This is a genomic window from Pelagibacterium lentulum (assembly GCF_003992625.1).
GTDB lineage: Bacteria > Pseudomonadota > Alphaproteobacteria > Rhizobiales > Devosiaceae > Pelagibacterium > Pelagibacterium lentulum.
The window spans coordinates 171,985-227,399 of the sequence record NZ_RZMW01000037.1 but is presented as its reverse complement, the minus strand read 5'-3'; the positions used below and the strand labels follow the sequence as shown (position 1 = coordinate 227,399).

Here is a 55,415-nt window from a genome sequence, read left to right as displayed (position 1 = left end):
ACAAGCGATAGCAAGCCCGGTGCCAGCGCGCACAGCAAGGTGCCGACGCTGAACAGGCCCATGGAAATCAGAAAGAGCGGGCGGGTATTGAACCGCTGGATCAGAAAGCCGGTAATGGGAATGACCACGGCCATGGTCAGAAGAAAGGCTGTCGTCAGCCACTGTGCTGCGCCTGCTGTCACATCGAGATCGTGCATAAGGCGCGGCAGAGCAACGCTCATGATGGTCTCGTTGAGAATCATCACAAAGGTCGAAATCAGCAGGATGCCGATCACCAGCCTGTTGCGCGCTGCCATTGCCGCATCAGGCGATCCACCTTGCGACATAGAGTGTTCAATGTCTTGAGACGACATGAGATTTATCCTGCGTGAGCTGAGAATGTATTGGGCCTGATGCGCGCCAGCCCGAACGCGGCAGGGCCGTGGCAAATAGGCGCACACAAGTTTGAAGTCAACAGCAAACCGAAATTCATTTGCGCAGCTGTTGCTCAATGACCTCAGGTCGCCAGCCCGCACATGCACTATTGAGCTCTGACCCGATTCGGCTCCAATCTAGTCAAACTTGGATAAGTGATCGGGCGTGAGAGGCGCGCATGGATATCAAACTCATTGCCCCGCCCCTTAAACATATTCTTTCGCGTTATCTGCGCGACGCCTGGCTTATCCTGACCATAGTTACATTGACCATGGCGCTAGGCGCGGTATCGGCAATTGCAGCGCCTTATTTGTTCTCACGCCTTATCGATCAGATCGAAGCCAGCCCCGTTGGTACATGGCTTGTTGCTGCCTTTATGGCCTATGCGATTTTGATGGGGCTTTCCTTTGCATTTCAAAGGGCTGCGGGCTTCCTGACCTTCATGACGTCCGAGAGCCTCAATTTCGTGACTGCGACGTCGTTTTTCGAGCGGCTTATCGATAAGTCGTCGGACTTTTTTCTCGATCATAACCCTACTGAAATTCAAAGTGCGGAGGCGAAGGGGGAAGAAGCCCTCAATATCGTCGTGCAGTTTGCGCTTGCGGCTTTGCTGCCGGCCTCCGTCCAGGTTCTTTTGAGCCTTGTTCTGCTTGGCAATGTGTTGAGCTTGGACATTGCGCTGATCGTGGTCGTCTATGGCATATCCTATATTGCACTGGTCTATTATGCGTCCAAGGTCACACGCAAACATCTCGATGCGGCTATCGAGGCATCCCAGGACAGTTCCAAATTCATCGGCAATGCCATTGGCGCCATGGATACGCTGCGTCAATTCAATTCGAGCGTTTGGATGACAGGCCAGTTCGCCAACCGCCAGAGCGCCGCGCTTAAAGGCTGGCAGCGCTATGCAATGGCACATGTCAATTTTACGATATTGTTTGGTCTTTCACTCACGCTGCAATTTGCCGTTACGCTTTGGCTGCTGGTGCCACGCGTAGCTGCAGGCGAATTGACCATCGGTGATCTCGTATTGTTCAACACGCTGCTCTTGCAACTCAACATGCCTTTCCAGATGCTTGGGCAGGCCATCCAGCAGATCGCCCAATCCTATTCCCGTTTTCTGCCCTTCGCCCGTATGTGGCAGGCGCCAGAGCACGAGACCATCGAGAACCCTGTTAGCCTGACGCTTGAGAATGGCCAGGTCCGCTTCAGAAATGTGGGCTTTCGCTATGCCAATGGACGAGGCGTGCAAGACGCCGACTTTACTGCCGACCGCGGGGCCATCACCTATATCACCGGGGACACAGGCGCCGGCAAATCCACCCTGTTCAAGCTGTTGCTCAAATCCATGCAGCCTCAAACGGGGCGTATCGAGGTGGATGGGATCGATCTGGGCAAGATTTCACGCAAGGATTGGTTCACTGCCGTCGCGGCCGTTCCGCAGGATATCGTGCTGCTCAACGATACGCTCGCAACAAATATCGTGCTTGGGCGTCCATTCGACCATGCACGTATGCGACGCGCTGCAACACGCGCCGCCATTCTGGACTTTATCGACGGGCTGGACGAAGGTTTTGACACCGTAGTTGGCGAACGCGGCTTGAAACTTTCGGGGGGCGAACGCCAGCGCATAGCCATTGCCCGCGCACTTTATGCCGATCCGGCAATTGTCTTGCTCGATGAGGCCAGTTCAGCGCTCGACGCCGAAACCGAAAAAGACATCATGGATCAGCTACGCCGGATCTGCGATCAGGTCACGATCATCGCAATCACCCATCGGCTGTCCGTCATCGCGCCCAACGACAATGTTGTCCATATAGCGCCAGATATGAGCTGAAAATCTGTCGCGCCTTGCCTACTTGCCCTTCATGGCCACATGAGGCAAATTAGCGTTGACGTATAGGACAACACAATGACCAATCCGATAACCAAAAATCGGCGACACTACGAGGATCTTTCCGTCGGCGAAACCTTCCCGCTTGGCCCCCGCAAAGTTACCAAGGCCGACATCATCGGCTTTGCGCGGGAATTCGATCCCTTTCCGTTTCATCTCGATGAGAAGGCCGCACGCGCAAGTCTTTTGGGCGGCTTGGCGGCCAGCGGCTGGCAAACCGGTGCGCTGTCGCTACGCATGCTGGTCGATGGTTTTCTCAACGACATCGCATCCATGGGCGGGCTTGGTTTCACCGATCTCAAATGGAAAAAGCCGGTAATGAAGGGCGACACGATATCGGGCACGGCCAGGATCACATCGCTGCGCCGATCCCAATCGCATGCGGAAATGGGCATTGTCACAATCGCTTTTGACATGCGCAACCAGAAGGGGCAGCAGGTCATGACCCTCAACCTCGCCAATCTGGTCGAAGTTCGCAATCCATCATCCAACGCGGTGGAGGTCGCGCAATGACCCGCTGGTACGAGGAAATTGAAATCGACAAACCCTTCGATCTGGGCGCCCATACGTTTACCGAGGCCGAGATCATTGCCTTTGCCAAGCAATATGACCCGCAATATTTCCATGTCGATCCCAAGGCGGCAACCGAGTCTCACTTTGGTGGCCTGGTTGCATCGGGTTGGCATACGGTCAGCGTTGGACATCGCAAGATGGTGGACCGACTGTTTGCCGAAGAAGATATCGTCCGCGCCGAGGGAGGCGAGCCCGGCGTTTCCGGCCCTTCTCCCGGCGTCAATTCGATGGACTTCAAGGCCCCCGTGCGCCCTGGCGATACCGTGCGCTATACGCTGACGGTTACGGGCAAGCGGCCGTCAAACTCCATTCCTGGTTGGGGCTTGCTGTTCAACAGGCTCGATGCTCACAATCAGCATGGTGAACTTGTCTATCGCGCCGATCTCGTGGGCTTTTCAAAGCTGCGCGACTACAAAATGCCACTCAAGATCAAACTGGCATTGGCCCTGCGCCAACTCCCGCTGATGGACAAGGTAATGCGCCGGTGAAGATGTTCCGTACGATTGCGCTGGCGGCCTCAGGCCTTCTCGGCGCAACTGGCGTAGGAGCCGCCGCAGCCTCGAGCCACACTGGTGCAGACCTGCTCGGCCCCTATGCCCTGATCGCGCTCACCCATGCGCCGGCTCTGCTTGCACTCGGCCTTTTTGCCCAATCAGGCCTCCAGATGGCCGCCATCGCAGCGCTGACGACCGGCGCCCTGCTCTTTTGCACAGATGCCGGTATGCGCCATTTTATGGGAACAGGGCTGTTCCCGTTTTCGGCACCATTGGGCGGCATAGCCATGATGGCCGGCTGGGCACTTGTTGCTGCTTCGGCACTTTTCCAAGCCAGAGATTGACAGGACAATTGTCCTGTGCTTTGTTTGCTATTGTTCAATAAGCCATTATGAGGTCCCGACTCCAATGAACATCTGAGACCATATCGTAGCGATGCCGTTGCCTCTTCTTCTGTCCTTGCAAGATGAAGCAATGATGTATGCGCGCGGTTGCGTTTCGGAAAAGTTGGTTGGTTTGAGGATCCTGCTTTCTTGATGCAGTTAGAGCCAGAAAGCTCATCATCGAGTTTCCCCTCTCACAAAATCCGCCACCTAAAGCACTGTAGCACTTGATAGTTATGGTGTTTTCCCGGCACAGAGCCACACCGCACGCATTCGGAACGGACTGCCAGAGATCCGTCGGCAGTAGCCCTTGGCATCTTATCGCGCGAACTCAAGCACCTCAGTTTTGATCCCTACGGTCCCTGCAATCGAGCGCATGAGTGCGTTGGGCCTGCGATCAATATCGAAATCTGCACCCGCTTTCTCCTGCAACGAAAGCGGCACACGTGAACTATTATAATAGGATTACTTACCTACGCGGTTCACGAGAAAGGCACCACGATGAAAGGCAAAATGTATAAACTGACCGGAACGGGCTTGTTCGGAAAGACTCGGAAAAATGGCATGGGAACATCGTCTCAGCATTTTCCGAAGTCCAAGAGGAAAAACGCGATCCCGAACACCAAGCGCGACGTTTTCCAAACCGAATTTACCGACAAGCAATTGCCGTTAATCCTGCCTGGATTGCCGGTAAAGGACACATAATATCATGCCGGCGCAGGCAATTTCCGGCGCCGGCAGCTCCCTTAATCGGCCTTACGCCTCTTCTCTGCCCATACCGCGTCGATCCTGGGCATACTGACTTCGATCCAGTCGGCCAGCGCGCGTACTTTTTCGGCGGCCTCCCGGCCCATTGGCGTAAGGCTGTATTCCACATGAGGTGGCACGACGGGATAGGAAACCCTGTCGATCATGCCATCTTCCTCCAGCCATTGCAGGCTTTGCGATAGCATTCGTTCGGAAACGCCATTGATCTTGCGCCTAAGCTCGCTGAAGCGATGCGTTCCCGACAGGAGCGCAATCATTACGAGCAGCCCCCAACGGCTTGTAAGATGCTTGAGCACATCTCGTGATGGACAGGCCTCGGCGAACAGGTGCCCGCGCTCCATTGCTTCCGAAAGTGTTCCGGACCGCTCTTCCGTCAGATCGGACATTTCTTCTAACTTACCTTTTTGTACGTACTTACGAAAAGTAATTTAGCACTATATAGGGAAATTCCCGCGTTACAAACAAGGAGTTTCAATATGTTGGGAATTACCGGTGCAACCGGCCAATTGGGCCGCCTCGTCATTCAATCACTGAAAGATAAAGGGCTTGCAGATCAAGCAGTCGCGCTCGTTCGCAATCCGAACAAGGCCGAAAACCTTGAGATCGCTGCCCGTCCTTTCGACTATGATCAGGCGCCCGCAACCCTGGCTGCCAGCTTGCAAGGCATAGAAAAGCTGTTGCTGATCTCCGCCAGCGAAGTCGGCAAGCGGGTGGCACAACACCGGAACGTTATCGACGCAGCCAAGGCCGCTGGCATCAAGAAAATTATCTATACGAGCCTGTTACATGCTGACACCTCGCCAATCGGCTTGGCCTCTGACCATAGACAGACCGAAGCCGCGATAACCGGCTCGGGCATCGCCTACACCATTCTGCGCAACTCCTGGTACACTGAAAACTATACTGGAAACCTCAAGGCAGCAGTTGAGAACGGCGTCATCTTGGGCGCAACCCAAAATGCGCAACTCACTACCGCCTCACGCTATGACCTGGCCGAGGCTGCGGTCAAAGCTCTGACCGGCGAAGGACACGAGAACAGAACTTATGAGCTTGCAGGCATCCCGTTTACGTTAAGCGTACTGGCCGACGAAACCGCAACCCAGTCCGGCAAGCCAGTCATTTACAAAGATCTGCCGCAAGCTGACTATGCAGAAACACTGCAGTCATTTGGCCTGCCAGCACCGGTGGCGGAGATGATTGCGAGTGCGGATGCGGACGCCGCCAACGGGGCCCTCTATGACCAAAGCGGCGATCTTGCACGGCTTCTAGGACGTACACCACAGCCCCTAAGCGACGCCGTTAGAGACGCGTTGCAATAGCCTTACAGTCAGGTCCTTGGCTCTAATGCCCCTCGAACGCAATAAGCGCCTCGACGGAAACGCCGAGCGCGCGCACTTTTTCCGCACCGTTTATGTCGGGCAGGTCAATAACAAAGCCAGCATGGGAAACCGTAGCACCCGTGCGGCGCAACAGCGATATTGCAGCTACAGCTGTTCCGCCCGTTGCGATAAGATCATCGATCAGCAGCACATTATCATCGCCGTTGACGGCATTGGCGTGGATCTCAATGGTGTCCACGCCGTACTCGAGCGCATAGTTCTGCCCGATCGTTTCGCCTGGCAGCTTGCCCGCCTTACGCACGGGTACAAACCCAACCCCCAAGGCAATGGCGACGCCAGCGCCGAAGATAAAGCCACGCGCCTCTATCCCGGCCACTTTAGTAATGCCCTTGCTCGAATGGCTATCGGCCAGTTGCTGGCAAGCCTGCCGGAACCCGGCAGAGTCTTCGATCAGCGATGTAATATCGCGAAAGATGATGCCCGGCTTGGGATAATCGGGGATGGAACGGACGAGCGATTTCAGATCAACAGCCATGACACCACGCAAGACAAACAGATTCGAACCGGCGGCGATCCAATCATGTTTCAGCTTGAGAGGAAAGGCCCGATACCGCCCAGCAAACGCTGTTTAGAAGCTAGAAGAAACGATTGGGCGGCACAACGCGCGCGGTGATTTCACCAGCCTTGCGCGCGGCGCGTTTTGCGCCGTCAAGCGCGGCCCGCCGCTGCTCGGCCGGAATCATCTTCGGGGCGTTGCGAACAGCTTCACGCACTGCCGGATTGCGGCTCGCAGCAAGCGCAACGAACAATACTGTTTTGGCAATGCGTATGGCTGACATCCGACCCTCCGCAGGCGACGCTCACAGCCTGAAAATAAACAGCCAATGCGGCCTGATCAAGACAGAACCAGCACCGCGACGGCCAAACGAAAAAAGAGGAGCCTCACGGCTCCTCTTTTCATTCAATCCCGGACATGCACCTTAGTGAGCGTTTGCCCAGATCTTGCGCTTGACCAGATACATCATACCGGCAAGCAGCACGAGGAAGATCATGACACGGAAGCCCATTTGCTTGCGCGACACCATATGAGGATCGGCTGTCCATTGCAGGAAGGCCGCGACATCCAGCGCATATTGCTCGACTGTCTCCGGCGTACCTTCCCCCTCATAGGAAATCAGGCCATCCGAAAGCGGGTTAGGCATCACAATGGGTCCATAGAACTCGTTGTAATACATGCCCGGCTGCAATTCCTCGCCTTCAGGCGGTTCTGCATAGCGCGTCAGCAGATTGTAGATGTAGTCTGCCCCGCCTTCCTGATAGGCGGTGAAATAGTTGAACACCCACCACGGAAACTCCTGGTGAATCGTCCGCGCCTTGGCCATCAGAGAAAGATCGGGCGGCAGCGCGCCACTATTGGCATCACGCGCAATCTGATCGTTCTCAAACGGATCTGGCCAGCGATCTGCCGGAATAGCGGGACGTTCGCCACCCTCAGCCTCGATGTCTTCTACCGTGAATTCGGCTGCCAATGCGCGCACAGCTTCCTCGGAATACTGCGGGCCACCGGGTTCCGACAGGTTACGGAACGCAATGAAATCCAGGCCATGGCAGCTTGAGCAGGCTTCCTTGAAGACCTGAAAACCGCGCCGCAACTGGTTACGATCATAGGTTCCAAAGACCCCGGAGAATGTCCAGCTTTGCTGATAGGCGTGGGCAGTTTCCCCGGCCGCCTGGGCCGGGTTGGCCGAAAACGCCATGGTTGCGGCGAGAACCAACGCGCCAAGGAGTGATTTTTTCTTGATCATTGTCTTTTCCCCTCGCCGTCTCAGGCCGCAGCCTTCTTGCTTTTGGCCAACACGCTTTCCGAGATGCTCGCGGGCAGCGGTGCTGGCGTTTCGATCCGCGACAGCAGCGGAAGGATAATCAGGAAATAACCGAAATAGTAAGCCGTGCATATCTGCGCCAAAAGAACGTAGATGCCTTCAGCAGGCTGTGCCCCAAGATAAGCCAGAACAATAAAGGTGAACACGAACACCCAATAGAAAGGCTTGAACAGAGGCCGGAAGGTGCCTGAGCGCACGGGCGACCGGTCCAGCCACGGTAGAACGAACAGGATCGCAAGCGAACCGAACATCACCAGAACCCCGCCCAACCGGGCTTCGATAAAGAGGACATCGAAGTCGATAGCGCGCAGCATGGCGTAATAGGGCAGCAGATACCATTCAGGCACGATGTGAGCTGGAGTAACCAGGGGATCACCGGGAATGTAATTGTCCGCGTGGCCCAGGATATCCGGCGCGAAAAATACGAACCAGGCAAACGGGATCAGGAAGACCACGATCGCAAACAGATCCTTCATGGTGAAGTAAGGGTGGAACGGCAACGTATCGCGGCTTTCCTTGACTTCGACACCAACCGGATTGTTGTTGCCCGGCACATGCAGCGCCCAAATATGAAGCACCACAACCGCCGCAATGATAAAGGGCAGCAGATAATGCAGCGAGAAGAAGCGGTTGAGTGTCGGATTTGCCACCGAGAAACCGCCCAGAAGCAGCGTCTGGATTGGCTCCCCGATCACCGGAATAGCTGAGAACAGCCCGGTGATAACCGTCGCACCCCAAAGGCTCATCTGCCCCCAGGGCAGCACATAGCCCATGAAAGCGGTCGCCATGACCAGGATGAACAGGATTACGCCGAGCATCCAGATGATTTCGCGCGGCGCCTTATAGGACCCATAATAAAGACCCCGGAACATATGCACATAAAGCGCCACAAAGAACATCGAGGCACCCACCGCGTGAGTCCCCTGAATGATACGTCCGTAATTCACGTCACGCCGAATATGTTCGACCGACGCGAATGCCAGATCTACATGCGGCGTATAGTGCATCACCAGAATGATCCCGGTGACGATTTGCACCACCAGCATGAAGGCGAGAATGCCGCCGAAAGTCCACCAGTAGTTGAGATTTTTGGGTGTCGGGAAGTCCATCAGATGTTCTTTGGAGAACCTGATGATAGGGAGGCGCTCGTCCATCCAGCGCTCGAACCCGTTGCCCGGCGTGTAGTTGCCTGCGTGATTAGCCATTCCTCAACAGTCCCCTTAGCCGATCTCGATCAGTGTATCGGTCAGAAATTCATACGGCGGCACAACCAGGTTGGTCGGTGCCGGACCACGACGAATTCGGCCCGCAGTGTCGAACTGCGACCCGTGGCAAGGGCAGAACCATCCATCATAATCGCCCGATTCACCCACTGGAACGCAGCCAAGATGCGTGCAGTTTGCGACCATCACCAGCCATTGCTCATGGCCTTCCTTGACACGATCCGCATCGCTCTCCGGGTCGCGCAGGGTCGCAACATCCACCGCTCGAGCGGCCTCGATTTCGGCTTGGGTACGATGACGGATAAACACCGGCATACCGCGCCACATAACCGTAACCGACGATCCTTCAGCAATCGGCGAAAGATCGAACTGCGCGGATGCCAGCGCCAAAACCGAGGCATCCGGGTTCAACTGGTCGATAAGTGGCCATACAACGGCGGCTACGCCAACCGCCCCCACTGCTCCTGTCGCGACGTAAAGAAAATCGCGTCTTGTCGCTTTTGTTTCGCTCGCTGTCGCCAAAGCTCTTGATCCCCGTAAGGCCTGCACAATTTAATCTCATGTCCGCTTAATCAGGCCGGTCCTGCCTTCGGCATATACGACTCGGCCCAAGCCGCTGGCAAGCGGCGCGGATTTTTGGGTTCTTTTTGCACTGTCTTATCGTCTTGTCCAGACATCGGGGGCGTGACTTCACCAATATGCGACACTATACCCACCCAGATTTGAACACTTTTGGGCCATTCTTTATCCCATGACGCCTGCTCTCGCGCTCTATCAGCCAGACATTGCCCAAAACACCGGGACACTTTTGCGCCTTGGCGCCTGCCTTGGCGTGCCTGTTCACATCATCCACCCTACGGGATTTCCCTTTTCCCGCGCCGCACTCAAACGCGCTGGCATGGATTATCTCGATCAGGTGGAATTGATCGAGCATACAGGTTTTTCCGCTTTTGACAGCTGGCGAAAGCTGGAAAACAGACGCCTTGCACTCCTGACGACAAAGGCTTCAGTCTCCTGCTATGACGCCAGCTTTTCGGAAAGCGACATCCTGCTGGTCGGGCGCGAAAGTGCCGGCGTCCCCCAGTCGGTGGATGATAGTGCCGATTTGCGGTTGCGAATTCCGATGCGACAAGAGGCGCGCTCGCTCAATGTCGCCATCGCCGCTGCCATCGTGTTAGGAGAGGCACTGCGCCAGATAAAGGGGTTCGACACACTCATATGACCTTACCCGCTGATATTGAAGACAAAAAATCCAAGGCCAGCACGTGGTTCCGGCAGGTTCGCGACGACCTTTGCGCGGCCCTTGAGGCAGTTGAGGACGAGGTGGCAGGACCTCACGCAGATCGCGAACCCGGCCGTTTCGAGCGGGAAACATGGACGCGCACCGATCACACCGGTGCTGAAGGCGGCGGCGGTGAAATGTCGCTCATTCATGGACGCGTCTTTGAAAAAATGGGCGTTCATATCTCGACCGTTTACGGCCAGTTTTCTCCTGAATTTGCCAAATCCATTCCTGGCACCGAGGAAAATGCCCATTTCTGGGCCTCCGGTATTTCGGTCATCGGCCATCCGTGGAATCCCAATGTGCCCGCGGTACACATGAACACCCGCATGGTCGTGACGTCACAATGGTGGTTTGGCGGCGGCGGCGATCTTACCCCGGTGCTCGATGCGCGCCGCACGCAGGACGATCCTGATTCGCGTGCATTCCATGCCGCCATGAAAGCAGCATGCACGCCCCATGACGTCGCAGATTACCAGCGCTATAAAGACTGGTGCGACGAATACTTCTATCTGCCGCACCGCAAGGAACCGCGCGGCATCGGTGGCATCTTTTATGATCGGCACAATTCGGGCGACTGGGATGCCGATTTCGCATTCACTCAGGATGTCGGGCGAAGGTTTATCGAGATTTATCCCGAATTGGTACGCCGCAACTTCAATACGCCCTGGACCGACGAGCAGCGGCATGAGCAGCTTGTACGCCGCGGCCGCTATGTCGAATTTAACCTGCTTTATGACCGGGGTACGACCTTCGGGCTCAAAACCGGTGGCAACGTCAATTCGATTCTGTCGTCCATGCCCCCCGAGGTGCGCTGGCCATAGTTGACGGCAAGCTGGAACAAACCTGCAATGGCTTCGTTTTTATGATATGGTCGCATCCCGAAACGACAAGAACGGAGGAACACCATGAAACGCTTTGATGGCGGATCGCTGATCCCCGGAGCCACTTGGCACGCAACAGCAGAATCGGAAGCTGAAGTTGTTCGCAAGGCAGTCGAAAAACTGCGCACCGAGCACGGTGAGACCGATATTCGCCCCGACATGGTCGAACGCATAAAGGAGCGTATCGTCGATGTTGAAGGCACCGGCGAAACCCGGCACTGATCGAAAGCCGTCCTAGTTTTCAGGCGGCCTTGCCATAGCGAGCAGGGCCGCCTTGTCATAACCATAACCTGCTTCGAGCCAGCATTTTTCCAACCGCTTGAGTTCAGCGCCCAGTTCAGGGCCGGGATGATATCCCAGGCGAACAAGATCCTTGCCCGACACCGGAAACCCATCCGGCACCAATTGCTCCATTTGCGCCATATGCTCGGCCAGCCACCGCTCGTCTTTTTCACCAAGGACACTCGCTACGGCGGCAATTGTGAATTTGTGCTCGGGCAAGCGGTAAGCAACCTCTGCGACCTGTCCGAACAACACATCGCCACAAGCCTGGAAAACCGACCGCGCCGCGTTGATCTGCGCGTTTGAAAGCCGCCATTTGTCCTGAAGTTTCTCTGCCTCAATCCCGCCCGCGAGAATTAGAGCCAACCGGCCACTAAGTTCGGGAGAAAAACCAAGGCTTTCGTAGCGCACCAAACGTTCAAGCGTCTGCTGCGACATCACGATGTCGTCGAGAACGCCGCATGTCTTCATTTCACCCAGCGTTTCGCCGATCTTTGCCAAACCCAGCAGCCGGACCATCTCGCTGCCCACCCGTTCGGCTGAAAGCTGATCGAGATTGTCGGCAACCCTTGCGCAGGCCGCAAGCGCTTCGGCGTCGAACTGTTGCGCCCCATGGCTGGCAGCAAATCGGAAATAGCGATAAACGCGCAGCCGATCTTCTGCGATCCTGTTGTCGGCATTGCCTATAAATTTCACCTTGCGAGCAAGGCAATCACCCAAGCCTCCGAGCGGATCGAACAAGGCTCCTGCGGCATCGGCATAAAGCGCATTCATCGTGAAATCGCGCCGTCGCGCATCCTTTGCCCAGTCAGTACCGAAGCGCACCTTGGCATGTCTGCCAAACGTCTCAACGTCTTCGCGCAAAGTGGTCACTTCCGCCGTCACGCCGCCCGCAACCAGGGTAACAGTGCCATGCTCCAGCCCCGTTGGGTGGGCCCGAATGTCCGCGGCCTGAGCCCGCTCCATCACCTCTTGCGGCCGAAGCACAGTGGCAAGATCGATATCGGTTGTCGTCTGAGCGCGCCCCAAAAGTGTGTCACGCACAATGCCGCCCACAGCGCGCGTCGCTCCGTCATCGCCACCCAGGCAGTCGAAGAAAGGCTTTGCGTCAGCAAGCCAGGCCGCAGCCTTCAATCGCGCCAACGCCTCTTGCTCACTCACGAGTCCACCCCCGTGCCGATCACGCTATCGCGAAACCGGCGGGTCAGATTCGCGGTGATCCCCCAGATCGTGTGCCCGTCATATTGCAATTGCCAGCTCCGCCGCTCCTGCCCACGGTGATGGATGCGGAATGTGCTATAGCTTTGCTCGGACGCAATAACGTCCAGGGGCACCTCGAAGACGCGCTCGACTTCCGAAGGATTGGCAACAAACGGCGCCTTTGGGTCCACCACGGCGACCACCGGGGTAATGAAGTAATTGGTGCCGGTGAAATAATAGGGCATATAGCCCAGAATATCGGCATCCTGCGGATTGAGCGCCACTTCCTCATTGGCTTCGCGCAGAGCCGCATAAGCCGCATCGTGGTCTTCCGCATCGATACGGCCTCCGGGAAAAGCGACCTGCCCCGAGTGTTTGCGCAGAGCGCTTGAGCGCTCCGTGTAGAGCACACTATAGCCCGCATTCCGACGAACCAGTGCAATTAACACGGCCGCGGGCACCGGTGGCTGATCGAAGCCATCATCGGGCAGCCAGTCCGGCATGAGGTCGGCCGCATCCGGCATTGGCTGCGGCTCACCCAAAAGACGCTGACTGAACTCGAAAATGTCGCGGTCACCACTCATGTCCAAGGACATAGGCTCAATCGATGAAACCCGCAACGTCCCCTTTCAGATTTGCAGCCAGCGCTTCATCTCTGGTGTTGATCAGCACGCGGTCTGGATCGACGGGACCGGGAAAGACGATTGCGCGCGGTGTCGTCGGCACAAAGCCCAAAGGTTCGTAATAGGCCCTGTCCCCTACAAGCAGCACAAAGTCGATCCCCTTGCGTTCCAGAGCCAGATCGCAAACATGGGCAACCAGCGTCCGCCCTGCCCCTTGCTTGCGAAAGACCGGATCGGTCATCAGGGGGCCCAACAAGTATCCATTGCGCCCACCGACCGAGATCGGCGTCATGCGCACCGATGCCGCCCGCTTCCCACCAAGTTCGGCAATCCAGCATAGACTTGGATCGACATCGAAGCGCTCACGCACACGAAAGGCCGCCCGCGCAAATCGTCCCGGTCCGAACGAGACTTCGTGCAGGTTTTCAATCCAGGCTTCATCGAATGGTGTTTCAGGCCGAATGGCCAGCGCTTCAGGCTGTGTCACGAAATCCGCGGCGTGCGGGGTCGAGATCGTCATGGGGAATTATCCGGTTCGGTCAGCGTACAACGAAATCCTCGCCTGCGACAGGCGGTAGTCAAATTCGTCGAAGATCCTGATCGAAGCTGAACATTTTTGTAGGTCCAAAGCGGATAACTTTTTCGCAAATAGCACCGGCACGCCTCAGCGTCCAACAAAATTTTTCGAGCCTTGGTTCCAAGCTTTGGATGAAACAGGCCGTTCAACGGGAAGGGGCTAATAATTTTGAACAATCGCCTTACATTGTCGTCATAAATGCAGACGCACGAGCAAAGGATATCGTATGGGACAGCTAATCGACGGTAAGTGGTCAACCCAATGGTATGACACCAAATCGACGGGCGGTAAGTTCAAACGCTCCGAGTCGGCGTTCCGCAACTGGGTTACAGCCGATGGCAGCCCCGGCCCGACCGGCACCGGGGGCTTTAAGGCAGAGAGCGGACGCTACCACCTTTATGTTTCCTATGCCTGTCCTTGGGCGCATCGCACACTGATCTTTCGCGCCCTCAAGGATTTGGAAAAGCACATTTCGGTGTCGGCAGTGGCGCCGAAAATGCCCGATGAAACCGGCTGGGCCTTTACCGGAGACATGGGTTCGGACAAAGATCCGATCCACGGGGCCGATTATATGTGGCAGGTTTATACCGCCGCAATGCCGGATTATACTGGTCGCGTCACTGTCCCAGTGCTCTGGGATAAAAAAACCAATACGATTGTCTCCAATGAAAGTGCGGAAATTATTCGCATGTTCAATTTGGCGTTCAACGATTTAACCGGCAACACGCTCGATTTCTACCCCGAGGACAAGCGCGAACAGATCGATGCGATCAATGCCAAAGTCTATTCCAACATTAACAACGGGGTTTACAAGGCAGGCTTTGCCACCACACAGCAAGCCTATGCAGAAGCCGTCACCAATCTTTTTGACGCGCTCGACTGGGCTGAAACCATTTTGCAGAAACAACCCTTCCTTGTGGGCAGTGAACCAACCGAGGCTGATTGGCGGCTAGTGACCACGCTGATGCGGTTCGATGCGGTCTATGTCGGGCACTTCAAATGCAATATCCGCCGCATTGCCGACTATCCGGCCCTCTCAGCTTATCTCAAGAAGCTGTATAATTGGCCCGGCGTCGCAAAAACGCTCGATCTCGAGCACATTCGCACCCACTACTACTGGAGCCACACAACCATCAATCCACACCGGATCATCCCGGCAGGACCGGAACTGGATTTCATCACCCCGATCGGCCATGCGCCCAAAGCTGCGTCAGCCGTTACCAGTTGAGACTGATCGGGCGTCGCCCGGCAATCTCATCAAGCCGCCTCAGCGTTGCCGGGCTCGTCTCGTCCGGCAACCCATCGATTTCGAACCAGCCGATTTCTGAAATTTCAGCGCTGGGCACAAACTCCCGGCGCTTTTCAGCACCGCCGAAAACATAGAGCGCGACGTGATCGCGATTTGTGTAGAGCGTACTGTGATAGAGACCGAAAAGCTGCCCTTCATCGGCAACACAATAGCCGGTTTCTTCAAGCACTTCCCTCTTGCCTGCCGCAAGAGCCGTCTCGCCTGGATCGACACCGCCACCGGGCAGATGCCATCCCGCGACGTAGCTATGGCGAACCATCAGCACTGCGTTATCGGAAATTACGGCACAACGAACACCGAGCGTTACGTGCCGATAAATGCCCACCGCACGCAGCATCAAAGAAAACTTGAGTTTTTGCCAAGGTGTTTGCGGCATTGCACTTCCTTTTGTTCACCAACACATGACAAAACGTGATCAGTTGAGCAATCGGCCATTTTCTTGCCGCAGCGCGCATGCCAATAGAATGCATAATGATCAAACTTGCGCATATTTCGGACATTCATCTCGCACCGCTCCCTAAGGTGCATGCGCGCGATCTGCTGTCCAAAAGAATTACCGGCTTCATAAATTGGCGCGTAAAGCGGAAAGGCAGTATGCGGCGGGACACACTCTCCCGCTTGACCGCTCACATGAAGAGCCAGGAACCGGACCTGACTGCCGTGACCGGCGATCTCGTTAATCTGGCGCTTGAGGAAGAAACAGCGCGCGCCGCCACATGGCTGGCAGGGCTTGGGACGCCGGAAGTAGTCTGCGCGATTCCCGGAAATCACGATGCCTATGTCAAAGGTGCGCTTAAAAATGCCTGCGCGGCATATGGCGCTTATATGTCGGGCGAAACACTGAACGACAATCCGTTTCCTTACGTGCGCCGTGTGGGACAGGTCGCGGTAATCGGAGTGTCGAGCGCCATACCCACGCCGCCATTTGTGGCCGCAGGTCGCGTGGGACAACCGCAACTGGAAAGACTCGCCCGGCTTTTGCAGCTTCTGGACGAAGCGGGCTATTTTCGCGTCGTTATGATCCACCACCCGCCCAATCCGGAATCGGCGTCAAAGCGCAAAGGTTTGTGGGATGCGCCCGCGGTTCGGGCAGTTTTGGCGCAACATGGCGCGGAACTTGTCCTGCACGGCCATACCCATGTCTCGTCCATCCACGGCATTGCTGGCCCGGAAAAGGAAATTCCCGTCATCGGAGTTGCTTCAGCTTCCGCCTCCCCTGACGGACACGATGCGCCGGCGCGCTATAACCTGTTCGGCATTGAAAAGAGCGGAAACACATGGCATTGCGTCATGCGCGAATATGGATATCAGCGCATTGGCGATGATATAGCATTACGGCTACAAATGCGTATCTATTGATTTGCGCCTTACGCCAGCCAGCGAGTCCAGTCTTGAGCGACACTGCCTTCATCATTGCGCGTCCCCGGTTCGACATCGAATCCGGTAGCGCCGAGTTTACCTATAGGCTCGGCGACCTGAGCTTTACCGAGGCACTGCAATTCCCAGGTGGATTTGATCGCGATGCGGCCCAATCTCCTGTTTTTGTTCACCTTCTGGATCTGACTGCAGCAGTTCTGGGCGTGAGCTATTACAAGCTGCGCGCGCCATTTGAAATCGATGCGACAGCGCTCTCTCTGGCCGCAGATGACAGATCTTTCCTTCTCGATATCTACGAGAACGGCTTGGGCGAGTTTTATGCCCGCAACGACCTCAAACGCTTCGGCAAGCTCAATATTGCTGTATCGGCGACCTCTGTTACGGTGGAAAAGCCAGACCTTGCTGATCGTGCACTGGTTCTGATCGGCGGCGGCAAGGACTCGCTGGTCAGCGTCGATCTTCTCGAACGTGCCGGGATTGCAATGACCCTGTTTGCGGTCAATCCCAAGGGCCCGATCCTTTCCTCAGCCGAACGAGCCGCACACGACATGATTGGTGTACGCCGCGTGCTCGATCCCGAAATGATCCGGCTCGGCAAGGAGCCCGGCTTCTATAATGGCCACGTCCCATCAACGGCGATCAATTCCATGATCGCTAGCCTTGCCAGCCTGCTCTTTGGATACAACCGGATCGTGCTTTCCAATGAGCGCTCCGCCAGCGAGGGCAACATCGAATTCGACGGTCGGGAAGCCAATCATCAACACTCAAAATCCCTTGAATTTGAACGCCATATTCAATCCCTGCTCTATCGGGTTTCAGGCGGCGCGATCGAGTATTTCTCTCTATTGCGTCCTTATTCGGAAGCAAGGATCGCGCGTCTGTTTGCGCGCGGGACGCGGTTTGACGATGTATTCTCGAGTTGTAACCGCAATTTCCTGCAAGCTGGCAATTCCGGCCCGCTCTGGTGTGGAAAATGCCCCAAATGCCTGTTTGTCTTTCTGATCTTCGCGCCGGAAATGGGGATCGAGCGTCTCACGAAGATTTTCGATACAAACGTCTTGGACAATCCTGACAATATCGCTCCTTATCGCGAACTTGTCGGCATTGTCGGGCATAAACCCTGGGAATGTGTCGGCGAAATTCTCGAGGCCGCAGCCTGTTTGTGGAAAATCTCCGACCATCCCGACTGGCGCAATACTGCAGTGGTCCAGGCGCTACGCGATGACCTCATCGCATTCTATTCGCAGGCCAAGCTCCAAACCGCCTATGCGGATCTGTTTGTCGATAGCGACCAGCATCTTATCCCTGCCCAAATTGAGAAAGCGGTGTTTCCTCATGCAAATTGATGGTCCCGTTCTGCTTTACGGCGCCGGACGCGAAGCGCGCTCCACCGCAGCTTTCCTGCGCAAACAGCACCCCGAACTCGAACTGTTCGTCACCAGCGATGATGGCGAGGCCCAACTGGATGGCGCCACTTTCGTCACCCCTGAAGCAGCGCAAGACGTTTCGCGTTTTGGGTTGATTGTCAAAAGCCCTGGCGTTTCGCTCTACAAGCCCATTTTTCAGAGCGCCAGGGAAGCCGGTATCAAAGTAACCTCGAACCTCAATCTTTGGGGTGCCCATTATCGCGACGGTCGCACAGTCGTCGCCATTTCAGGCACCAAAGGCAAATCGACGACCGCAACGCTTGTGCATCTCATGCTCAAGCATTCCGGGGTGGATGTGATCTTGGCAGGCAATGTCGGTATTCCGCCGCTCGATGCCACCGACAAGGCGCAGACAGTGGTGTTGGAGCTTTCCTCCTACCAAACGGCCGATATCGACTTCGCACCCGATATTGCTGCGATTTCCAACCTCTATCCCGAACACGTGGATTGGCACGGGGGATTGGATACCTACTACCGCGACAAGCTCAATCTGATCGCCAAGGGTCCAAAGCTGGTCGCCATCGGCCCGCAGGCTGCGACCGTCGAACGGGTAAAAGCCACGATCCCGGCGGGCACCCAGCATGTCCCGCCACTCGACATCGACCTGAGCGATGAAATTCTTATGGCGGCCATGACGTCGCGGCTCAAAGGCGCACACAATCACGATAATGCACGGCTGGCTGCCGCCATAGCACTGGCAGCAGGTGCCACGCGCGAGGGCATTTTTGCCGGCATTGAGGCGTTTGTGCCCCTGCCCCACCGGCTCGAGGAATTGCAGGTCGGAGATCTTCTGTTTGTCGACGACTCCATCTCGACCACCCCCGAGGCAACCAAGGTCGCCCTCGCTGCCTACAAGGGCAAAAAAATCGCACTTGTCGCAGGCGGCCATGAGCGCCAGCAGGATTATACAGACCTTGCAAACCTCATGGGGCTAACAAGCGTTGTCATGCTGTGCTGTTTGCCGGTCACAGGGATGCGGTTGGGCAGGATGGTCAGCGAAAACACCCCCATCCCGGTGATTAAGGCCAATACTCTTGACGAGGCAATGCAGGCTCTAGCCAAGGTGCCAAAAGACACCTTCGATACTGTTATTTTGTCGCCCGGTGCTCCGAGCTACAACCAGTTCCGCAACTTTGAAGAGCGCGGCGACAGGTTCAAGGCGCTCGCGCAATCCCTTTTTGGCGATAAGGCCGCTTCATGACCTATGTTTATTTGCTGACAGCCATCGTTTTTGAAGTCATTGCCACATCTGCCCTTAAGGCCGCCGATGGCTTTACCCGGTTAGGCCCAAGCCTGATCGTCGTTGCAGGCTACGCTGCAGCCTTCTTTTTCCTCTCGCTGACCCTGCGCACGCTGCCGGTCGGCGTCGCCTATGCAATATGGTCAGGCCTCGGGATCGTTTTGATCTCTATTGCCGGATGGGTGCTTTATCGCCAGATGCTCGACGCCCCCGCAGTGATCGGCATGGTATTGATCGTTGCCGGCGTTATTGTCATCAACGTTTTTTCAAAGGCAACGCCGCATTAACATCCGATATTGTCGACTTTTCCTATGCCGAGAAATTGCGGGTGTAAGATTGCGCGCTTAATCACACCAGCTTGTCGAGCTTGGCATAATTGGCTTCCATGCTTTTTTGCATTTCGGCAACGCGCTTGTTAAGCCGCGCTTGTGCGGTCATGGCCGCAACTTCCCCAACACCGTTGATCTGGTTGTTAAAGGCGTTGCTGAAAGCATAAGCCAAAGCGTCGGACTGAGCCTGGAACTGCTTGATGGCGTTGCGGCGGCGTGCGCGCGCAATTTCGAACTCTTTCCAGGCAGGCTGCTTGGAGTTCCAGTTCATCTTTTTGTAGCCACCGACAGTACTCATGGGACAATGTCTAGCAACGATGCGTTAATTTGACGTTAGCAGTTTCTATTGCTGAAAAGCGTTATCTTCTGCATCCGAGCAAGTTCTCGGCGCCCCTACGCCGAAGGTTTGACAATCACCCGTCCACGCACTCTTCCCGCAAGAATGTCCTCGGAAAGCGCAGGCAGATCTGCCAGCGCGGCTTCAGTTACCATACGCTCGTAAACTGTTGAACTGAACAAGGTGGTCAGCCGATCCCACGCCGCCATTCGCGCGTCAAAGGGCTGCATGACGCTATCGATACCGGCAAGGGTAATCCCACGCAGAATGAAGGGCACAACGCTGGCGTCCCAATTGGCACCAGCGGCAAGCCCCACGGCTGCCACGCAACCACCTGGCTCAATTTGTTTAAGCAGGGAAGCCAATGGCGCGCCACCGACATTGTCGATGGCGCCGCGCCAACGCGGCTTGAGCAAACCTTTTTCGCTAGCCTCAAGAGCGTCCCGGCCAAGGACCATATTGGCCCCAAGAGCCTTGAGATCGTCGTGTACCTCTTCCCGCCCTGTTACCACATGTACCTCATAGCCGAGCCGTGCCAGCAACAAAGTCGCAATTGATCCCACGCCTCCGCCTGCCCCGGTTACAAGCACCGGGCCATTCGTACTGCCGGCGGCGCGTATGCCCTCCGATTTGAGGCGGTTGATTGCCAGCATGGCCGTCAACCCCGCAGTTCCGATGACCATGGCATCTCGCGTGGACATCCCTTTGGGCATGGGAACCAGCCAATCTGCATTGACCCGCGCCCGTGTCGCGAACCCGCCCCAATGCCACTCACCCACCCGCCAGCCCGTCAGGATAACCGCCTGTCCCGGATGATAGCGGCCATCGGTGCTCTCAATGACCCTCCCTGCAAAATCAACGCCGCCAATATGGGGATAGCTGCGCACGATCCCCCCGCGCCCGGTCAGCGCCAAACCATCCTTGTAATTGAACCCCGTCCAGTCGATCGCCAGCAAAACATTGCCATCGGGGAGGTCCCGTTCGTCCAGTTCAGCAACTCGGGACGAGACCTTGCCGTGCTTGTCCTTGTCTGTCAGCAGTGCCCGGAATGTCATTGATCGCCTCCATTTCAAAATGGCCGGGCCAGCCTGTCAACAGGTACACCGGCATGAGAAATTCCGTTGCTCAGGACACGCAACAGTTCGGTATCGAGTATGTGGTAACGCAAAGCAGGCATAATCCCCATGCGTCGAAACCTGTTGCTTGCGAGAAGTCGTGGCAGGTATGCGTTGATTACTGTGTTGTCGCGCAGATGGCCGCCAGCCGAGACCAGAACCGCAGACCCCAGATCCGGCAGACCCTCGATCATCCTCTCTCCAAATTCGACGGCAGCCCTATAATCACCGTCCCGCAAGGCATGAAGCGCCGGCACGGAGTAGTAGAAGTTGGGCGGATCGCTCTCGACCGAAAAGGCAAGCGCCGAAAGTGAATTTGCCAATTGCCAATTGCCGATCTGCGCCTCGACATAGGCGTAGTCGGCCAGCATGTCGACAGCAGCCGGATTGAGTTGCATGGCCGTGCTGTAATACTCGCGCGCCTGCAGCGTATCGCCGCCAAGCAAGGCCACAAATCCACGCGACGCCCAATTGAACGCGCTGATGGGCTCTATACGAATGGCCTCGTCGGCGAGCCGTCCGCCTTCAGCCAGCAGCGCTGCTCCTTCTTCATTGTCACTGCCGATCCGCCAGCCTCGATCTGCCGTAATCAGCGCAAGAAGTGCCTGGCTTTCTGAGTCGCCGCCGCGCGCGCCAGCTTCGGCGCACCTTTCCACCTGAGTTGCATCGATCAGAAGGCGCTGCTCGCGAAACAATGCCGCTGCGATGAAGCAGGGATAAGGCTCAAGCACAAGGTCGGACGCAGTGCTCGATGCCAACCATTGCCGCGTTGCAGCATGGAGTGGTCCGCGCGGACTGCCAAGCCTGATAGCAATCATGCGAGCGACATCATCAAGAGACATCTGCGGATTACCGTTATCCAAAGGGACCGAGACATCGACGCTGGCAAATGCGGCTTCGCTATTGTGCTCCCGGAGCAGAACACTGTAACGCACCCCCTGTTCGGTCCGTCGCACCACCCCCGACAGCATGTAGATCGGCTGTCCAAGCGCAAGATCGCCCTGAGTAACTTCGGCCTGAGTATCGCCATAACGCGCGGAAAGATCGGGAAACTGGTTGAGATCGGTAACGAGCTCGATGGCAAGACCCGCAACGAGAGGAACACCCCGCCGGTCATCGATCAAACTCTCGAACTCCTCGACGATGACGAACGGCATTGCCGGCTGCGCAACTGGCACCGCTACACCGGTACGCTCGCTCAGAGAAGTCCAATAGATCCCCGCGAGTATTAGTATCGCGAGCGCCAATATACCGACAGCCCACACGGCACGAGGCCGCCCCGTTTCAGTTTGGGGCTTGACTGATTGCTTCGCCCGAGCGCCATCCTGATAGATCGGAGCCACGGGCTGCTGCTCGGGCGGCAATTGCTCAAGCATCCGAGCACGGAACTCCGGCACATAGCCGCCGATGGGCAAGACAATCTCGATGGGCGCTTCGGCATTGCCGGACTGATAGAATTCAGCAAGCAGAGCGCGCAACCGTCGCGCCTGAACCCTGACGATCGGATCTCGTTGCGGATCGAAGTCGGCGGCTCGGCCAAAAACATCGACAGCAATGGAATAAGCCTTTATGGCTCCAGCGTCCCCTGCAAGCCTTGCTTCGACGACGTAAGCGAGGAAGGCTCCCAATTGGGGAGAACGGCGCATAGGCTCCCATGCCAGCAATTCGTCCAGAGCTTGGCGAACTGCGGCAGAATCGTCGTCTCCCGAAAATGTGCTCCCCTCTCGCACTTTCAGGCCCCTACCTTTCAAAGCCCTAGCCTACGCGCCTCCATTTTACATGTAAATCAGAAACGGTTTTACACAGGTTTACGCCAACTAACATGGTAGCTCGTCACACTTTCATCCATATGGCGCTCAGATACTACGCCCGAACCGTTGCTAACGGAATTCGGGCAATATCACATACGCGCTCGACCTTGGCGGAGGGCGTCGCGTAAGCAACCGGATTTAATGAAACATTGAGGGCACCGGAACTGGCCGTCCAAGGCTGGCCTGCGCGGCTCTTTGAATGCTGGAAAGAGGTCATGAGCAACAGCGCAGCAAACTTGCCGACATTTGTGCTGGTCGATGACCATGTGCATTCTGCGCGCCTGTTGCGCCGCACGCTTCATGAAGCGGCAACCCCTGCGCGTCTGGTCTGGATTGGACCTGCGAAGCGGGCCGGAAAGACCGTAAAGGCGCTTCTGTTTGGTGCTCCTGAACGCAAGCCGGACATGATCATCGTCGATCTGAAGGCCCATTCGGCTGCCACGGAAGAATTCATCGCCAGCATCCGCGATATTGCCGACGAGGCCGATGTGCCCGTCGTTGCAATTGCGCCAAGCCTTGATGGGGAACTGCGAAACGCCCTGATTTCGGCCGGCGCCAGAGCTGTGTTCGAGCGCCTCGCTGATTCAGAGGCGTATCGCGCCGAAATGGCACATCTGACAAGTTACTGGGTGCGCGAAACGCTCACCTGGCCTATTCGGGCCTAGCCACCGCGTCCCCGGCTGGGCCCGATAGGGAGGAATGCGCTCCTGAATACGTCCCCCCAATGGTCGTATTTACACCATTCCTCCCGCTTTCTTCGCCCCCCAAAAGGGCACACAAAGATCGCGGTTTTCCTCCCGAACTGCGATTGCGAAAGGCGATGTGGACTGTGCGTCCTGGCCCCGCCTTTCATCTGGAGAGAGCGCCGCCGTCCATTGGCGCTCTCTCCCTTTTTCCACTACTTTGGCCCGCCCTTGCCAATCGTTAATATTTAGCGCATCCTCGGACATTCGCGGCGTTAATGTTTCGTCAATGTTTGTTGATGTCTCAAACCACGTGCGGGGAGGCCACCATTATGAACGCACAGCGTTTAGTCAGCATGACTGCCTTGGTCGCAAGCCTGGTCGTTGTCGTGTTGGCGATTACCCAGGTCAATGGCTCGCAGCCCGATACGGCTGAATTTTCAATGACAGCCGAATTCTGCGTTGAAAGCGTTGTCGGCAACGCCGCCGCTTGCAGCAATACGCTGTCCGCAACAGTCATAGACCGCTAAGGCATAGCTCATGCCCTGATTATGGAAGCCGCGCGAAACAACGTGCGGCTTCTCTTGTATGCGCGAACCGATACCCCGCTATGCGCCCCATGCCCTTGGGAAAATTGGCGCGCTTTGCCATAATGCTCTCAACAAGGTTTTAGCTTGAGCGCCCCACCCGCAATCTGGAACCAATGGGATGCGCTTGGCATTTTAACTCTAAGGAGTGTTTCGCAACTTAACCCAAAAGAGGATATGACAGACCCCAGTTCGGCCATCCTGTCTGCGTGCTCAAGCCCGTTGGCAATTTTCACCGATTTCGACGGTACGCTCGTTGAAATTGCCGAAAGTCCAGGCGCCGTGCATGTGCCGTCCCATCTCACTGCACGGCTGAAAGCCCTTGATGCAGCTCTTTCCGGTGCCTTTGCCATCGTAACCGGACGCACCATCGCTGACATCGACGCCTTTCTCTCAGCCCGCATCTTTACGATCTCCGGCAGTCACGGTGCCGAATGTCGCCACGCCGGAAAGATTCGCGAACCCGACGCCGCGCTTGGCGCCGCTGCGCAAAGCATCGCTGCCGGCCTTCGCTCGGCGATGGGAAACGATGACCGTATCCTGATAGAGATAAAGCCCGCGGGCGTTGCGCTCCACTACCGCGCTGCGCCGGAGCGGCGCGATGAAGCCCATAGCGCCATGTCGGACATAATCGCAGGTTTTAAGGACTTCCACTTTATCGAAGGCAAGAAGGTTGTCGAGGCGCGTCCCAAAGGCATCGACAAGGGTGCCGCAGTTGCTGCCCTTATGGAGCTTGAACCTTTTGTCGGGCGAACACCCATTTTTATTGGCGACGATGTCACTGACGAAGACGGTTTCAACGCCGTCCAATCCATGAATGGCGCCGGTATCAAGATTGGACCGGGACCAACAACCGCCCGCTTTTCCCTGCCCGATGTGAATGCGGTTTACGATTTTCTCGACCGGGTGCCTCAGTTGCAGACCGGTCTAACCTCGCGTCCGGCCAAGCCGGAAGGCCAGCAACAAGGCATTCCCAGATGAGCAAACTGATAATCGTGTCTAACAGGACACCCAGTAAGACGCCCGCCGCTGGCGGGCTAGCAGTGGCACTCAAGAAAACCCTTTCCGCCCGTGACGGTTTCTGGTTTGGCTGGTCCGGCAACTTTTCCGAACAGCCTTCGCGTTCTGCCAAATTTGAAACCATCGACGGCCTGAGGGTTGGGTCGGTCGATCTCACCCGTGCCGATCACAAAGCCTATTATGCCGGGTTTTCAAACTCGATACTTTGGCCTGCTTTTCATCTTCGGCTCGACCTTACCGACATTCAGTCTCACTGGTACGAGGGCTATCGCCGGGTTAATGCGCAATTTGCCGATGCGCTGGTCGAACATATTGAACCCGACGACATCATCTGGGTGCATGATTATCATCTGATCCCGCTGGCAGCGGAATTGCGCCGCCGCAACATACGCAACCGCATCGGCTTTTACCTCCATATCCCCTTTCCTACTCCCGACGCACTGCACGCCATTCCCCATCGCGAGGAACTGCTCGACGATCTGGTGAAATACGATCTGGTGGGCTTTCAGGCCCATCGCGATGTCGCGGCCTTCAACGAATTCCTAGCCCATGAGGAGATGTTCCTGGAGGCGGGCGGAAAGCCGGTCACTGTGGAACTGGGCGACACCCAGATCGATGCCTTCCCCATCGGTTCTGATCCGGACGCCTTTGCCGCATTGGCAAAAAGTCCCAATGCCCAGAAGATGTACAAGCGCGTAGCCAGCGCGATGAACAGCCGCGCACTGGTACTCGGAGTGGACAGGCTCGACTATTCCAAGGGCTTGCCGCAGCGGATCGCGGCTTATGAAAAATTACTTGAAAACAATGCCACGCTGCGCCGCACAGTCCATATGCTCCAGATCGCGCCCCCTTCTCGCGACACGATCAAGGAATATCAGCAGATTTCCGACGAGCTGGACAGCGCCGTAGGACGGGTCATCGGTCGGTTCGCAGAACCTGACTGGACCCCGCTCACCTATGTCAGACGTGCCTATGCGCAGGCTTCGCTGGCAGGGCTCTACCGATTGGCTCGAGTCGGGCTGGTCACTCCCTTGCGTGACGGGATGAACCTTGTCGCCCATGAGTATGTTGCCTCTCAAGATCCCGAGGACCCAGGCGTACTCGTGCTTTCGCGCTTTGCCGGCGCAGCGGAGATCTTCCACGATGCGCTGCTTATCAACCCCTTCGACACCGACGAAACGGCTGAAGCCATGCGTCAAGCGCTGGTCATGCCTCTGGATGAGCGCAAGCGGCGCTGGCGCAATCTTATGGACGCAGCAATGGTGCATAATGTCGACGATTGGGCAGAAAGTTTCCTGCAGGCACTGGCCAGCGATAGCGGAACCGGCTCTGATCTTGGCTCGACTACAAAAAAGGTCCCGCCACCCCCGGTGAAAAAGAACATGTTGCCCAAGGTTCCTCTGACCTCGCGGGTGCCGCTGTTTCCCTGGCTACGCGCAGTGTTTTCGTAACCGGGATAATCCGGTCAAGACTTTTTGTCGGTCCATTTCATGCGCATGTAAACATGACCTCGGGCCAGTTCGTCGAGCATCTGGGCGAGGCGCTTTTTCTTGGTCTCTTCACGCTTGGCCGTGTTGATCCAGAGCAGATAATCGTTTCGCTGATACGGTGGCCGCTTCTCATAGGCGGCCATCAGGTCATTGCGGATCAACGCCTGCAGAACGAATTCTGGCATGGGCTGTTGAGTCCGTTGCAACCCCGAAACAGAATTCATTGCAGCACCGCCAGCGCTTCGATCTCGATCAGAAAATCAGGATGCGCAAACCCGGCAACGCGCAATACCTTGACAGTCGGCGGATTGTTCCGCTCCCCCCAAAAATCCATCCATACGCGGAACGCAGCCTGTAAATCCTCGTCCTGCGCGATGACCACCGTTACCTTGACCAGATCCTCCAACCGCCCGCCTGCCGCTTCAAGAACAATCAGAAGGTTTCCCAGCGCCTTGCTTGTCTGCTGCGCAATATCGCCTTTCCCGACAATATTGCCTTGCGCATCAACGGCATTCTGCCCGCCGATCAGAACCATTCGCGCATCGGCCGGCACAACGACGCCTTGCGAGAAAGCGGGGTTCTTATGCAATCCATCAGGATTCAAATGCTGAACGGTCATCGCGTTTCTCCTTCTGTTTCGACCGGTGGCGCGCCACCTTGATAAGATTTCCGCACCGGTTCATCGAACACCATTGCCGTTTGCCGGGGCGCGAACGGTCCACAAACATCAATTGACACTGGGGATTTTCACATTCGCGAAGGCGCTCGGCGAGCGGTGTGCCAAAAAGCGTCAGGGCGTCGCGCGCCACGCTCGACATGACTGCATCGAAGCCTATGGCGTCAGAAAGCAACCGGCGTCCATCGCGCCAGACTGGAGGAATATCAGGCTGTGCGGCGACTTTCTGAATAACCTCGATCGCATCGCCGGCTATGTCGCGCCCCTCGACCATACTGCGGGCCACCGCCCATATTGCCTCGCGCAAAACCCGCGCTTGGGCCAAATCCCGAGAGTTGGTTTGGGGACGAATACAAAGGTCGGGCGCCAATTCCGCCCAGTCCGCGAGATCGGATGGCTTATGCCAGCTTTCCCACCGCGCGCGAAATCCCTCCCCGCCGGTCTGGGCGAAGTCGAGCGCGAGACAATTGCCTACAAAGGCAAATCGGGGTGGCCAACGCATTTGACATTCACATTTCGATTTCAATGTAACCTGTTAAACCGGTTACATCACCTAAGCAACAAAAAAGGCGGCTCAGATGCGAGCCGCCTCCAGTTGGCTTGTGATGGGAGGTCACAAGGTCGATTTGGTTTGTCCGATCAGAACGGAGAATCGGGGAAGTAGTATTGCTCGGCATTCTCCGGGGTAATCAGCGGCGCGCCCAGAATGTATTCACCGGTTACGGGTCCGTTGGACTTGAAATGAGAAACGGTCACGTCCATTGCCGTTGCGATCATTGCGGGTGGATAAAGCACGTTGACCGGGATCAGTTCGGAGCCCTGCATGACCATCGCGATCACCTCCTTCATGCCGGCGCCGCCAACCACGAACATTTCATCCACACGATCGGCCTGCCGGATGGCTTCGATTACGCCCAACGCAATGTCGTCATCCTGTGCCCACACGCCATCGATCCGAGGAAAGCGCGAAAGGAAGTCCTGCATGACTTCGAACCCATCGTCACGGTTCCAGTTGGCGTGGGCATGGTCGAGCACATTGATGCCCGAGCCTTCGATGGTTTCGAGGAAGGCATTGAAGCGCTCATCGTCGATGGTGGTGGGAATACCGCGCAAAATGACAATATTGTCGCCATCGCCCAGGCGGGTCAGGAAATATTCGCCCGAAACGCGGCCCAGTTCGGGATTGTTGCCCGCCACATAGACATCCTCGATGCCTTCCTGGGCAAGCCCGCGATCAACGACGGTTACGAACACGCCTGATTCCTTGACCTGCCGTACCGGATCGGTAAGCGGCTCGGATTCAAAGGGCAGCACGACCAGCGCATCGATATTGTGAATCGACACGAGATCTTCCAGGTCGTTTGCCTGCTGGGCCGGACCGTCGGCAGTCACCAGAATGATGTTGATGTCGGGATACAGTTCCTGCAAGCGCGCTTGGGCTTGTGCAGCGTGCCAGTTAAGCCCGCCTGTCCAGCCGTGGGTTGCTGCCGGAATGGAAACCCCGATGGTCTGCGCCAGAGCCGCAGGGCTGACGGCCATCATGGCCCCTACCGCCAACGCGGCCAGTGTTTTCTTGATTGGCATAGATAGTCCTCCTCAGGTTTAAGATCGCACAACTCTCGTGTGGATGCTTGTCGCCACCCCGCCGGTCCCCCGGACGCTGTGGAATTCAGTTTTTGGCGCGCCGGAAAAACCCCAGCTTGATGAGATTGCCACGCTGCAACCAAACCGCTGCAATGATGATGACCCCTTGCACCGCCCCGTTGAGATAATTGGAGATCACGTCAGTCAGGTTCAGGATATTGCCGATTGTAGTCAGCATGATCGCACCGATCACCGTGCCCCCGATCCGGCCATAACCGCCCTTGAGCATCGTCCCGCCGATAATCACCGCAGCGATCGCCTCGAGTTCCCAAAGCACACCGGTCGATGACGATGCCGAACCCAATCGCGGCACATAGATGATCGTTGCCACCGACACGCAAAGCCCCTGAATGACGTAGGTCAGGGTTCTTACGCGGTCGACCTTGATCGCCGAATATCGCGCAACGGTCTCGTTGGACCCGATCGCCATGCAATAGCGCCCGAACGCCGTCCGGTTAAGGACGATCCAGCCCACAATCGCCACCAGCGCAAAGGCCAGCACCGGAATGGGTATGCCGAAAATGTTGCCGTAATAAACCGGACGATAGACATCGCGAATATCGAAAGCCAGCGACAGCGTACCGCCATCGGCGAAATAGGTCACTAGAGAGCGATAGATGCCCATTGTGCCCAATGTCACAATGAAGGCTTCGATCTTGCCTTTGGTGGTCATGAAGCCGTTGAGAAATCCGGCGGCAAGTCCGAGCAGTACCGAAACGAGGCATCCGATCAGAACCGTCTGCACCCCGATGCCAACCGTATCGATGGCATTGTTCATGACAATGATCATCACGCCCGAAATCACGGCAGCCATGGAACCCACAGAAAGATCGATACCACCGGCGGTAATGACAAAGGTCGCCCCCACCGCAATGATCCCGATAAAGGCCGAGCGTGTGAGCAGGTTGGTAACATTACCCTCGGAAATGAAAGCCGGATTGAGCAGGAAGCCGAAGACACAAAGCGCAATCAACGCCAGCAGTGGCCCCATCGTATGCAGATCGATATGAAAACGCCGCTTGGCGGGCTTTACCCCCTCATGCGCTTGCACGGTCATCGCTTTTCTCTCCCTTAAGCCCAGCGGCATATTTCATGATCTCTCCCTCGGTGATTTCAGCGCCTTCAAGAATTCCTGTAACCCGTCCCTCGCGCATGACGGCAACCCTATGGGAAAGCCCGATCACCTCCTGCATTTCCGAGGAAACCACGATGATCGACTTGCCCTCTTTGGCAAGCGCGGCGATGATGTGATAAATTTGCTGTTTGGTGCCGACATCGATGCCACGGGTCGGCTCATCGATGATGACAATTTCGGGCTCGGATTCCATGGCTTTGCCCAGCATGAGCTTCTGCTGATTGCCGCCCGAGAGTTGCCCCACCTTGACCGATGCGTCCCGCGCACGAATGTCGAAGCGGCGCGTCGCACGCTCCATGGCTTCCACTTCGCTGGATTCGCGTAAAAACCCCATGCGCATATGCCGGTACAGGGTTAGCAATGTCAGGTTGGGCTGGAGCCCGATATTGAGCAGCAGGCCTTTGCCCTTTCGATCCTTGGTCATATAGACAAGGCCCGCCCGGATGGCTTCGGCAATCGTTGGAAAGTTGACGGGCTCGCCGTTGACCCTGATCGTCCCGCTGCTACGTGACTGCAATCCGACGACCGCTTCCATGACCGCCGTCCGGCCTGAGCCGATCAAACCCGCAAAGCCCAGGATTTCGCCCTTGCGCAGCGAAAAACTCACATCACGCACACCGGGCGCCACCAGATTGCCCACCTCAAGTACCGGCAGCGCGTCAACATCCGGCTCGCTCTTCGGCGGATAGAGATTGGACAATTCTCGCCCGACCATCATCTCGGCTATGGATTCGGCGGTCAAATCACCTGCATCCACGGTCGCAATCAACTGCCCGTCGCGCAGAACCGTAATGCGATCGGAAAGCTGCATTACCTCATCAAGCTTGTGCGAAATGAAGATGATGGCAACGCCCTTATCCTTGAGCCTTTTGACCTGAGCGAAAAAGTGTTCCGTTTCCGCGGGTGTCAGAACGGCAGTCGGCTCATCCATGATAAGCACGCGCGCGTCCCGGCTGATGGCCTTAGCGATTTCCACCATCTGCTTGTCGGCGACCGAAAGCGTGTTGATGCGCGCATCCACATCAATGGAAACATGCAGACTATCCAGAATTTTTCCGGCTTCGACATGCATGTCATTCCGCCGCAGGAACCCGAACCGCTTCCATTCACGGCCAAGAAAAATGCTCTCGGCTACGGTCAGGTGTTCGGCTAGGTTGAGTTCCTGATGGATGACGACGATACCCAGAGCCTCCGCTTCGCCATTGGGAGGCAACACAATATCTTCGCCGTCGAAAAAGATTGTGCCGGACGTCGGCTGCTCAAGCCCGGAAAGAATCTTGATAAGTGTTGATTTGCCAGCGCCGTTTTCCCCGATGAGCGCATGCACCTCGCCGGGCAAAAGGTCAAAATCCACGCTGAACAGCACGGGAACTTCGCCAAAGCTCTTAGAAATTCGGCTCGCTTTCAACAGCGGTGCCGGCAAATGCGCTGGCGCATCACCCATCGAGCAATCCCCTCCCCTTGGCGGGGCTTATTGCCCCTTCACCAAATCCTACCGCCATCGATGTAAACCTTTTCATGCATCATGTAAAGGTTTACATAATTGCCGTTGTGTATAAAGTCGCCGCGGATCAGACTCGCAAAAGACCAACAATTACAAAGAGCGAACCCGCGCGTTCTGCACGCGATCAAGCTTTGGGGAGAGATGGATAGGTTTGAGCGCTAAACCGGCAACGATCGAGGATGTTGCTCTGATTGCGGGCGTCTCCATTGCCACGGTCAGCCGGGCTTTGAACGAGCCGGCCAAGGTCGCAGATTCCACACGCCGCAAGGTTCTGGAAGCCGTTGCCAAAACCGGATACACCACCAATGCGATGGCGCGAAACTTGCGCATGCGCAAGTCCAACATGATCCTGATCCTCGCCCCCGACGTTGGCGATCCCAACTTCTCCAATATTCTCGTGGGCCTGGAAACCGAGGCGTCAAAACGCGGCTACGGCATTCTGATCGGCAACACGCAAAACGATCCGGCGCGCGAAACAGACTATCTGCGTTTTATCAGCTCGAACCAAGCCGACGGTATCATCGTATTGACAGGGCACCTGCCATTCGGCCTCGTCCAGTCAGGCGCAACCAAAAGCCTGCCTCCCATGGTAGCGGTCAACGAACCCGTGCTTAACGCCGACATCCCGTTTGTCGGTGTCGACAATCTGGAAGGCGCGCGCATAGCCGTCGATCACCTGATTTCGCAGGGGCATCGGGAGATCGCCTTTATCGGTCAATCCCCCGGCCGCGCCGTCGCCAATCTACGCGAGCGCGGCTATCGCGAAGCACTAACCAGGGCGGGACTGGAAATCGATCCCCGCTTTGTCCTTGAAGCCAATGGCACAACCGAAAGCGGGCGCGGAGCTGTGGAACGCATGTTCGTGCGCGATCAGTTGCCGAGCGCCTTTTTTTGCGTCAATGACGCAACAGCCTTGGGCGTGATCATCGCGCTGACCGCGCGCGGCTATGACCTGCCGCGCGACTTCTCCGTTATGGGTTTTGATGACATTTCCTATGCGAGCTTTGTCACGCCCTCGCTCACCACAATGAAACAACCCCGCCTTGAAATAGGCGAGGCCAGTATGGAATTGCTTTTAGCGCTTTTGGAGGGCGAGCCGATCAAAAATCGGCACGTCCTTTTGCGCGCTGATCTTATCCTGCGCAACTCTGTTGCGCTCTATCGCTCTTATTGAGTGACAGGCTCTTCTTCTGGAGCTGCTTCAGGTTCGTCGACCGCAGGATCGGCATCTTCAATGGCAGGAGCCGGTTCTTCCACAGGCTCAGGCGCCGGCCCTTCGACAACTGCATCATCGGTGGGAACGGGAAGCGCGCCATTTTCAATATCGGCATCGGTTTCCGGCACACCAGGAGCCACATCCTCAAGCGTCTCACCAGCCGGTGTTGTTGTTTCCGTTTCCGGTGTTACGGTGGTGTTGTACCAAATGGCCAACGCAAAACCGATAACTACGACGACGACACCAATAATCAAAACACGCAGATTCATTCGCCTGCTGTTGGCCTGACGCATTTCGGTCTTGGTCAGATCGGGCTTTTCCGGATCGCCGGGTCTATTGTCAGTCATTATTGTCGTCCCTAGCTGAAAAGTAACAAATGAAACGACGGCACATCAGCGCCATCGTTCGCTTAACGCATAACAATGCAGAAATGTTCCAGATCCCCGAACGCGCATCATCTTGCTTGGATATTAGGCAGCCCGAAAAGTCGTTTAAAAAAACGTCAGAATTAGCCAATCCCGCTTGCACGGCGGACGGCGAGACGACATACTCGTTTTTGTCCAATTGGTCTAAAAATCGGCGCACCATGCAAACGGCAAACCCTGACGATCTGCTGACCCTCAGGGGACTGACGAAATCGTTCGGCTCATTCAAGGCCAATGACGGAGTTGACCTGTCGATCCGCCCTGGAGAAATCCATGCGCTACTGGGTGAGAATGGCGCAGGCAAATCCACTTTCGTCAAAATGCTCTATGGTGCCCTGCAGCCAGACGCAGGTGAAATCTTTTGGCGCGGCAAAAAGGTTGAAATTCCCAATCCTGCCTACGCGCGCGAGTTGGGCATTGGCATGGTGTTCCAGCACTTTTCGCTATTTGAAGCCCTAACCGTTGCGGAAAATATCGCCGTAGCGCTTCCGCCGAAAACCTCGTTCAAAAAGCTCTCGACCGACCTTGAGACCGTATCGCGCGAATATGGTCTTCCGCTCAAGGCAGGATCGCATGTCTATGACCTGTCGGTCGGCCAGCGCCAGCGCATCGAAATCGTCCGCTGCCTGCTCCAGCAACCCGATCTCATCATAATGGACGAGCCGACCTCAGTTCTGACGCCGCAGGAGGTCGAAGAACTCTTTGCCGTACTGCGCAAGCTCTCAAGCGAAGGCAAGGCTATCCTTTACATCTCTCATAAGCTCGAGGAAGTTCGCGTCCTTTGCGAGCGCGCCACCATTCTCCGACACGGCAAAGTTGTCGGCGCCTGTATTCCGAAAGACGAAACCGCCTCATCGATTGCCCGAATGATGGTGGGGTCCGACATTCATCAGATCCGGCACGAACCCAATGCTGCCCATCATGGCGAACCTTTGCTGTCGGTCCGCAATCTCTCATTGCCGGCGCGCGATACCTTCGGCACGCCGCTACGCGAGGTCAGCCTCGACCTTTATCCTGGCCAGATTGCCGGAATTGCGGGCATCGCAGGCAATGGCCAGACCGAACTGTTCGACGTCATTTCAGGCGAAACCCTCGCGCCGTCTGCCGAAGACGTGATGCTGTTCGGCCAACCGGTCGGAAAACTGGGCATTTCGAAAAGGCGCGCCATTGGCGCCGTTTTTATTTCAGAGGAGCGGCTGGGACAGGCAACCGTTGCGACTATGCCGTTATCGGAAAACGTCTTCTTGACCCGCCATTCGGTCAATCCCGATCTCAAGGCCGGTCCCTTGCTGCGCCGCGGCACCGCAAAGGCGCTGCTCGACAAAATCACGACGGAACTCGATGTTCGCAAGAGCGCCGCCGACCCTGCGGCTCAGGCGCTGTCGGGCGGCAACCTGCAAAAATTCATCGTCGGGCGAGAAGTCCTCGAAGACCCCAAGGTCATCATCGTCAACCAGCCGACATGGGGCGTCGACGCGGGATCGGCTGCGCGTATCCGGCAAACGCTTATCGATCTTGCCGCAAATGGCGCCGCCATTCTCGTCATAAGTCAGGACCTCGACGAACTCTTTGAAATCGCCGATACAATGGCCGCGATTGCCGAGGGCAATCTGTCGAAATTCGAGTCGGTGGCAAAGACCAATCGCAATGCCATCGGACTCAAGATGTCCGGCATATTTGCGGCAGAGGGGACGCATCCATGATCCGGGTTGAACTGCTGCGCCGGGACAATCCCTCGCGCGCACTGCGTCTGCTTTCTCCGTTGATCGGACTGAGCCTTGCGCTCATCACGGGCGCAATCATGTTCTCGCTCATGGGCAAGAATCCGGCCGCTGCCCTTTACGTCTATTTCATCGAGCCACTGACCGAAGCATGGTCGGTCCATGAACTGCTCATCAAGGCGGCTCCGCTCATCCTGATGGGGGCCGGACTTTCAATCTGCTATCTGTCGAACAACTGGAATATCGGCGCTGAAGGCCAGTTCATCATGGGTGCGCTGGCTGGTTCCATTTTCCCGGTACTCTTTACTGATTTTCAGAACCCGATGGTCCTGCCGCTCATGTTCATTTTTGCGGTTGCCGGCGGGGCCTTATGGGCGGGTATCCCGGCCTTGCTAAAGGCAAGGTTCAACACAAATGAAATCCTTGTCAGCCTGATGCTGGTCTATGTGGCCGAGCGCATACTCGATTATCTGGTGCGCGGCCCGTGGCGCAATCCCGGCGGCATGAACTTCCCCGAATCCGTGCGCTTTCATTCCTATGCGCGCGTGCCCGAAATCATGCCCTGGGATGGCCGCGCCAATCTCGGTATTGTTATCGCCATCCTTGTTGCCATTGCGCTGTGGTTCATGCTGTCCCGCACGCTCAAGGGATTTGAGGTAAAGGTCATCGGTGCCAGCCCGCGTGCGGGCAGGTTTGCGGGCTTTTCCTCCAAGGGCATGATCTTTTTCTCATTCCTTGTCGCTGGCGGTTGCGCCGGACTTGCCGGCATCATTGAGGTTGCCGGTGCATCCGCACAATTGCGGCCCATCATTTCCCCCGGCTACGGCTTTACAGCAATTATTGTTGCCTTTCTTGGCCGCCTCAATCCACTCGGCGCCATCGCTGCGGGTCTGATTCTGGCGCTGACGTATCTCGGGGGTGAAGCTGCACAGATTTCACTTCAGATTTCCGACAAGGCCTCGCGCGTATTCCAGGGCACCTTGCTGCTTTATATCCTGGCTTGCGACACGCTGATCCATTACCGCATCCGGTTCTCACGCAAACCGGCGGCCAAAGGCATAGAACAGGCCGCCGCAAGCAGCGAGCAACAACCACCCGCGGCCGAAAGGGCGGTGTAGCCATGGAACTGACTCTCGCTATTTTGCTCACCATCATCACCGCCGCAACCCCGCTGCTACTGGCCGCTACCGGAGAACTTGTCGTCGAGCGTTCCGGCGTCCTCAATCTGGGCGTTGAAGGCATGATGATCATGGGCGCCGTCGGCGGGTTCGTTATGGCCTATCTGACCGGGAATCCCCTGCTTGGCATCGCATTTGCGGTGCTTCTGGGTATGGCCATGGCCCTGCTGTTCGGGTTCCTCGTATTGACCTTTGCAACCAATCAGTATGCGACCGGTCTTGCGCTCACCATTTTGGGCCTCGGTCTTGCTGCCCTGATTGGCGAAGGCTTTGTCGGGCGCGCCGGTATCCGCCCGCCCAACCTTTACATTCCCGGCATCTCCGACATTCCCTTTATTGGCCCGCTGCTCTTTGGTCGCGATGTGCTGTTTTACATCTCCATCACCTTGGTAGCGGGGGTTATGTGGTTCCTGTTCCGCACCCGACAGGGCCTTACGTTGCGCGCGATCGGCGACAATCATCATTCCGCCCACGCGTTGGGCATCAAGGTCATTCGCTATCGCTATCTTGCGGTGCTGTTCGGTGGTGCCTGTGCGGGACTTGCCGGTGCCCATCTTTCGCTTGTCTATACCCCGCAATGGTCAGAAAACATGACTGCAGGACGCGGTTGGATCGCACTGGCGCTTGTGGTTTTTGCCTCATGGCGGCCCTTGCGGGTTCTGGCAGGTGCATATCTTTTCGGCGCCGTTTCCATCGGACAGTTGCATGCCCAGGCCATCGGTATTGCCATACCATCGCAGGCGCTTTCGGCCCTGCCCTACGTCGCAACAATCATCGTGCTGGTGATCATTTCGCAGAACCGGCGCCTGACCATGATCAATACCCCGGCATCGCTGGGCAAGAGTTTCGTGCCCGACCGATAACCGGCCGAGCATTTGAATAATCAAACGGGCTTTTATAACAAAGGAAGGACGACCATCATGAAACAACTTCTCCCCATACTTGCGGCAGCAACCGCGCTGTCGCTCACCCTCACTCCCGTTGCCTTTGCGCAGCAGGACACGGCCCATGCGTGCTTTGTCTATGTCGGTTCACATACTGACGGCGGCTGGAGCCAGGCCCATGACCTCGCCCGGCTCGAAATGGAAGAGCATTTTGGCGGCGCCGTCACCTCGACCTTCGTCGAAAATGTGAGCGAAGCCGCTTCGGCCGGCACCATCGAACGCCTTGCCCGTTCAGGCTGTGATATCATCTTCACCACCTCGTTCGGCTTCATGGACCCAACCCTTGAAGTTGCCGAACGCTTTCCAGACATAAAATTCGAGCACGCAACCGGCTACAAGACCGCCGACAACATGGCCGCCTACAATTCGCGCTTTTATGAAGGCCGTTACATTCAGGGCCAGATCGCGGCAAGCATTTCGGAAACCGGTATTGCAGGCTACATTGCCTCCTTCCCGATCCCCGAAGTCGTTCAGGGTATCAACGCCTTTATCCTGGGAGCACAGACCGTCAATCCCGATTTCTCGCTACGGGTAGTCTGGGTCAATTCCTGGTACGATCCGGGCGCTGAAGCTGATGCGGCCAAGGTCCTGATGGATCAGGGCGTTGATATTCTGACCCAGCACACAGATTCCACCGCGCCGATGCAGGAAGCTGCTGCCCGTGGCATCAAGGCTTTCGGTCAGGCTCTCGATATGATCGAAGCTGGCCCGGAAACCCAGCTCACAGCCATCATCGATAGCTGGGCGCCATACTATATCGAGCGCGTGCAGGCTGTGCTCGACGGAACATGGGAAAGCGCGGAAATCTGGCACGGGTTGCCCGAAGGCATTCTGACCATGGCGCCCTATACCAATATGCCGGATGACGTTGCAGCCATGGCTGCAGAAACCGAAGAAGCAATCCGCTCTGGCACGCTTCATCCTTTCACTGGGCCGATCGCCCGTCAGGATGGCAGCGAATGGCTGGCTGAGGGAGAAATTGCCGACGACGGCACGCTTCTGAGCATGAATTTCTATGTTCAGGGCGTTGACGATCAGCTTCCCGAATAAGCTGGGCAACATCACGAAGTGTCAGAAATGGCGGCAATATTGCCGCCATTTCTCTTTTGAACCGAAGCCTTGATAAAACCGCTTTCCCCATTATTTGATGGGTGATGACCAAAGAGCGCAGCCGCCTTGAACGCCTGTTTTTGCGACTCGAAGCACGGTTCCCGCGCTTTGCACTGATGATCTATCTCTTGCGTCGGCCTTGGGCGATGCTGATCCGTATTCCGCTCGGCATCCTTTTGTGTGTCGGCGGCCTGCTCGCCATCCTTCCGTTTTTCGGCATCTGGATGCTGCCGTTCGGTCTGCTCTTGCTCTCAATCGATCTGCCATTTTTGCAGCGCCCCATGAACGCGACCATGCTGCGCGGGGAGCGTCAATGGAAACTCTGGCGCCGCTCGCGCCGAGATCGAAAGGCGGGCAAAGCACCGCCAGCACCATAATCGCCGTCAGTTTACGGGCACTTGCAAAAATAATTATTCCGCATAACAATAATATTGCATAACGAATGCAAAGCGGAGGAAGCCATGAAACTGAAAACGAGGAGCGCAGTTGCGCTCGGCGCACTGATGTCGGCTGGATTGTTTGCAGGTGGAGCAAACGCACAGGCACTCGATTGCGCCCAACTGACCGGACACGATTTCGGTGTTGCCGATCTTGTCATCACGACAGCGCAGCCCGAACCTGCCGGGGAAGAGTCGCCCGTCGATCATTGCCTTGTCCGCGGTCACGTCGATGAACGTACAGGAATTGATGACAAGACCTATGCTGTGTCCTTCGAGTTGCGGCTGCCCGACCAATGGAACAACCGCTTCATTCACCAGTTCAACGGTGGCAACGATGGCGCCGTCGTTCCCGCCTTTGGTCCATTGCTCAACGGTGATCCGGACGATAACGCCCTTTCGCGCAACTATGCCGTTGTCTCCAGCGATGCCGGACATGACGGTTCGGTCAATCCCGAGGCTGGTCTGGCCGGCGGCGCCGTTTTCGGCTTCGATCCGGAAGCGCGAACCGATTATGGCTATGGCGCTGTCGCCAAGCTCAACCCGGTTGCAACGGCAATCGTCGAGACCTATTACGGCGATGAGATCGCTTATAGCTACGGCGTTGGCGGTTCCAATGGCGGGCGGCACGCGATGGTTCAGGCAACACGGTTACCCGAAGCGTTTGACGGCATTCTGGCGGCCTATCCGGGCTTCAATCTGCCCCGCGCCGCAATTCAACACGCCTGGGACGTGCAGGCCTTTCATGCTGTCAACGGCGACATTCGCACCGCCTTCACCCCTGACGAATTGGGTCTGGTTGCCAATGCAGTGCTCGACGCCTGTGACGCCCTCGATGGGCTTGAAGACGGCATTATCGCCGATATGCACGGCTGTCAGACGACCTTCGATATTTCCGTCCTCACCTGCGAAGCTGAAGGTGGTGGCGATTGCCTCAGTGACGCGCAAATCGAAGCACTCGCCAAAATTCATGCTGGTCCCACCAATTCGGCAGGCGAACAGCTCTATTCCGAATGGGCATGGGATCGCGGGCTGGCAAGCGGTGACTGGCGCTTCTGGAAACTTGAAAGCCCGATTCCACCCTGGGACAACCTGCCACTCATCGCGGTCATGGGATCATCCTCGCTCGCGATGATTTTCTCCAATCCACCATTTGAAGTCGATGGCGATCCCGCATCGCTCCAGCAGTTCCTCCTCGACTATGATTTTGACAGCGATGCCCTTCGGATCGACGCAACCGATTACGTCTTTACCGAGTCCCCCATGGACTTCATGACACCAACCGATTCCGATGATCCCGAAATGGCAGGTTTCCGCGATGCGGGAGGCAAGATGATCGTCTATCACGGGATCAGCGATCCGGTATTCTCAGTGATGGACACAGTCAACTGGTACGAAATGCTGGATGCCAACAATGGTGGCAATGCAGCAGACTTCGCCCGGCTCTATACCGTGCCCGGCATGGGGCATGGTCCGGGCAGCCCGGCCGCCGATAAGTTCGATGCGTTTACCGCACTTGTCGATTGGGTGGAAAACGGCAATACGCCCGAACATTTGGTCGCGACCGCTACGACGGACAATCAATATGTGCCCGAGTTGATCGGCGTAACCCGCAAATTGTGCCCCTATCCGCAAGTCGCCCGCTACAGCGGTGGCGATGAAGCGAGCCACGAAAGTTTCACCTGCCAATAGGCGCTGAAAAAGCCAAGGCCCGCCGGTTTGTCCAGCGGGCCTGTTCTCACTTTATGCGGATTTCACTTCGCGCCGTTTCGCGTGCAGGATGGGCTCGGTATAGCCCGAAGGCTGACTCGTCCCCTCAAGCGCCAGAGCAAGCGCAGCCTGGAAGGCAATCGAATGTTCCGGGTCGTCGGCCATCGCCTTGTAAAGCGGATCGCCTGCATTTTGCTCATCCACCACCTTGGCCATACGTGTAAAGGTCGCCACAACCTCGTCCTGCGTCACAACACCGTGCCATAACCAGTTGGCAATGGCCTGACTGGAAATCCGGCAGGTCGCCCGGTCTTCCATCAAGCCCACATTGTTGATGTCCGGTACTTTCGAGCACCCCACGCCCTGATCGACCCAGCGTACGACATAACCAAGTATGCCCTGCGCATTATTATCGAGTTCGCGCTGAATTTGCTCACGGCTGAGGCTCCCAGCTTCGAGGACAGGCATCGAGAAAAGATCACTGAGGGGCGGGATCGGCTCGTTATGGCGGCGTTTTTGCGCCTCGAACACATCAACCTGATGATAGTGGATCGCATGAAGCGTTGCCGCAGTAGGAGACGGCACCCAGGCGCAATTGGCGCCGGCTTTGGGGTGGCCGATCTTCTGGATCATCATCTCGGCCATGTCGTCAGGCCTTGCCCACATGCCTTTGCCGATTTGCGCCTTGCCGGAAAAACCACAGGCAATCCCGATTGTCACGTTGCGATCCTCATAGGACTGAATCCACCGCTCGGCCTTGATCTGATCCTTGAGCAGCACCGGCCCCGCCTCCATCGAGGTATGGATTTCATCGCCCGTACGATCGAGGAACCCGGTATTGATGAAGAACACCCGCTCGCGCGCCGCGTGGATGCAAGCCTTGAGATTGGCCGATGTCCGGCGCTCTTCATCCATGATGCCGATCTTGATCGTATTGAGCGGCAGGCCCAGAGCCTTCTCGACCTCTCCAAACACATTGCAGGCGAACATCACTTCGGTCGGCCCGTGCATCTTGGGCTTGACGATATAGATCGAGCCGGTTTTCGAGTTGTGCTGCCGCTTGAGGTCGTGCATCGCGCAAAGCGTGGTCACAAGCGCATCCATAATCCCTTCGCCGATGGGCTCGCCATTCTGGTCGAGCACCGCATCGGTAGCCATAAGGTGCCCGACATTGCGCACCAGTAGCAGCGCGCGGCCTTTCAGGACAAGTTCGGAACCGTCAGGAGCACTATAGACGCGATCAGGGTTGAGCTTGCGGGTGATCGTCTTGCCGCCCTTCTCGAACGTATCTTGCAGATCACCCTTCATCAGCCCCAGCCAATTGCGATAGACCCCGACCTTGTCCTCGGCATCCACCGCAGCGACTGAATCCTCACAATCCTGAATCGTGCTCATCGCACTTTCCAGAACCACATCGGCCAAATGGGCTGGATGGGTTTTACCAATCGGATGTTCCGCGTCGATCAGCAATTCGGCATGCAATCCATTATGCACCAGCAGGATTTTAAGCACCGAGCCATCTTCAGCATAACCTGCAAAACCTTCGGGATAGGCCAGCTTGACCGGGCCATCCTGACTTTCAATCACCAGCCGCGCGGAACCATCGTCTTTTGCAATGCCATATTTCGTCACCGCGTCATGCTTGACGCCCAGAAGCGGAAACGCTTCATCGAGAAATTCAGCCGCGCGCGCAAAAACCGCCTCGCCGCGCTTTGGATTATAGCCCTTGCCCGGCGCCAGATCGCCATCCTGCGCAATGGCATCGGTCCCATAGAGCGCATCGTAAAGGCTGCCCCAGCGCGCATTCGCTGCGTTCAGCGCATAGCGCGCATTGGAAACAGGCACCACAAGCTGCGGCCCGCAAATGGTTGCAATTTCAGGATCGAGATTTTGTGTTTCGATCTTAAAGTCGTCCGGCTCGGGCTCGATATAGCGAATCTCGCGCAGAAACGCCTCATACGCCTCCGGATCGTTATCGATGGGCCCATGCGTTCTGTGCCAATCGTCGATTTGCTGCTGCATGCGGTCGCGAATTTCGAGCAGTTCACGATTGCCCGGCATATAGGCCGAAACCAGTTCGGCAAATCCTTCCCAGACCGTATCGGAGGCCAGATCGAGCCCTCCCAGCGCTTCTTTTTCGATAAAGTCGGCCAAAAGGGCATCGACCTTAAGCCCGGAACGATCAACGTAATTGCTCATGTACCTGCCCTCAAAATACTCTTTGATCCTTGGGGTAGCTTCTCAACGCCGCGCTGCCAAGCCATATCGCAAAAGCGTTCCACGATATGGAATGGGCTCTACGCTGCCTTCATCTTGGCCGCCGCGCCCGCGATATAGGTTTGGACGACCACCCGGTCATCGCCACAGGTCTGCAGCAGAAACAATTCCTCGCTCAATGTTTCCACCTGCTCCATCTTGAGCGCCATATGCGGCACCGCTTTGGCGTCCAGCACCACGATATCAGCGTCGGCGCCCACTTCAAGCGATCCAATCTTGTGCTCAAGACATAGCGCGCGGGCATTGCCCAGTGTCATCATGTAAAAGCTCTCAATCGGCGAAAGCCGCTGCCCTTTGAGCTGCAGAACCTTATAGCCTTCATCGAGCGTTCGGAGCATGGAATAGCTTGTGCCCCCGCCGATATCGGTCGCCACGCCGATACGTACATTGCCTTCAATCATCCGCTGACGATCGAACAGCCCCGAACCGATGAAAAGGTTTGATGTTGGACAAAACACTGCCACCGCGCCTGTCTCTGACATTGCCTCTATTTCCCGGTCTGTCATGTGGATGCAATGGCCCAGTAGCGTTTTCGGACCCAGCAGCCCGTAATGCTCGTAAATACCGACATAATCGGGCAGGTTTGGATAAAGCTCCTTGGCAAAGGCAATCTCGCCAAGGCTTTCATTCACATGGGTCTGGATATAAGCGTCGGGAAATTCCCGTGCGAGATCCTGACACATTTCCATCTGCTCATGGGTCGATGTCAGCGCAAAGCGCGGCGTGATGGCATAGTGCAGTCGCCCACGCCCATCCCATTTTTCCATCAGGCGTTTTGTATCGTCATACCCGCGTTGCGGGGTATCGCACAGGGCTTCGGGCGCATTGCGATCCATCATCACCTTGCCGGCAATCATCCGCATATTGCGCTTTTCCGCTTCCGCGAAAAACGCCTCGGCCGATTGCGGATGCACTGTGCAATAGGCTGCTGCCGTCGTCGTGCCATAACGGACCAGTTCGTCGAAAAACAATGATGCAATCCGCGCGGCATGAGCCTCATCGCCAAAGCGCTGTTCTTCAATGAACGTATAGGTATTGAGCCATTCGAGCAGGTCCTTGGCATAAGACCCCACAACCTGCATCTGCGGATAATGAATATGGGTATCGATGAAGCCGGGCAGGATCAGTTTACCCTTGTGGTCGATTACTTCCGCCTTGGGCGCAGCCAGCTTGAGCGCCTCGGACCATTCCCCCACGGCAATGATCTTGCCCCCATCGATCACCACCGCGCCATCTTCGATATAGCGATAGGCGTCATGATCCTCCGCGCCCTGCGGCTCGGCCACAAAGGTCAATACCCGCCCGCGCAGGATTGTCCCGCTCATAGGCTGCGCTCCCCGGTCACGCTCTGATACCAGAAAACGATAAGATCGCGTTCTTCCTGGGTCATCAGCGAAACATTGCCCGGTGGCATGGCATGAGTACGCCCCGATTGGATATAGATCTCGCGCGCGTGTGCTGCGATCTCTTCGGGCGTTTCCAGACGCACATGTTTGGGCGCCATATGCACCCCCTCCCAGAACGGTTCGGCCGCGTGACACATGGCACAGCGCCCCTGAACGGCATTGGAAACGGCAACGAAGTGATCGTCCGCCATAAAGCGCAGCGCCGCTTCACTCGGGCCTTGCGGTTCACCGCCGATCCGCGGGCTTGTCGAAAGCCACATGATGACGATGAATAGGATCGTCGCCGCCGCCCAGGTCCAGTATTCCTTTCGCCCCGTCGCGTGCATCGTATTGAAGAAATGCCGGATCAGAACCCCGATCAGGAAAATCAGCCCGGCAATGATCCAGCTATATTCGGTTGCATAGGCCAGCGGGTAATGGCCCGACAGCATGAAGAACAGAACTGGCAGCGTAAGGTAATTGTTATGCACCGAACGCTGTTTCGATTGCGCGCCAAGCGCAGGGTCCGGCGTTTCCCCCGCCTTCATCGATGCGACGATTTTCTTCTGGTTGGGAATGATGATGAAAAAGACGTTGGCCGACATGATGGTGGCTGTAAACGCGCCCATATGCAGGAACGCTGCCCGTCCCGAAAAGACCTGCAGATAGGCCCAGCCCATGGCAACCAGAATGAAAAACAGAACCACCATCAGCCCGTTCTGGCTTTTGCCGAGCGGGGAGCGGCACAAAAGATCGTAAAGCACCCAGCCGACCGCCAGAGATGCCATCGAAAGCCCGATTGCGCCCCAGACCGGCAGGTCCATCACGGTGCGGTCGATCAGGAACAGGTCCGCCCCGGCATAATAAACAATAGCCAGCATGGCAAAGCCGGTCAGCCAGGTCATGTAGCTTTCCCATTTGAACCACACCAGATGCTCGGGAAGGTTGGGCGGCGCTACCATGTATTTCTGGATATGATAAAAGCCGCCCCCATGGACCTGCCACTCTTCGCCCAGAACGCCGTTGGGCAAGTTCCCGTGCTTGCGCAGCCCCAGATCCAGCGCAATGAAATAAAATGACGATCCGATCCAGGCGATCCCGACGATCACATGCGTCCAGCGCACGACAAAACTCAGCCATTCCCAGAAAATCGTAAAATCGGTCATTTGTGTTTTGTCCCAAACCCATCGATCGCCCGTACGATTTCGGCAGCGGTCAATGCTGCAATGATCTCGGGTCTCTTGTCTTTCACATCCGCCCCGCCGATGGGCAGCACGAGTTTATCGATCAACCGTGCATCAAAACCCATATCGGTGAGCCAGCTCTTGAAGGTTGCCCGTTTGGTTTTTGAGCCGATCATGCCGACATAGGCCGCATCGCCCCGGCTCAACGCTTCCGCTGCAATCAGGAAGTCGAGCCCGTGGTCGTGGGTCATCACCACAAAAGCCGAGCCCACCGGCGCATCGCGCACCAGTCCCTCCTGCACCGCAACATGCGCCTTTTCCACGCCCGGCGGCACCTTGGCAATCTCCTCGGCGCGGTTATCCGCAAGCAATGTGCGCAGCGGCAAATGTGCAAGTGCCTGCCCCAGCGCATTGCCCACATGCCCGGCGCCAAACACATAGACATGGGTACGTGCCATATATTCGCGTTCCGCCTTCACCCGAAGCATTTGCGCACGTTCCGCATCGATCAACGTCAGCGCAATCGAAACCATGCCGCCGCAGCATTGCCCGATTTCCGGCCCAAGCGGAATATCGAGCGCCGCCACCTGTTCCTTTTGCCCCAGCATCGCGCGCGCGCGGTCGATGGCGCGAAATTCAAGCTGGCCGCCACCAATCGTGCCTATGGTCTTGTCGGCCGCCACCACCATCCAGGCACCAGCCTCGCGCGGCGTCGACCCCTTCACTTCTGTCACCTCGACAGCAACCGCTTCCTCATAAGCATTGAGGAAATCGCGCAATTGCTGTGGAGTGACGCTCATTGACTTGCAGCCTCCCGCTTGAGTCGCTCCACCGTCATCAGCACGCGCTCAGGCGTTGCAGGTGCATCAAGCCGTGGCGCGATCTTGTAGTCGGCCACACTGGCTGCCGCCATGGAAAGCGCTTCCAGAACCGATATTGCCAGCATGAAAGGGGGTTCGCCCACCGCTTTGGATCGCCGGATCGTCGGAGCTTTGTTGGCCGACCAATCGGCAAGTTTGACATTGAAGATTTTCGGCACGTCCGAGGCAAGCGGGATCTTGTAGGTCGAGGGCGCATGGGTACGCAATTGCCCCTTGTCGTCCCACCACAATTCTTCCGTGGTCAGCCATCCCATGCCCTGAATAAAGCCGCCTTCGACCTGCCCCAAATCGATGGCCGGGTTGAGCGATTTACCCACATCGTGAACGATATCGACCCGCTCGACCATATATTCGCCCGTTAGCGTATCGATCACCACTTCAGAACACGCCGCCCCATAGGCGAAATAAAAGAAGGGCTTGCCTTTGCCAGCCGCGCGATCCCAGTGAATGTCAGGCGTTTTGTAGAACCCCGCAGCCGAGAGCTGCACGCGCCCAAGATAGGCCTGATCGATGAAATCGGCCCAATCGAACCGCTGGTTGCCCACAAGAATGCAATTGGGCTCGAACACCACGGCGTCCTCGGGCACACTGTATTTTTCCGCAGCAAAAGCAACCAGCCGCGCTTTGATCTGGGACGCGGCATTGGCCGCGGCCATGCCGTTCAAGTCCGAACCGGACGAGGCCGCCGTAGCAGATGTATTGGGCACTTTCCCTGTCGTGGTCGCGGTAATCTTGACCTTGTCGAGATCGACCTGAAACGCGTCGGCCAGAACCTGTGCCACCTTGATATAAAGCCCCTGCCCCATCTCGGTGCCGCCGTGATTGAGATGGATCGAACCGTCACGATAGATATGCACCAGCGCGCCAGCCTGATTATAAGCCGTCAGCGTGAAACTGATGCCGAACTTGACCGGCGTGAGGGCTATGCCGCGCTTGAGCACCGGCGAAGTCTTGTTGAAATCGATAATCGCGGCCCGGCGTTTTTGATACTCGGCCTCGACCTCCAGCTGCTCGACCACCCGGCCAACGATATTGTCCTCGACCACCTGATGATAGGGCGTGACATTGCGCTTATCGGTGCCGTAAAAATTGGCCTTGCGGATCTCCAGCGGGTCCTTGCCTAGCGCATAGGCGATTTCTTCTATCCAGCGCTCGCAGCCCACCATGCCCTGCGGCCCGCCAAACCCGCGAAAGGCTGTATTGGAAACCGTATTGGTTTTCAGAGGTTCCGATTTCAACCGCACCGCCGGATAGTAATAGGCATTGTCCGCATGAAAAAGCGCGCGGTCGGTCACCGGCCCGGACAGGTCGGACGAAAACCCGCATCGCGCCGCATAGACCGCATCGACCGCCTCAATCCGCCCGTCATCGTCAAACCCGACCTCGTAATCGACAACGAAATCATGGCGCTTGCCGGTGGCGATCATATCATCGTCGCGGTCAGGACGGATCTTGACCGTACGATTGTATTTCTTGGCCGCAATCGCCGCCACCGCAGCAAAGAGATTACCCTGCGTTTCCTTGCCGCCGAACCCGCCGCCCATGCGCCGGATGATGACATTGACGGCGTTGGACGGCACGCCAAGCGCATGGCCAACCATGTGCTGAACCTCGCTCGGGTGCTGGGTCGAAGAATGGATCGTAACCTCGTCGTCTTCACCGGGCATGGCCATGGCGATATGGCCTTCGAGATAAAAATGATCTTGCCCGCCAATTGTTACCGAGCCTTTTAGCCGTCGCTTCGCATTGGCAAGACCTGCCGCGACATCGCCCCGCTCCAGCTTCATGCCTTCGGTCACGACTGCGCCACCCGCTGCCCGCGCTGCGGCCACGTCGCCCAGATGGTCGAACGGCTTATAGGTGATTTTCGCCTTGTGGGCCGCGCGCCGCGCCGCCTCGCGCGTTTCCGCGATCACGGCAAAAACCGGCTGTCCCCAGAATTGCACGAGCTTTTCCGCAAAAATCGGTTCGTCATGCTTGCCTGTCGGACTGACATCGTTGTGGCCGGGAATATCAGTTGCCGTCAGCACGCCCACCACGCCTGTCGCCGCGCGCACCGCATCGAGATCGATGGTTTCGATTTCCCCATGGGCGCATTGGGAAAGGCCGAGATAGGCGTGCAGTGTGCCGGCAGGCTCAATCATATCGTCGATATACTCGGCCCGCCCCGAAACGTGCTTATGACCGGAATCGTGCTTTTGCGGCACATGCACACCGCCCTTGATCGTCGGCTTGGTATCGAGCGCCGTCATCACGCCACCTCATGCCGGATGATACGGGTATCGGTCTGCCCGCTCATTTCAAAATAGAAGCGCTTCAAGAGATTCTTCGCCGCCAGCATCCGGTAGTCGGCCGATGCCCGCCAATCTGTCAAAGGCTGATAGTCCATCTCAAACGCGGCGAGCGCCGCCTCGACTGTCTCCAGTGACCACGCCTTACCGACAAGCGCTTGTTCCACGGCCTTCGCCCGCTTTGGCGTCCCGGCCATGCCGCCATAGGCAATCACAGCCTTCTCAACCACATCGTCCAAAACCGTCAATCGGAACGCGCCCAGAACGGCCGTGATGTCCTCGTCGCGCCGCTTCGTGACCTTGTAGGCCGCAAAAAGCTCGTCCGACTTTGGCAAGGGCACACGCACGCTTTCCACAAATTCGCCCGGCAGCCGATCCTGCTTGCCATAGTCGATGAAGAAATCCTCGAGCGCCACCACGCGGCGTGCATTGCCTTTGCGCAACACGATCTCCGCCCCAAGCGCGATCAGCGGCGGCGGCGTATCGCCGATGGGCGAACCATTGGCAATATTGCCGCCAATCGTCCCCATATTGCGCACCTGCGCGCCACCGATCCGCTCGAACAATTCCCGCAATTGCGGCAGCTTTTCGCAGATCACTTCAAACGCTTCGGTATAGCTTACCCCTGCCCCAAAGGTTATCTCATCGGCACCCACATCGACGTCGCGCATGAGATGCCCAATAAAGACCACCGGCGAAATCTCGCGCATGAATTTTGTGACCCAAAGCCCCACATCGGTCGCCCCGGCAACGATCCGCGCTTCGGGCATCTCATTGACCACCGCCGCCAGGTCATCGACATCCGCTGGCACAATGAACCGCCCCGCCTCCGAGGTCACATCCACCCGCGCGCCATCCTTGAGCGCTTCGAGCCGGGCGATAATCGTCTCGCGTTCTTCATTGAGCGCATCCTCGGCCGCGGCGCCGTAATTTGAAATCGCGCCCGCCGCACGAATAATTGGCGCATAGCCGGTGCAACGACACAGATTGCCCTGCAAAGCCATTTCGATCTCGGGAACCGACGGATTGGGATTGGCAAGCCACAGCCCATAAAGGCTCATTACGAATCCGGGTGTGCAGAACCCGCACTGGCTGCCGTGATAATCGACAAGCGCCTGCTGCACCGGATGCAAAGCGCCATCGCGACCTTTCAGATGCTCAACCGTCACCACATGAGAGCCATCGAGTGAGCCGACAAACCGGATGCAGGCATTGACGCCTTCATAAACCAGTCTTTCGCCGGCAAGCCGCCCCACAAGAACCGTGCAGGCCCCGCAATCGCCCTCGGCGCACCCTTCCTTGGTGCCGCGCAACACCTGGTCGAGCCGCAAAAAATCGAGCAGCGTGCGGTCCGGCGCCACATCGTCCAATTCGATCAGGCGCTCGTTGAGATAAAAGCGGATAAGGTTGCGCGTCGCCAAGGCCTCAGCTCCCGCGATAGGTCGAATAGCCGAACGGGGAAACCAGAAGCGGCACATGATAATGCGCGTCCGGGTCCGAAATGACGAACCGCACCGGCACGATATCGAGAAAGGCAGCCTGCGTGCCATCGAGGTCCCGGAAATAATCACCCACATGGAAATGCAGCTCGAACGCGCCCAGTCCCATATCGCCCTCCTCAAGCATCGGCCCATCACAGCGGCCATCGGCATTGGTCCTGACGGATTTGAGCCGGTTCAGAACGCCATCCTGCACGCGGAACAGGTCAATGGTTAGATTGCGCGCCGGATGCCCGTTCGCCGTATCGAGCACGTGTGTGGTCAGCCGCCCTGCTCCGCTCATTGCCAGTCCTTTTTGCCAAATCAAACCGATCAACTATCAACCCAAAAATTGCGATATGAAAGGGGGAGCCTTCAAAAAATTTTACCACATGGTCCAATTTTTAGTATCAATGGCCTGACATTGCTTTTCGACCAATAAGGTGCCCTCCATGCGCTATCCCCGCAATTTCTCCGGTTACGGCCCCAACCCACCCCATGCAAATTGGCCCGGCGGCGCCAATGTTGCGGTGCAACTGGTGCTCAATTACGAGGAAGGCGGGGAAAACAATATTCTGCATGGCGATGCCGCGTCGGAAGCCTTTCTGGCCGATGTTGTCGGCGCGGCACCCTGGCCGGGACAGCGCCACTGGAACATTGAATCCATGTATGAATATGGCGTCCGCGCCGGGTTCTGGCGTCTGCACAAGCTCTTTACGGAACGCAATCTGCCGATAACGGTCTATGGCGTTGCAACGGCCCTGATGCGGGCCCCCGAGCAAGTTGAAGCCATGCTGGCTGCAGACTGGGAAATCGCCTCTCATGGACTGAAATGGGTTGAGCATAAGGACATGGAGCGCGCCGAGGAAGCGCGCCAGATCAAAGAAGCGATCGGCCTCCATACTGTCGTGACCGGTTCACGCCCGCTTGGCTGGTACACCGGCCGCTCTTCGCTCAACACTGTCGATCTGGTTTCCGAAGAAGGCGGTTTTGCCTATGTCTCGGATGCCTATGACGACGACCTGCCCCATTGGCGCACCCATAACGCCAAGCCGCAACTGATCATTCCCTATACGCTTTCGGCAAATGACATGCGCTTTGTCACACCATCGGGCTTTGCCAATGGCGAACAGTTCTACCAGTTTTTGAAAGACAGCTTCGATTGCCTTTATCGCGAAGGCGAAGAAGGCAGCCCCAAAATGATGTCCATCGGCCTTCATTGTCGGCTTGTCGGTCAACCGGGCCGTTTCGAGGGCCTGCGCAAATTCCTCGATTACATCGCCGGATTCGATAAGGTCTGGATTGCCCGCCGCATCGATATTGCGCGTCACTGGGCGACCCAGCACCCGTACCGGGCACCGAAACTGGCACCCTCGCAAATGGACGCATCGACCTTCATGGCGACGTTCGGCGGTGTCTATGAGCACTCCCCCTTCATTGCCCAGCGCGCTTTCGAGGCCGAACTTGCCCCCGCCCACGACAACCCGACCGGCATCAACTTCGCCCTGCGCAACCAGTTCCGCCTGGCGAGCCCCGATGAACGGCTTGGCGTTCTCAAGGCTCACCCCGACCTTGCCGGGAAACTCGCTGCCGCCAAGCGCCTGACCGCAGAATCCACTGCCGAACAGGCATCAGCCGGGCTCGATGCGCTGACCGACGCGGAACGCGAAACCTTCACCGACCTCAACAACCGCTATGTCGAAAAATTCGGCTTCCCGTTCATCATCGCCGTCCGCGACAATACCAAGGCCTCGATTCTGGAGACCTTCCAGCGCCGTGTCGAAAATGATCGGGAGACGGAGTTCACGACCGCTTGCGCGCAGGTCGAGCGCATCGCGCAATTACGGATTGAAGCCCTGTTTGCGGATTAGAGCGTGTCCAGCAATAGTGGAAACGGCTTTGCGGTTCGGACACGCGACAAAACAAAAACCTAGAGCCAGGGATTTGATCGAATCAAATCCCTGGCTCTAGCTCGGCGCCACCAGATGAATGACATTGCCCGGACTGGCGATCCAGAACCCGTCTGAGCCATCCGGCAGCCTTTCGATCTCATCGCGCCGGGCAATGCCATGCTCGGCAAAATGGGCTGCGGCGTTTTCGCCGTCATCGGTGCGGATTTCGAGCCAGATTTCCGCCTGGCTCAGCCCCTCCATCCTGTCGATCCAAAGCTGGTTTGAGCCAAACGTGAAGCACACATCCGGCATCATCTCCTCAATTTGCGCCAGTCCCAGCACATCGCGATAGAACCCGACAACGGCCTCATATTCATGGGCAGGCACTTTAACGGCAATATTGCGTCCGCCCCGGAAAAGCGGGTCGGTCATTTGTAGAACCCTTCGCGCAGATTGATCCCATGCTCGAGATAGACCTTCAAGGCCGCCAGCATGCCGGTCCAGCCCTCGCAATTGTTGTAGGATGCCTTTTGGCCCGCCGCCGTGTCGCGCCAACCCGTTTCGTGGATCGAGACAAGCGTGCGACCGTCCTCAAGCGGCTTGAACGTCATCGTCACCGTCGTGTTGTAGCTGCCTGCCTCGTCGCTGGCGCCATCGGCTGACTCCCACTGCAGCACGATCTTCTCGTTGGGGACCAAATCAATGACATGCACGGGGAAGGCCCCGGGGAAATCATGGAAATCCCAGGTCACCTCCGCGCCCACCGCAAGCCGCCCTTTCGCGCCTCCGGTGGTGAAATAGCCCGAAAGCCTGGCCGGATCGACCACGGCTTCAAACACCTCTTCGACTGGCTTTGCGATACGTCCCGAAACGGTGAACTCGGGACTCATGTATGATTTTTTCGATTGAACGGCCCTCATCACGGCCTCCTTGGAATTGACGATGGACACATTATGTTATAAAAATATAACATGTCAAGCGCAGATGATTCGGATAAGATTTTCAAAGCACTAGCGGATCATCGCCGCCGCGCCATCCTTGATGCGCTCAAGGATGAGCCTAAAACCACAGGCGCCCTGTGCGATATGTTTCCTCAGATCGACCGCACGACTGTGCTGCAGCATATGCGTGTGCTGGAGGCCGCTGGCTTGATCGTTGCGCGCCGGGAGGGCCGCGAGCGCTGGAACCACCTCAACGCACTGCCTATCAAGGAAATCCATGACCGCTGGATCGGCGATTATGCCCGCAACGCCGTTTCACTGATGGCACGTCTCAAGGCTGATCTCGAACCTTAACCTAAAGGGATGTTCGCGCATCCTGTTCTGCGCTATCAGTTTGAAATGTTCTGGTTTTCAGCAAAACAATGGATTTCATGACAAAGCCTCCTTACGCCATCCCGCCGGGTGGATTGCCCTCCCAGAGAGAGTTGCTTACCGGCCGCGCGGTATTCACCGAGGCCTATGCCGTCATCCCGCATGGCACGATGCGCGACATCGTAACGAGTTATCTGCCCTTTTGGGAAAAGACCCGGCTCTGGGTCATAGCGCGTCCACTATCCGGTTTTGCCGAAACCTTCTCCCAATACATAATGGAAGTCGCACCCGGCGGCGGCAGCGACAGCCCGGAAGCCGATCCAGACGCGCAAGGCGTACTCTTTGTCGTCGATGGGACCATCGAACTCACCGTCGAAGGCAAGCCCCACACTCTGGAGTCGGGCGGCTATGCCTATCTCCCCCCCGCCTGCAACTGGACCTTGCGCAACATTTCCGATGCACCTGCCCGCTTCCACTGGGTCCGCAAGGCTTACGAAAAGGTCGAAGGGCTGGAAGTACCGCAACCGTTCACAGCCAATGAAAAAGATATTGCCCCGATCGCCATGCCGGACACCAATGGTGCATGGGCGACAACGCGCTTCGTCGATCCGACGGACCTGCGCCACGATATGCACGTCAATATCGTGACCCTTGAACCCGGTGCCGTCATCCCCTTTGCCGAAACCCATGTCATGGAACACGGCCTTTACGTGCTCGAAGGCAAAGCGGTCTATCGGCTCAACAATGATTGGGTAGAGGTCGAGGCAGGCGATTTCATGTGGCTGCGTGCCTTCTGCCCACAAGCCTGTTACGCGGGCGGTCCGGGCAAGTTCCGCTATCTGCTCTATAAGGACGTCAACCGTCACATGAAACTGGCACGTCCATGAGGCGGCAAGTTACAATCACACCTCTGACCAAAGACGCTTTCGCACCCTTCGGGCAGGTCCTCACGACTGAGGGCAGCGATCATTTCCCCATCAATGGCGGCATGACCGAGCGCTACCACGATCTTGCCGACGTCCAACTGGCTGGCGAAAACCCGCGTGCGATGATTTCCATCTTTCGCGGCCAGCCCTATGCCTTGCCGTTGGAACTGAAAATGGTCGAGCGCCACCCTTTCGGCTCGCAGGCCTTCATGCCCCTCCATCAACGCCCCTTTCTCGTCACCGTGGCACCCGATGAAAACGGGATACCAGGCACCCCGCAAGCCTTCATCACCCAGCCCGGCGTTGGTATCAACATCGGCAAAAATGTCTGGCACGGCGTTCTGACCGCACTCGAAGCCGAAGGCGATTTCCTCGTGGTCGATCGCGGCGGTGGCGGCATCAATCTCGAAGAATTCTTTTTCGATGAGCCGTATTTGATAAGCCGCAAACAGGGCGCATTAAATTCAGGCTAGGGCGAGGCGAAAATGGTGGTTTTCGAGCCCCCGAGCGGAGTGTACGTAAAAGTACATGAGCACCGGAAGCGCAGAAAACTGCCATTTGCAGCCCGGCATAGCCTGAATTTTCCTATATGCCCGCATACCACTCATAGCCATGGTCAGCCCAATAGCTGCCATTGCCCCGATGCAGATGCGAGAAACTCTCGACCAACTCGATCCGGTACACATATTTAGCCATCTTGTAGCCGAGTTGCCGCTCCACACGCAGCCGCAATGGCGCGCCGTTTTCCACCGGTAACACAGCATCGTTCATGCCATAGGCAAGAATGGTCTGGGGATGATAGGCATCGATCATGTCGATGCTCTCATAATAGGGAATTTCCCCCGATAGCCCGACCCCCATCACGTCGAAACAATGGAATACAGCATAGTTGGCATTGGCCTGCGGCTGCACCTGCTCCAGAATATGGCCCAGCGGCACACCAGTCCATTTGGCAATGCAACTCCAGCCCTCCACACAATCATGGCGCGTGATCTGGGTGCGTGACGGCATGTTGCGCAACTCTTCGAGATTAAAGCGCATCGGTGATTCAACCAGACCATCCACTTCCAGATGATAGAGGCTGAAATTGCCCTGGCTTAAAAACATATATTCCATTGTATTTGGATTGGTCGAACCATTGGGCCGCATTCCCTGCCGGATCTCGCTTTCGGAAAACTCCTTTGCCATAGAATCCCGCCCCATAAGCGTGCGCTGCACGGCCTCGGTCAACCCGTTTGCGCCAATCATGAAGTCGCGCACCGGATGGCCCGACCGCAGCATTGGATCGAACACATCGCAACCAGTTAGCGCCGCACCCGCAGCCCCCGCCGCTCCGACAGTCAGGAATTTGCGGCGATTGAGTTTGAACCGGCTCATGGTTTTTCCTCTTCGCTTGTCGGATCGGTGCGATACCAACCGGTAATCATCGAGCGCAGTTCATTGATCGGGCCGGCAAGCACCACCATCAACACATGCACGATGAAAAACAGTACCAGCACGACCATTGCCCCGAAATGGATCGTCCGCGCTGTCTGGCGACCAC

At 56.8% G+C, this 55,415-nt stretch carries 60 protein-coding genes (2 of these 60 only partly in view); 28 read left to right on the top strand and 32 right to left on the bottom strand.

Annotation, left to right across the window (positions count from 1 at the left end):
- On the bottom strand, positions 1-353 hold the 5' portion of the coding sequence (locus tag EO133_RS11785; protein ID WP_127072838.1) for an MDR family MFS transporter. Its footprint begins 1,138 nt before the window's first position; only the first 353 of its 1,491 coding nucleotides appear in the window; it begins with the start codon at positions 351-353; its stop codon lies beyond the left edge, outside the window.
- Between the two features lie 239 nt (positions 354-592).
- Here EO133_RS11785 and EO133_RS11780 point away from each other — a divergent pair, with 239 nt between their 5' ends.
- From EO133_RS11780 to EO133_RS11765, 4 genes are all read left to right on the top strand, one after another.
- On the top strand, positions 593-2,251 hold the full coding sequence (locus EO133_RS11780) for an ABC transporter ATP-binding protein (RefSeq protein ID WP_127072837.1): 1,659 nt from the start codon (positions 593-595) through the stop codon (positions 2,249-2,251).
- Between the two features lie 75 nt (positions 2,252-2,326).
- A complete protein-coding gene (locus tag EO133_RS11775; RefSeq protein WP_127072836.1) occupies positions 2,327-2,821 on the top strand; it encodes a MaoC family dehydratase in 495 nt (164 codons plus the stop codon).
- A complete protein-coding gene (locus EO133_RS11770) occupies positions 2,818-3,369 on the top strand; it encodes a MaoC family dehydratase (protein ID WP_127072835.1) in 552 nt (183 codons plus the stop codon). Before EO133_RS11775 ends, EO133_RS11770 begins: the two co-directional genes overlap by 4 nt.
- 2 nt (positions 3,370-3,371) lie before the next feature.
- Positions 3,372-3,719 (top strand): DUF423 domain-containing protein, encoded by a 348-nt coding sequence (locus EO133_RS11765; RefSeq protein ID WP_127072834.1) that lies wholly within the window; start codon positions 3,372-3,374, stop codon positions 3,717-3,719.
- A 785-nt stretch (positions 3,720-4,504) separates the two neighbouring features.
- Here EO133_RS11765 and EO133_RS11760 read toward each other — a convergent pair.
- Positions 4,505-4,912 (bottom strand): winged helix-turn-helix transcriptional regulator, encoded by a 408-nt coding sequence (locus tag EO133_RS11760; protein ID WP_127072833.1) that lies wholly within the window; start codon positions 4,910-4,912, stop codon positions 4,505-4,507.
- 90 nt (positions 4,913-5,002) lie between these two features.
- Here EO133_RS11760 and EO133_RS11755 point away from each other — a divergent pair, with 90 nt between their 5' ends.
- On the top strand, positions 5,003-5,845 hold the full coding sequence (locus EO133_RS11755; protein ID WP_127072832.1) for an SDR family oxidoreductase: 843 nt from the start codon (positions 5,003-5,005) through the stop codon (positions 5,843-5,845).
- A 22-nt stretch (positions 5,846-5,867) separates the two neighbouring features.
- On the opposite strand, the gene EO133_RS11750 is transcribed toward EO133_RS11755, so the two are convergent.
- The 5 genes from EO133_RS11750 to petA form a co-directional block, all read right to left on the bottom strand.
- A complete protein-coding gene (locus EO133_RS11750; RefSeq protein ID WP_127072831.1) occupies positions 5,868-6,401 on the bottom strand; it encodes an adenine phosphoribosyltransferase in 534 nt (177 codons plus the stop codon).
- A gap of 100 nt (positions 6,402-6,501) precedes the next feature.
- Entirely contained in the window at positions 6,502-6,705 is a 204-nt protein-coding gene (locus EO133_RS11745) for a hypothetical protein (protein ID WP_127072830.1), read from the bottom strand.
- 141 nt (positions 6,706-6,846) lie between these two features.
- A complete protein-coding gene (locus EO133_RS11740) occupies positions 6,847-7,671 on the bottom strand; it encodes a cytochrome c1 (RefSeq protein WP_127072829.1) in 825 nt (274 codons plus the stop codon).
- 20 nt (positions 7,672-7,691) lie between these two features.
- Positions 7,692-8,954 (bottom strand): cytochrome b, encoded by a 1,263-nt coding sequence (locus tag EO133_RS11735; protein WP_127072828.1) that lies wholly within the window; start codon positions 8,952-8,954, stop codon positions 7,692-7,694.
- A 15-nt stretch (positions 8,955-8,969) separates the two neighbouring features.
- Positions 8,970-9,494, bottom strand: coding sequence for a ubiquinol-cytochrome c reductase iron-sulfur subunit (gene petA, locus EO133_RS11730; RefSeq protein WP_127072827.1), 525 nt, complete (start codon positions 9,492-9,494; stop codon positions 8,970-8,972).
- Between the two features lie 229 nt (positions 9,495-9,723).
- Here petA and EO133_RS11725 point away from each other — a divergent pair, with 229 nt between their 5' ends.
- The 3 genes from EO133_RS11725 to EO133_RS11715 all read left to right on the top strand — a co-directional run bounded on the left by EO133_RS11725 (position 9,724) and on the right by EO133_RS11715 (position 11,360).
- A complete protein-coding gene (locus EO133_RS11725; RefSeq protein ID WP_127072826.1) occupies positions 9,724-10,194 on the top strand; it encodes a tRNA (cytidine(34)-2'-O)-methyltransferase in 471 nt (156 codons plus the stop codon).
- A complete protein-coding gene (gene hemF, locus EO133_RS11720) occupies positions 10,191-11,078 on the top strand; it encodes an oxygen-dependent coproporphyrinogen oxidase (RefSeq protein ID WP_127072825.1) in 888 nt (295 codons plus the stop codon). The genes EO133_RS11725 and hemF overlap by 4 nt, the downstream gene beginning before the upstream one ends.
- 84 nt (positions 11,079-11,162) lie before the next feature.
- Entirely contained in the window at positions 11,163-11,360 is a 198-nt protein-coding gene (locus tag EO133_RS11715) for a DUF1059 domain-containing protein (RefSeq protein WP_127072824.1), read from the top strand.
- A gap of 12 nt (positions 11,361-11,372) precedes the next feature.
- Here EO133_RS11715 and EO133_RS11710 read toward each other — a convergent pair whose 3' ends face one another.
- Genes EO133_RS11710 through EO133_RS11700 form a run of 3 tightly spaced genes read right to left on the bottom strand, consistent with a single transcriptional unit; the run spans position 11,373 to position 13,763 of the window.
- Positions 11,373-12,581, bottom strand: a complete 1,209-nt coding sequence (locus EO133_RS11710; protein WP_127072823.1) for a CCA tRNA nucleotidyltransferase — start codon at positions 12,579-12,581, stop codon at positions 11,373-11,375.
- Positions 12,578-13,204 carry a CoA pyrophosphatase gene (locus EO133_RS11705; protein WP_164734987.1) on the bottom strand — a complete coding sequence of 209 codons (627 nt, stop codon included), beginning with the start codon at positions 13,202-13,204 and terminating at the stop codon, positions 12,578-12,580. The genes EO133_RS11710 and EO133_RS11705 overlap by 4 nt, the downstream gene beginning before the upstream one ends.
- 16 nt (positions 13,205-13,220) lie before the next feature.
- Complete coding sequence (locus EO133_RS11700; RefSeq protein ID WP_127072821.1) at positions 13,221-13,763, bottom strand: GNAT family N-acetyltransferase; 543 nt, start codon at positions 13,761-13,763, stop codon at positions 13,221-13,223.
- A 283-nt stretch (positions 13,764-14,046) separates the two neighbouring features.
- Here EO133_RS11700 and EO133_RS11695 point away from each other — a divergent pair, with 283 nt between their 5' ends.
- Complete coding sequence (locus EO133_RS11695; RefSeq protein WP_127072820.1) at positions 14,047-15,048, top strand: glutathione S-transferase family protein; 1,002 nt, start codon at positions 14,047-14,049, stop codon at positions 15,046-15,048.
- On the opposite strand, the gene EO133_RS11690 is transcribed toward EO133_RS11695, so the two are convergent.
- A complete protein-coding gene (locus EO133_RS11690) occupies positions 15,038-15,505 on the bottom strand; it encodes an NUDIX domain-containing protein (RefSeq protein ID WP_127072819.1) in 468 nt (155 codons plus the stop codon). The genes EO133_RS11695 and EO133_RS11690 overlap by 11 nt on opposite strands.
- 95 nt (positions 15,506-15,600) lie before the next feature.
- On the opposite strand from EO133_RS11690, the gene EO133_RS11685 reads away from it, so the two are divergent.
- From EO133_RS11685 to EO133_RS11675, 4 genes are read left to right on the top strand one after another with little or no spacing between them, the layout of a single operon-like run.
- Positions 15,601-16,488, top strand: coding sequence for a metallophosphoesterase family protein (locus EO133_RS11685; RefSeq protein WP_127072818.1), 888 nt, complete (start codon positions 15,601-15,603; stop codon positions 16,486-16,488).
- Positions 16,489-16,520: 32 nt separating this feature from the next.
- Positions 16,521-17,852: a MurL-like N-terminal domain-containing gene (locus EO133_RS20260; protein ID WP_164734986.1), complete on the top strand. Its 1,332-nt coding sequence runs from the start codon at positions 16,521-16,523 to the stop codon at positions 17,850-17,852.
- The gene (gene murD / locus EO133_RS11680; protein WP_164734985.1) at positions 17,842-19,134 is read left to right on the top strand and encodes a UDP-N-acetylmuramoyl-L-alanine--D-glutamate ligase; all 1,293 of its coding nucleotides are present in this window, start codon (positions 17,842-17,844) and stop codon (positions 19,132-19,134) included. Before EO133_RS20260 ends, murD begins: the two co-directional genes overlap by 11 nt.
- Positions 19,131-19,460 (top strand): DMT family transporter, encoded by a 330-nt coding sequence (locus EO133_RS11675; protein WP_127072816.1) that lies wholly within the window; start codon positions 19,131-19,133, stop codon positions 19,458-19,460. Before murD ends, EO133_RS11675 begins: the two co-directional genes overlap by 4 nt.
- 61 nt (positions 19,461-19,521) lie before the next feature.
- Here EO133_RS11675 and EO133_RS11670 read toward each other — a convergent pair whose 3' ends face one another.
- The 3 genes from EO133_RS11670 to EO133_RS11660 all read right to left on the bottom strand — a co-directional run bounded on the left by EO133_RS11670 (position 19,522) and on the right by EO133_RS11660 (position 22,684).
- A complete protein-coding gene (locus EO133_RS11670; protein WP_127072815.1) occupies positions 19,522-19,800 on the bottom strand; it encodes a hypothetical protein in 279 nt (92 codons plus the stop codon).
- A 95-nt stretch (positions 19,801-19,895) separates the two neighbouring features.
- The gene (locus tag EO133_RS11665) at positions 19,896-20,894 is read right to left on the bottom strand and encodes an acrylyl-CoA reductase family protein (protein WP_127072814.1); all 999 of its coding nucleotides are present in this window, start codon (positions 20,892-20,894) and stop codon (positions 19,896-19,898) included.
- A 14-nt stretch (positions 20,895-20,908) separates the two neighbouring features.
- A complete protein-coding gene (locus tag EO133_RS11660; RefSeq protein WP_127072813.1) occupies positions 20,909-22,684 on the bottom strand; it encodes a tetratricopeptide repeat protein in 1,776 nt (591 codons plus the stop codon).
- A 296-nt stretch (positions 22,685-22,980) separates the two neighbouring features.
- Between EO133_RS11660 and EO133_RS11655 the strand changes: the two genes are divergently transcribed.
- The 4 genes from EO133_RS11655 to EO133_RS11640 all read left to right on the top strand — a co-directional run bounded on the left by EO133_RS11655 (position 22,981) and on the right by EO133_RS11640 (position 26,506).
- Positions 22,981-23,430, top strand: a complete 450-nt coding sequence (locus tag EO133_RS11655; RefSeq protein ID WP_127072812.1) for a response regulator — start codon at positions 22,981-22,983, stop codon at positions 23,428-23,430.
- A gap of 350 nt (positions 23,431-23,780) precedes the next feature.
- Positions 23,781-23,978 carry a hypothetical protein gene (locus EO133_RS11650; RefSeq protein ID WP_127072811.1) on the top strand — a complete coding sequence of 66 codons (198 nt, stop codon included), beginning with the start codon at positions 23,781-23,783 and terminating at the stop codon, positions 23,976-23,978.
- A gap of 234 nt (positions 23,979-24,212) precedes the next feature.
- The gene (gene otsB, locus EO133_RS11645) at positions 24,213-25,016 is read left to right on the top strand and encodes a trehalose-phosphatase (RefSeq protein WP_127072810.1); all 804 of its coding nucleotides are present in this window, start codon (positions 24,213-24,215) and stop codon (positions 25,014-25,016) included.
- Positions 25,013-26,506, top strand: coding sequence for an alpha,alpha-trehalose-phosphate synthase (UDP-forming) (locus EO133_RS11640; RefSeq protein WP_127072809.1), 1,494 nt, complete (start codon positions 25,013-25,015; stop codon positions 26,504-26,506). Before otsB ends, EO133_RS11640 begins: the two co-directional genes overlap by 4 nt.
- Before the next feature lie 14 nt (positions 26,507-26,520).
- On the opposite strand, the gene EO133_RS11635 is transcribed toward EO133_RS11640, so the two are convergent.
- The 6 genes from EO133_RS11635 to EO133_RS11610 all read right to left on the bottom strand — a co-directional run bounded on the left by EO133_RS11635 (position 26,521) and on the right by EO133_RS11610 (position 31,444).
- Positions 26,521-26,730, bottom strand: a complete 210-nt coding sequence (locus tag EO133_RS11635) for a YdeI/OmpD-associated family protein (protein ID WP_206513510.1) — start codon at positions 26,728-26,730, stop codon at positions 26,521-26,523.
- A gap of 35 nt (positions 26,731-26,765) precedes the next feature.
- Positions 26,766-27,164, bottom strand: a complete 399-nt coding sequence (locus EO133_RS11630) for a RidA family protein (RefSeq protein ID WP_127072807.1) — start codon at positions 27,162-27,164, stop codon at positions 26,766-26,768.
- Positions 27,139-27,723 carry a CGNR zinc finger domain-containing protein gene (locus EO133_RS11625; RefSeq protein ID WP_127072806.1) on the bottom strand — a complete coding sequence of 195 codons (585 nt, stop codon included), beginning with the start codon at positions 27,721-27,723 and terminating at the stop codon, positions 27,139-27,141. The genes EO133_RS11630 and EO133_RS11625 overlap by 26 nt, the downstream gene beginning before the upstream one ends.
- Before the next feature lie 137 nt (positions 27,724-27,860).
- Positions 27,861-28,805 carry a substrate-binding domain-containing protein gene (locus tag EO133_RS11620; protein ID WP_127072805.1) on the bottom strand — a complete coding sequence of 315 codons (945 nt, stop codon included), beginning with the start codon at positions 28,803-28,805 and terminating at the stop codon, positions 27,861-27,863.
- 85 nt (positions 28,806-28,890) lie between these two features.
- Positions 28,891-29,922, bottom strand: coding sequence for an ABC transporter permease (locus tag EO133_RS11615; RefSeq protein WP_127072804.1), 1,032 nt, complete (start codon positions 29,920-29,922; stop codon positions 28,891-28,893).
- Positions 29,903-31,444: a sugar ABC transporter ATP-binding protein gene (locus tag EO133_RS11610; RefSeq protein ID WP_127072803.1), complete on the bottom strand. Its 1,542-nt coding sequence runs from the start codon at positions 31,442-31,444 to the stop codon at positions 29,903-29,905. Before EO133_RS11610 ends, EO133_RS11615 begins: the two co-directional genes overlap by 20 nt.
- Positions 31,445-31,655: 211 nt before the next feature.
- Here EO133_RS11610 and EO133_RS11605 point away from each other — a divergent pair, with 211 nt between their 5' ends.
- Positions 31,656-32,678, top strand: coding sequence for a LacI family DNA-binding transcriptional regulator (locus EO133_RS11605; protein ID WP_127072802.1), 1,023 nt, complete (start codon positions 31,656-31,658; stop codon positions 32,676-32,678).
- On the opposite strand, the gene EO133_RS11600 is transcribed toward EO133_RS11605, so the two are convergent.
- Positions 32,672-33,067, bottom strand: coding sequence for a hypothetical protein (locus EO133_RS11600; protein ID WP_127072801.1), 396 nt, complete (start codon positions 33,065-33,067; stop codon positions 32,672-32,674). The two genes, EO133_RS11605 and EO133_RS11600, sit on opposite strands and share 7 nt — an antisense overlap.
- 239 nt (positions 33,068-33,306) lie before the next feature.
- Between EO133_RS11600 and EO133_RS11595 the strand changes: the two genes are divergently transcribed.
- The 6 genes from EO133_RS11595 (at position 33,307) to EO133_RS11570 (ending at position 40,227) form a co-directional block, all read left to right on the top strand.
- Entirely contained in the window at positions 33,307-34,848 is a 1,542-nt protein-coding gene (locus EO133_RS11595) for an ABC transporter ATP-binding protein (RefSeq protein WP_127072800.1), read from the top strand.
- Positions 34,845-35,984: an ABC transporter permease gene (locus tag EO133_RS11590; RefSeq protein WP_127072799.1), complete on the top strand. Its 1,140-nt coding sequence runs from the start codon at positions 34,845-34,847 to the stop codon at positions 35,982-35,984. Before EO133_RS11595 ends, EO133_RS11590 begins: the two co-directional genes overlap by 4 nt.
- Positions 35,985-35,986: 2 nt before the next feature.
- Positions 35,987-36,907 (top strand): ABC transporter permease, encoded by a 921-nt coding sequence (locus EO133_RS11585; protein ID WP_127072798.1) that lies wholly within the window; start codon positions 35,987-35,989, stop codon positions 36,905-36,907.
- A 57-nt stretch (positions 36,908-36,964) separates the two neighbouring features.
- Positions 36,965-38,038, top strand: a complete 1,074-nt coding sequence (locus tag EO133_RS11580; protein ID WP_127072797.1) for a BMP family ABC transporter substrate-binding protein — start codon at positions 36,965-36,967, stop codon at positions 38,036-38,038.
- Positions 38,039-38,142: 104 nt separating this feature from the next.
- Complete coding sequence (locus tag EO133_RS11575; RefSeq protein WP_206513509.1) at positions 38,143-38,475, top strand: hypothetical protein; 333 nt, start codon at positions 38,143-38,145, stop codon at positions 38,473-38,475.
- An 84-nt stretch (positions 38,476-38,559) separates the two neighbouring features.
- On the top strand, positions 38,560-40,227 hold the full coding sequence (locus EO133_RS11570; RefSeq protein ID WP_127072795.1) for a tannase/feruloyl esterase family alpha/beta hydrolase: 1,668 nt from the start codon (positions 38,560-38,562) through the stop codon (positions 40,225-40,227).
- A gap of 51 nt (positions 40,228-40,278) precedes the next feature.
- Here the strand turns inward: EO133_RS11570 and EO133_RS11565 are convergent, their stop codons facing one another.
- The 7 genes from EO133_RS11565 to uraH all read right to left on the bottom strand — a co-directional run bounded on the left by EO133_RS11565 (position 40,279) and on the right by uraH (position 50,045).
- A complete protein-coding gene (locus EO133_RS11565) occupies positions 40,279-42,444 on the bottom strand; it encodes a malate synthase G (RefSeq protein ID WP_127072794.1) in 2,166 nt (721 codons plus the stop codon).
- A gap of 98 nt (positions 42,445-42,542) precedes the next feature.
- Positions 42,543-43,847 (bottom strand): guanine deaminase, encoded by a 1,305-nt coding sequence (guaD, locus tag EO133_RS11560; RefSeq protein WP_127072793.1) that lies wholly within the window; start codon positions 43,845-43,847, stop codon positions 42,543-42,545.
- The gene (locus EO133_RS11555; protein ID WP_127072792.1) at positions 43,844-45,073 is read right to left on the bottom strand and encodes a urate hydroxylase PuuD; all 1,230 of its coding nucleotides are present in this window, start codon (positions 45,071-45,073) and stop codon (positions 43,844-43,846) included. The genes guaD and EO133_RS11555 overlap by 4 nt, the downstream gene beginning before the upstream one ends.
- Positions 45,070-45,891, bottom strand: a complete 822-nt coding sequence (gene xdhC / locus EO133_RS11550) for a xanthine dehydrogenase accessory protein XdhC (RefSeq protein ID WP_127072791.1) — start codon at positions 45,889-45,891, stop codon at positions 45,070-45,072. The genes EO133_RS11555 and xdhC overlap by 4 nt, the downstream gene beginning before the upstream one ends.
- The gene (gene xdhB, locus EO133_RS11545) at positions 45,888-48,224 is read right to left on the bottom strand and encodes a xanthine dehydrogenase molybdopterin binding subunit (RefSeq protein WP_127072790.1); all 2,337 of its coding nucleotides are present in this window, start codon (positions 48,222-48,224) and stop codon (positions 45,888-45,890) included. Before xdhB ends, xdhC begins: the two co-directional genes overlap by 4 nt.
- A complete protein-coding gene (gene xdhA, locus EO133_RS11540; RefSeq protein WP_244640668.1) occupies positions 48,224-49,684 on the bottom strand; it encodes a xanthine dehydrogenase small subunit in 1,461 nt (486 codons plus the stop codon). The genes xdhB and xdhA overlap by 1 nt, the downstream gene beginning before the upstream one ends.
- Before the next feature lie 4 nt (positions 49,685-49,688).
- Positions 49,689-50,045, bottom strand: coding sequence for a hydroxyisourate hydrolase (uraH, locus tag EO133_RS11535; protein ID WP_127072788.1), 357 nt, complete (start codon positions 50,043-50,045; stop codon positions 49,689-49,691).
- A gap of 148 nt (positions 50,046-50,193) precedes the next feature.
- Here uraH and puuE point away from each other — a divergent pair, with 148 nt between their 5' ends.
- On the top strand, positions 50,194-51,612 hold the full coding sequence (puuE, locus tag EO133_RS11530) for an allantoinase PuuE (protein ID WP_127072787.1): 1,419 nt from the start codon (positions 50,194-50,196) through the stop codon (positions 51,610-51,612).
- A 96-nt stretch (positions 51,613-51,708) separates the two neighbouring features.
- On the opposite strand, the gene EO133_RS11525 is transcribed toward puuE, so the two are convergent.
- On the bottom strand, positions 51,709-52,065 hold the full coding sequence (locus tag EO133_RS11525) for a VOC family protein (protein ID WP_127072786.1): 357 nt from the start codon (positions 52,063-52,065) through the stop codon (positions 51,709-51,711).
- The gene (locus tag EO133_RS11520; protein WP_127072942.1) at positions 52,062-52,523 is read right to left on the bottom strand and encodes an SRPBCC family protein; all 462 of its coding nucleotides are present in this window, start codon (positions 52,521-52,523) and stop codon (positions 52,062-52,064) included. Before EO133_RS11520 ends, EO133_RS11525 begins: the two co-directional genes overlap by 4 nt.
- Before the next feature lie 81 nt (positions 52,524-52,604).
- Between EO133_RS11520 and EO133_RS11515 the strand changes: the two genes are divergently transcribed.
- From EO133_RS11515 to EO133_RS11505, 3 genes are all read left to right on the top strand, one after another.
- Complete coding sequence (locus EO133_RS11515) at positions 52,605-52,928, top strand: ArsR/SmtB family transcription factor (RefSeq protein WP_127072785.1); 324 nt, start codon at positions 52,605-52,607, stop codon at positions 52,926-52,928.
- A gap of 77 nt (positions 52,929-53,005) precedes the next feature.
- Positions 53,006-53,833: a bifunctional allantoicase/(S)-ureidoglycine aminohydrolase gene (locus EO133_RS11510; RefSeq protein WP_127072784.1), complete on the top strand. Its 828-nt coding sequence runs from the start codon at positions 53,006-53,008 to the stop codon at positions 53,831-53,833.
- On the top strand, positions 53,830-54,345 hold the full coding sequence (locus EO133_RS11505; protein ID WP_127072783.1) for an ureidoglycolate lyase: 516 nt from the start codon (positions 53,830-53,832) through the stop codon (positions 54,343-54,345). Before EO133_RS11510 ends, EO133_RS11505 begins: the two co-directional genes overlap by 4 nt.
- Positions 54,346-54,457: 112 nt before the next feature.
- Here the strand turns inward: EO133_RS11505 and EO133_RS11500 are convergent, their stop codons facing one another.
- Together EO133_RS11500 and EO133_RS11495 are read right to left on the bottom strand one after the other, a co-directional pair.
- Entirely contained in the window at positions 54,458-55,249 is a 792-nt protein-coding gene (locus EO133_RS11500) for a molybdopterin-dependent oxidoreductase (RefSeq protein ID WP_127072782.1), read from the bottom strand.
- Positions 55,246-55,415, bottom strand: the 3' portion of a protein-coding gene (locus tag EO133_RS11495; protein WP_127072781.1) for a cytochrome b/b6 domain-containing protein. It continues 712 nt past the right edge of the window; the window shows 170 of its 882 coding nt (coding positions 713-882); its start codon lies off the right edge, out of view; its stop codon occupies positions 55,246-55,248. Before EO133_RS11495 ends, EO133_RS11500 begins: the two co-directional genes overlap by 4 nt.

Excerpts from the sequence above, each read along its gene's own strand:
- xdhB (WP_127072790.1), bottom strand. The coding sequence starts at position 48,224 with ATGACGGCGCTCGATACCAAGCCGACGATCAAGGGCGGTGTGCATGTG.
- guaD (WP_127072793.1), bottom strand. The coding sequence starts at position 43,847 with ATGAGCGGGACAATCCTGCGCGGGCGGGTATTGACCTTTGTGGCCGAG.
- EO133_RS11505 (WP_127072783.1), top strand. The coding sequence starts at position 53,830 with ATGAGGCGGCAAGTTACAATCACACCTCTGACCAAAGACGCTTTCGCA.
- EO133_RS11500 (WP_127072782.1), bottom strand. The coding sequence starts at position 55,249 with ATGAGCCGGTTCAAACTCAATCGCCGCAAATTCCTGACTGTCGGAGCG.
- EO133_RS11510 (WP_127072784.1), top strand. The coding sequence starts at position 53,006 with ATGACAAAGCCTCCTTACGCCATCCCGCCGGGTGGATTGCCCTCCCAG.
- EO133_RS11670 (WP_127072815.1), bottom strand. The coding sequence starts at position 19,800 with ATGAGTACTGTCGGTGGCTACAAAAAGATGAACTGGAACTCCAAGCAG.
- EO133_RS11650 (WP_127072811.1), top strand. The coding sequence starts at position 23,781 with ATGAACGCACAGCGTTTAGTCAGCATGACTGCCTTGGTCGCAAGCCTG.
- EO133_RS11765 (WP_127072834.1), top strand. The coding sequence starts at position 3,372 with ATGTTCCGTACGATTGCGCTGGCGGCCTCAGGCCTTCTCGGCGCAACT.
- EO133_RS11725 (WP_127072826.1), top strand. The coding sequence starts at position 9,724 with ATGACGCCTGCTCTCGCGCTCTATCAGCCAGACATTGCCCAAAACACC.
- EO133_RS11760 (WP_127072833.1), bottom strand. The coding sequence starts at position 4,912 with ATGTCCGATCTGACGGAAGAGCGGTCCGGAACACTTTCGGAAGCAATG.
- EO133_RS11610 (WP_127072803.1), bottom strand. The coding sequence starts at position 31,444 with ATGGGTGATGCGCCAGCGCATTTGCCGGCACCGCTGTTGAAAGCGAGC.
- xdhC (WP_127072791.1), bottom strand. The coding sequence starts at position 45,891 with ATGAGCGTCACTCCACAGCAATTGCGCGATTTCCTCAATGCTTATGAG.
- EO133_RS11575 (WP_206513509.1), top strand. The coding sequence starts at position 38,143 with ATGACCAAAGAGCGCAGCCGCCTTGAACGCCTGTTTTTGCGACTCGAA.
- EO133_RS11580 (WP_127072797.1), top strand. The coding sequence starts at position 36,965 with ATGAAACAACTTCTCCCCATACTTGCGGCAGCAACCGCGCTGTCGCTC.
- EO133_RS11755 (WP_127072832.1), top strand. The coding sequence starts at position 5,003 with ATGTTGGGAATTACCGGTGCAACCGGCCAATTGGGCCGCCTCGTCATT.
- EO133_RS11740 (WP_127072829.1), bottom strand. The coding sequence starts at position 7,671 with ATGATCAAGAAAAAATCACTCCTTGGCGCGTTGGTTCTCGCCGCAACC.
- EO133_RS11745 (WP_127072830.1), bottom strand. The coding sequence starts at position 6,705 with ATGTCAGCCATACGCATTGCCAAAACAGTATTGTTCGTTGCGCTTGCT.
- EO133_RS11515 (WP_127072785.1), top strand. The coding sequence starts at position 52,605 with ATGTCAAGCGCAGATGATTCGGATAAGATTTTCAAAGCACTAGCGGAT.
- EO133_RS11585 (WP_127072798.1), top strand. The coding sequence starts at position 35,987 with ATGGAACTGACTCTCGCTATTTTGCTCACCATCATCACCGCCGCAACC.
- EO133_RS11640 (WP_127072809.1), top strand. The coding sequence starts at position 25,013 with ATGAGCAAACTGATAATCGTGTCTAACAGGACACCCAGTAAGACGCCC.
- EO133_RS11750 (WP_127072831.1), bottom strand. The coding sequence starts at position 6,401 with ATGGCTGTTGATCTGAAATCGCTCGTCCGTTCCATCCCCGATTATCCC.
- EO133_RS11715 (WP_127072824.1), top strand. The coding sequence starts at position 11,163 with ATGAAACGCTTTGATGGCGGATCGCTGATCCCCGGAGCCACTTGGCAC.
- EO133_RS11630 (WP_127072807.1), bottom strand. The coding sequence starts at position 27,164 with ATGACCGTTCAGCATTTGAATCCTGATGGATTGCATAAGAACCCCGCT.
- EO133_RS11735 (WP_127072828.1), bottom strand. The coding sequence starts at position 8,954 with ATGGCTAATCACGCAGGCAACTACACGCCGGGCAACGGGTTCGAGCGC.
- otsB (WP_127072810.1), top strand. The coding sequence starts at position 24,213 with ATGACAGACCCCAGTTCGGCCATCCTGTCTGCGTGCTCAAGCCCGTTG.
- EO133_RS11705 (WP_164734987.1), bottom strand. The coding sequence starts at position 13,204 with ATGAGTGGTGACCGCGACATTTTCGAGTTCAGTCAGCGTCTTTTGGGT.
- EO133_RS11620 (WP_127072805.1), bottom strand. The coding sequence starts at position 28,805 with ATGCCAATCAAGAAAACACTGGCCGCGTTGGCGGTAGGGGCCATGATG.
- EO133_RS11565 (WP_127072794.1), bottom strand. The coding sequence starts at position 42,444 with ATGAGCAATTACGTTGATCGTTCCGGGCTTAAGGTCGATGCCCTTTTG.
- EO133_RS11770 (WP_127072835.1), top strand. The coding sequence starts at position 2,818 with ATGACCCGCTGGTACGAGGAAATTGAAATCGACAAACCCTTCGATCTG.
- EO133_RS11685 (WP_127072818.1), top strand. The coding sequence starts at position 15,601 with ATGATCAAACTTGCGCATATTTCGGACATTCATCTCGCACCGCTCCCT.
- EO133_RS11555 (WP_127072792.1), bottom strand. The coding sequence starts at position 45,073 with ATGACCGATTTTACGATTTTCTGGGAATGGCTGAGTTTTGTCGTGCGC.
- EO133_RS11655 (WP_127072812.1), top strand. The coding sequence starts at position 22,981 with ATGAGCAACAGCGCAGCAAACTTGCCGACATTTGTGCTGGTCGATGAC.
- EO133_RS11595 (WP_127072800.1), top strand. The coding sequence starts at position 33,307 with ATGCAAACGGCAAACCCTGACGATCTGCTGACCCTCAGGGGACTGACG.
- EO133_RS11590 (WP_127072799.1), top strand. The coding sequence starts at position 34,845 with ATGATCCGGGTTGAACTGCTGCGCCGGGACAATCCCTCGCGCGCACTG.
- EO133_RS11525 (WP_127072786.1), bottom strand. The coding sequence starts at position 52,065 with ATGACCGACCCGCTTTTCCGGGGCGGACGCAATATTGCCGTTAAAGTG.
- hemF (WP_127072825.1), top strand. The coding sequence starts at position 10,191 with ATGACCTTACCCGCTGATATTGAAGACAAAAAATCCAAGGCCAGCACG.
- EO133_RS11775 (WP_127072836.1), top strand. The coding sequence starts at position 2,327 with ATGACCAATCCGATAACCAAAAATCGGCGACACTACGAGGATCTTTCC.
- EO133_RS11675 (WP_127072816.1), top strand. The coding sequence starts at position 19,131 with ATGACCTATGTTTATTTGCTGACAGCCATCGTTTTTGAAGTCATTGCC.
- EO133_RS11625 (WP_127072806.1), bottom strand. The coding sequence starts at position 27,723 with ATGCGTTGGCCACCCCGATTTGCCTTTGTAGGCAATTGTCTCGCGCTC.
- EO133_RS11695 (WP_127072820.1), top strand. The coding sequence starts at position 14,047 with ATGGGACAGCTAATCGACGGTAAGTGGTCAACCCAATGGTATGACACC.
- murD (WP_164734985.1), top strand. The coding sequence starts at position 17,842 with ATGCAAATTGATGGTCCCGTTCTGCTTTACGGCGCCGGACGCGAAGCG.
- puuE (WP_127072787.1), top strand. The coding sequence starts at position 50,194 with ATGCGCTATCCCCGCAATTTCTCCGGTTACGGCCCCAACCCACCCCAT.
- EO133_RS11690 (WP_127072819.1), bottom strand. The coding sequence starts at position 15,505 with ATGCCGCAAACACCTTGGCAAAAACTCAAGTTTTCTTTGATGCTGCGT.
- EO133_RS11780 (WP_127072837.1), top strand. The coding sequence starts at position 593 with ATGGATATCAAACTCATTGCCCCGCCCCTTAAACATATTCTTTCGCGT.
- EO133_RS11635 (WP_206513510.1), bottom strand. The coding sequence starts at position 26,730 with ATGCCAGAATTCGTTCTGCAGGCGTTGATCCGCAATGACCTGATGGCC.
- EO133_RS11570 (WP_127072795.1), top strand. The coding sequence starts at position 38,560 with ATGAAACTGAAAACGAGGAGCGCAGTTGCGCTCGGCGCACTGATGTCG.
- EO133_RS11600 (WP_127072801.1), bottom strand. The coding sequence starts at position 33,067 with ATGACTGACAATAGACCCGGCGATCCGGAAAAGCCCGATCTGACCAAG.
- EO133_RS11615 (WP_127072804.1), bottom strand. The coding sequence starts at position 29,922 with ATGACCGTGCAAGCGCATGAGGGGGTAAAGCCCGCCAAGCGGCGTTTT.
- EO133_RS11665 (WP_127072814.1), bottom strand. The coding sequence starts at position 20,894 with ATGACATTCCGGGCACTGCTGACAGACAAGGACAAGCACGGCAAGGTC.
- EO133_RS11700 (WP_127072821.1), bottom strand. The coding sequence starts at position 13,763 with ATGACGATCTCGACCCCGCACGCCGCGGATTTCGTGACACAGCCTGAA.
- EO133_RS11520 (WP_127072942.1), bottom strand. The coding sequence starts at position 52,523 with ATGAGTCCCGAGTTCACCGTTTCGGGACGTATCGCAAAGCCAGTCGAA.
- uraH (WP_127072788.1), bottom strand. The coding sequence starts at position 50,045 with ATGAGCGGAGCAGGGCGGCTGACCACACACGTGCTCGATACGGCGAAC.